Genomic DNA, 56,229 nt, shown 5'->3' with positions numbered 1-56,229 from the left:
CTCTTCGAGGAGGGCATCTCGACCTCCCGCATGTTCCTCGACCCGGCCCGGCCGGGCGTCGAGGACCTGATCGACTCGATCATCGCGGGCGTCCGCTCGTCCTGCACGTACGCGGGCGCGGGCTCCCTCGCGGAGTTCGCCGAGAAGGCCACGGTCGGCGTCCAGAGCGCCGCCGGTTACGCGGAGGGCAAGCCGCTGCACGCCAGCTGGAGCTGACCCGTCCCACCTGTACGAAGGCCCTCGCGGTGCGTCCGCGGGGGCCTTCGGCGTGCGTGCGGCGAGCGGCGGAACGCAACGGACGAAACGGACCGCGCAACGAAGAGACGCATATGACGGAAGTGCGCAATGATCATCCGTCGGTACGCAAGGTTGCTGCATTACGGTCGGGAAGCCGTGGACCCTAGAGTCATGCGCTGTACGTGGTGTGGCGGGGACTGCCTGCTCGGTGGTTCCCGTCGCCAAGCGCGGGTGCCACGGGTCCTCGCCGCCCTGACCGGCAGCGATGAAGGAGCCAGCGCGTGCTCGACCAAGGCGCACCCCCGCAGAACCGCCCAAGCCCTCCGGGCAGCCCTGGCCTCGGCAGCCGTCTGATGCGGCGCAAGCCGGTGGAACGCCTGGTCGAGGAGGGTGGTCAGGGCGAGGGGGGCTCGCTGCGCCGTTCCCTCGGGATGTGGCAGCTGACCATGATCAGCATCGGTGCCACGCTCGGCACCGGCATCTTCGTCGTTCTCGGCGAGAGCGTCCCCAAGGCCGGTCCCGCCGTCACCATCTCCTTCGTGATCGCCGGACTCACCGCGCTCTTCTCGGCCCTCTCGTACGCCGAGCTGGCCGGCTCCATACCGGTCGCGGGATCCTCCTACTCGTACGCGTACGCAACGATGGGTGAACTCGTCGCCTGGGTCTGCGGCTGGTGCCTGGTCCTGGAGTACGGCGTCTCGGTCGCCGCGGTCGCGGTCGGCTGGGGCGAGTACCTCAACGAGCTGCTCGACGGGACCATCGGCGTCACCATCCCCGACGCGCTCTCCGCGGCGCCCGGCGAGGTCGACGGCGCGATCATCAACCTGCCCGGCCTGATCGTCGTGCTGCTCGCCATGGTGTTCCTGCTCGGCGGCGCCAAGGAGTCGGCGACGGCCAACACGATCATGGTCATCGTGAAGATCGCCGCGCTCGTGCTCTTCTGCACCATCGGCTTCATGGGCTTCAAGTCCGGCAACTACTCGGACTTCATGCCGCTCGGCACCGCGGGCGTCAGCGCCGCCGCCGCGAGCCTCTTCTTCTCCTACATCGGCTTCGACGCCGCCTCCACCGCGGGCGAGGAGGCGAAGAACCCGCAGCGTGACCTGCCCCGCGCGATCATGCTGTCGCTCGTCATCGTCACGGCGCTCTACGTCCTGGTCGCGGCCGTCGCTGTCGGCGCCTGGAACTGGAAGGACTTCGAGGGCTCCGAGGCCACGCTCGCCGCGATCATGAACGATGTCAGCGGCCAGCACATGTGGGGCACGATCCTCGCCGCGGGCGCGGTCATCTCCATCGCCTCCGTCGTCCTGACCGTCCTCTACGGCCAGACCCGCGTCCTCTTCGCCATGTCCCGCGACGGCCTCGTCCCCAAGGCGTTCGGCCGGGTCAGCAAGAAGACGGGCACGCCCCGCGTGAACACGGTCATCGTCTCCCTGTTCTGCGGCGCGCTGGCCTCCGTCATCCCGCTCGGCAAGCTCGTCGACGCCACCAGCATCGGCACGCTGTTCGCCTTCGGTCTGGTCAACATCGCCGTCGTCGTGCTGCGCAGGACCCGCCCGGACATGCCGCGCACCTTCCGGGTGCCGCTCGGCTGGCTCTTCCCGGTGCTCGGCTTCGGCTTCTGCGCGTACAACATGTTCAGCCTCGACTCCACGACCTGGAAGGTCTTCGGTGTCTGGATGGCCGTCGGCCTCGTGTTCTACTTCCTGTACGGCATGAGCCGCTCCCGATTGGCCACAGCAGAGAAGTGATCCACCCCCCGTGCGACTGAACGATCTCGACGAACGCATCGTGCACGCCCTCGCCGAGGACGCCCGCCGCTCCTACGCCGACATCGGCCAGCTGGTCGGACTCTCCGCGCCCGCCGTGAAGCGGCGCGTGGACCGGCTGCGGGCCACCGGAGCCATCACCGGCTTCACCGTCCGCGTCGACCCGGCGGCCCTCGGCTGGGAGACCGAGGGGTTCATCGAGATCTACTGTCGCCGGAACACCTCGCCGGAGGCGATCCAGCGAGGCCTGGAGCGATACCCGGAGATCGCGTCCGCGTCCACCGTCACCGGTGACGCGGACGCGATCGTCCAGGTCTTCGCCGCGGACATGCGGCACTTCGAGCGGGTCCTGGAACGGATCGCGGGGGAGCCGTTCGTGGAGCGGACGAAGTCCGTGCTCGTGCTCTCGCCCCTGATGCGCCGCTTCTCCTCGGGCTCCCCGGCCTAGGCATCGCCTTCGGACGCGGTTCTTACGGACCCGTGACGGACCCACGTCGCAGGCCTTCGCGGGTGATCGGCGCGCATAGCGTGGGGCGTATGCGCGTACTTGTCACCGGCGGGGCCGGGTTCATCGGATCGCACGTGGTCGAAGCTCTCGCCGACCGCGGACACGAAGCGGTGGTGTACGACGCCCTGCTGCCCTCCGCGCACGCCGACCGGCCACGGCCGCCCGCCGGACAGCGGTGGATCGACGCCGACGTGCGGGACCGGGACGCGGTGCGGGACGCGCTGCGCGAAGTGGACGCGGTCTGCCATCAGGCGGCGATGGTGGGGCTGGGCAAGGACTTCGCCGACGCTCCCGCCTACGTCGGCTGCAACGACCTGGGCACGGCCGTCCTGCTCGCCGCGATGGCCGAGGCGGGGGTGCGTGAGCTGGTGCTCGCCGGATCGATGGTGGTCTACGGAGAGGGCCGGTACGAGTGCGCCCGCCACGGGGTGGTCCGGCCGGGGCCGCGTGCGGCGGCGGATATGGACGCCGGTCGCTTCGAGCCCCGCTGTCCCGACTGCGGAGCCGAGCTGGGGCCCGGTCTGGTGGGCGAGGACGCGCCGGTCGATCCGCGCAACGTGTACGCCTCGACGAAGCTGGCGCAGGAACACCTGGCCGCCGCCTGGGCACGGGCGTGCGGCGGGCGCGCCGTGTCCCTGCGCTATCACAACGTGTACGGGCCCGGCATGCCGCGCGACACCCCGTACGCCGGTGTGGCCTCGTTCTTCCGTTCCTCGCTGGAGCGGGGCGAGCCGCCGCAGGTCTTCGAGGACGGCCGTCAGCGGCGGGACTTCGTCCACGTACGGGATGTGGCGGCGGCCAACGTGCTGGCGCTGGAGGCGCTGCGCGAGCGGGAAGCGGGGGCGTTCACGGCGTACAACACGGGCAGCGGGGAACCGCACACCGTCGGGGAGATGGCCCACCGGCTGGCGGAGGCGTTCGGCGGCCCGGCCCCGCAGGTGACGGGTGAGTACCGGCTCGGGGACGTCCGGCACGTCACGGCCGACTCGGGACGGCTGCGGGCGGAGCTGGGGTGGCGGCCCGAGGTGGGCTTCGCCGAGGGGATGACGTCCTTCGCCGAGGCGCCACTGCGGGGGTAGGGCCCGTGGTCACGCCGGTGCCGTCGGCAGGGTGACCTCGAAGCGGCAGCCGCCCGCCACGTTGCGCACGGCCGCCCTGCCCTGGTGGGCCTCGACGATGCCCCGCACGATCGCGAGGCCGAGTCCGGCGCCCGCCGGGGGAGTGCGGGACTGGCTGCCGCGCCAGCCGGTGTCGAAGACGCGGGACAGGTCCTCCTCGGGGATGCCGCCGCAGCCGTCCGTCACGGAGAGGACCACGCCGTCCGGGGAGCGCTCCGCGGCCACGGCCACGGTTCCGTCGGCCGGCGTGCGGCGGATGGCGTTGATCAGCAGATTGCCCAGGACGCGGCTCATCTGCTGGCTGTCGACCTCGACCGGGACGGCCTCGACGCTGTCGCCGACGAGACGCACCCGGCGTTCGCGGGCGAGCGGGTCGACGCCCGCGAGTGCGTCACCGACCAGGTCGTAGACGGAGACGCGGGCGGCCGAGAGGGCCAGCGCGCCCGCGTGGATGCGGGAGAGCTCGAAGAGGTCCCCGACCATGGCGTTGAGGCGCTCGACCTCGGTGCGGATCTGGCGCAGATAGCGCTCCGGTTCGGCGGCCACGCCGTCCTCCAGCGCTTCGGACATGGCGCGCAGACCGGCCAGCGGGGTGCGCAGGTCGTGGGAGATCCAGGCGACCAGTTCGCGCCGGGAGCGTTCCAGGGCGCGCTCGCGCTCCCTGGACTCGGCGAGTCTGGCGCTGGTGGTCTCCAGCTCGCGCGTCAGCTCGGCGAGTTCGGAGCTCACGGGTTCGGGCGGGGCCGCGAAGCTGCCGCCGTCGCCGAGGGAGCGGGCCGCCAGGGTCAGGGCCTTGCTGCGGGCGACCACCCAGCGGCCGAGCAGCAGCGCGGTGGCGAGCGAGACCACGGCGGCCATCGCCACGACGATGGTGACCACGGTCAGGTCGTGCGGCGACAGGAACATCTCCCAGGCCACCGCGAGCGTTCCCGCGAGCATCGCGAGCACCGCGACGGCCGCGACGACGGTCATCGAGACGACGAGGGAGCGGTGCCGCAGCAGGCGCAGCGTCATGGCCCCCAGGAGCCCGGCGCTCGCGGCCCCCAGGAAGGCGAACAGGGCGATGACGAGAATGTCCTGCACGGCAGTCAGCCTTCGGCTCGGGTCGGGGCGTCGAGGCGGTATCCCTTGCCCCATACGGTCTGGATCAGCCGCGGTCTGGCCGGATCGTCCTCGACCTTGCCGCGGAGCCTGCGGACGTGCACGGTGACCGTGGACAGGTCGCCGAACTCCCAGCCCCACACCTCGCGCATCAGCTCCTCGCGCCCGAACGCCCGGCCCGGATGGCGCAGCAGGAAGGTGAGGAGGTCGAACTCGCGCAGGGTGAGGGCGAGGTCCGCCCCGTTCTTCGTCGCGCGGCGCGCCGTCGGGTCCACCCGAAGGTCCGCGGCGGTCAGCGTGGCGACGCCCTGTGGGCGGGCGGCGTGGCTGCGCCGCAGCACCGACTCCACCCGCAGGACCAGCTCGCGCGGGCTGAACGGCTTGGTGACGTAGTCATCGGCCCCTATTTCCAGGCCCAGGATCCGGTCGTCCTCGTCGCCGCGGGCGGTGAGCATGATGACGGGGACGGGGTCCTCGGCGCGCAGCCGACGGCACACCTCCAGACCGTCCATGCCGGGCAGCATCAGATCGAGGACGACCAGGTCGGGGCGGGCCACCGCGGCGCGCCGCAGCGCGCCGGGGCCGTCCCCGGCGCGGTCGACGGTGTAGCCGCCGCGCTCCAGGTAGCCCGCGACGACTTCGGCGACGGTCGGGTCGTCGTCCACGACGAGTACCCGGAGCGTGCCGGGCGCGGCCGCCGGTTGGTTCTGCGCTGCTGGCTGCATACGGCAAGCCTCGCACCTGCGACGTGACGAGCGGCCCTGCGGATCTGCCCGCGGTGCCGATGTCCGTGTTTCGTAAGGACCTTGTGCCCGATATGTCCGGTTCGAATTCTTAGGGTGAATCACATGACGCCCTCCCCCTTCGTAGAACCCGATGGACCCGACGTACCCGAGGTGCCCGGCGTACCCGAGGTGCCCGACGAGTCGCCCGGTGCCCGCGCCGCCCGGGTCGACGTCGTCCTGCCCTGCCTCGATGAGGCGGCGGCCCTGCCCTGGGTCCTCGACCGCATCCCCGACGGGTGGCGGGCCGTCGTCGTCGACAACGGCTCCAGCGACGGCTCGGCGGAGCTCGCCCGTACCTCGGGCGCTTTCGTCGTACAGGAGCCGCGACGGGGCTTCGGGGCCGCCTGCCACGCGGGCCTGCTGGCATCGGACGCGGACATCGTGTGCTTCTGCGACTGCGACGCCTCCCTCGACCCCGGACTGCTGCGCGCCTTCGTCGAGGAGGTGCGCGCGGGAACGGCCGATCTGGTTCTCGGGCGGCGGCGCCCCGCGGGCCGCGGCGCCTGGCCGGCGCACGCGCGAGCGGGCAACCTGGCGCTCGCGCGGATGCTGCGTCGGCGTACGGGCCTGCGCCTGCACGATCTGGGCCCCATGCGGGCGATGCGGCGCGAGGCCCTGGTCGGGCTCGGTCTGACCGACCGCCGCAGCGGATATCCGCTGCAGATGGTGGTGCGGGCGGCCGACGCCGGCTGGCGGATCGAGGAGCGCGACGTGCCCTATCTGCCCCGCGCGGGCAAGTCGAAGGTCACGGGCACGTGGCGGGGGACGTGGCACGCGGTGCGCGACATGCGCGCGGTGCTCGCGGAGGCGCCGCGGACGGCCGACGCGGGCCGTGCCCGGACGACGGACGGTGCGCTGTGACCGCCCGCGACACGACGGTGCTCGTCATCGCCAAGGAGCCCCTGCCGGGCCGGGTGAAGACCCGGCTCACTCCGCCCTACACCCCCGAGGAGGCCGCCGAGCTGGCGAAAGCCTCGCTCACCGACACCCTGGAAGTCGTGCTCACGGTGCCCGCACGCCGCCGCGTCCTGGTACTCGACGGGCGCCCCGGGCCCTGGCTCCCCGCAGGCATCGAGGTGGTGCCCCAGTGCGCGGGCGGGCTGGACGAACGGCTCGCGGCGGCATTCGGCGCCTGTACGGGGCCGGCCTTCCTGGTCGGCATGGACACCCCCCAGATCGGTCCCGGACTGCTCGCTCCCGCACTCGGCGCCGATGCCTGGGAGGACTGCGACGCGTGGTTCGGCCCTGCCGTCGACGGCGGTTTCTGGGCGCTCGGCCTCGCCGACCCCGATCCGCGACTGCTGCGCGGAGTGCCCATGTCCCGGCCCGACACCGGCGCCCTGCAGCGGGCCCGGCTCACCGGCGCCGGACTGCGGGTGCGGGAACTGCCCCGGCTGCGCGACGTCGACACGGCCGACGACGCCGTGGAGGTCGCCGCGGCCGCGCCGGAGAGCCGGTTCGCCGCCGCGCTCACCCGCATCGCGGCGGCGGCCGGGTCCACCGGACGGGACGGGAGCCGATGAGTACCGCATCGCCCGACACGGCCTCGCCCGACACCGCACCGCCCGACACCGCGCCGCACGGGCCGACCCCCGTGGCCGCGCCCTGGCATGCGGATCCCTACACCAACGCCCTGCGCAACGGGCACGGCCCGTTGTTCCTGCGCCGCAGCGACGGGTGGCTGCTGCCCCTGGACGTCGAACGCTGGTGCGCGAGCGCCGACGTGGCGGACCTGTCCGCGCTGCACCGCTGCGAGGGCAGCGTCCTGGACATCGGCTGCGGCCCCGGCCGCCTGGTGGCCGGGGCGGCGGCCCGGGGCCACCGCGTCCTCGGGATCGACGTCAGCCGGGCCGCGGTCGACCACGCGATCCGGCTGGGCGGCACCGCCCTGCTGCGGTCCGTCTTCGACGCGCTGCCCGGCGAGGGCCGCTGGGGCACCGCCCTGCTCATCGACGGCAACGTGGGCATCGGCGGGGATCCCCGTGTCCTGCTCACCCGGGTCGCCCAACTCGTGGCCCCCGGCGGTCTGCTGATCGCCGAGACCGTGCGGATGGACGTCGACGAGCGGGTGGAGGTACATGTCGACGACGGGCGCGGCACACCGGGCGAGCCCTTTCCCTGGGCCCGGCTGGGCAGCCCCGCCCTGCTGCGCCACGCCCGTCCGCTCGGCTGGCGCCGGGTCGATCAGTGGACCGCCGGCGACCGGTGCTTCGTGGCGCTGCGCCGTGCGCGCCGCACCTGAAGCGCCCGGCACACGGCGGCTCCCGCGAACAGCGCGGCCGTGACGATCAGCCAGCGGACCAGGAAGACCCCGGCGTCGAGCGCGGTGGACGATTCGTAGCGTTCCACTTGCCCGGTGATGAGCGGGAACCACACCAGCAACAGCAGACCGGACAGGAAGGCCGGCACGCGGACGAAGTTGACGAGCGCCCTGCGCTCCGGCCGCCTCGCGGCCGCCCGCAGGGTCCGGTCGAGGAGTGCGTACGCGGGCACGAACAGCAGGTCGTGCACCAGTGCCGCACCGACGAACCAGACGGCGATCAGCAGCGTTTCCCCCTCCAGGAGGCGCACCCCCGCGTATCCCGCGAGCGCGAACGAGGCCGACAGCACCAGGAACTGCACCGGCCCCTCGCCGTACCAGCGCCGGGCGCGCTGCGTGAAGGCGCTCATCACAGCTCCCCGAAGGTCAGCCGGGACACCCACTTGGTGTTGAGGACACCGGGCGCGGCCGGAACGATGATCCGTGCCGGGAAGCCGTGATCCGGTGCCAGGTCCTCGCCGTTGACCTGCAGCGCGAGGAGGGAGCGCGGGTCGCGGACCTGGTTGTCGCGCAGCGCCGCCCTGCGGAAGGCCCCGTGCAGCTGCAGGGACTCCACGAGCACACCCGGCGGGTCCGCCCCGAATCCGGCCAGCGCCGCGAGGTCGCGCAGCCGCACGCCGCGCCACTGCTGGTCCGATGTCGACCAGCCCTCCACACACGCGATCGGAAGTGCGGCGCTGTGCAACGGGAGTTGCAGCAGCTCACTCCGTGACAGCCTGACCTCGCCGCGCGGCCCCCCGACCGTCAGCCGCCACGACTCGCCCGTGTCCCGCCGGTCGATGCCCACCTTGGCGGCGGTCTTGTTGATCTGGAAGCCGTTCGGCCCGCTCCCCGGATCACCGCCGCCGTGCGGGGCGAACAGGGCGGTCCGGCGCAGGGGCCCGTCCACGGTCTGCCCCGCCGTCGTCACCAGCAGCAGGGCGGAGCCCGCGCCGACCAGGCCGAGCGCGCCGCGGCGCGACACGGTCGGCTCGGCCGGCCGGGGCGACGCCAGCCCCTCGCCGTCGGCCGGCTCGGGGCGGGGGTCCCTCAGCCGGTCGCGCCGGCCCTGCTCCCGGAGCACCCGGACGACCTGGGGCAGACGGAGCACGACATGGGCCGCGAACGCGCCGAAGAACACCCAGGCGCCGTAGAAGTGCAGCGGGTAGAACGAGCCGGGAAAGAGGTACTCCAGCTGGACGTTGAGGACACCGGTGACGAACTCGAAGAGCGCGCCGCCGACCAGCAGGAGCAGCGACACCCGTTCCAGGGCGTGCCCCGCCGACCGGGCCGGGGGCAGCGTGAAGAGCTTGGGGAGCACCGACCACAGCTTGGCGAGCAGCACCGGGATCAACGCGATGCCGACCGTGACGTGCAGGCCCTGGTTGAGGCGGTAGAGCCAGTGCGGGTCGGTCGGCCAGTCGAAGAGGTAGAAGCCGAGCAGGCCCTTGTCCGGCGTCTTGTCGTTGACGGGTGAAAGGTTCGGGTTGTACGCCGCGTAGGACAGCAGGCCGGTCACGAACAGGAGCGTGATCCCGGCCAGCAGGACGACACCGAGAACCGAGGTGAGCCACGGTCCGCGCAGCGGGCTGCGCCAGAATCCGGGGTCGGTGGGGGAGGCCACTCGTGGGGTGCGGGGCATGACTCGACCGTATGCCGGACCCTGCGCCCGGTCGGGTCCGCAACTCATGACGAAACGCTGACGTCGACCCGCGCCGGGCGATCATCGGCCCCTCCCGTGCCTACCGTGCAGAGGTGAGCACCACACGACACACCGGACACCGCCGTGACGTGGCCGCAGCCGCGGTCGCGGTGCTGCTGGTCACCGCGGCCGTCGCCGTCGGCATCTCCATCGAGCGCACGGACGGCACCCTGCACCTCAACTGGCCGCCCCTCTACGCCCGGTGGGACCCGCACGTCGGCCCGGGTACCCCGGCCGCGCTCGCGGTCGCCGTCGCGGTGATCGCGAACGCTCCCGCCCTCGCCGCCCGGCTCCGCTGGCGGACCCTGCTCCTCGGCGCCTGGGCCGCATCCACCGCCTGGATCTGGTCGCTCGCCCTGATCGACGGCCGGCACCGGGGCGTGGCGCAGCGCCTCACCACCAAGTATGAGTACCTCCAGGTCATCGACCGCTTCGAGGACATCCCCGGGACGCTGCGGGACTTCACTCGGCACATCCTCATCGACGCCCCTGACCCCTGGCCCGCCCACACCGCGGGCCATCCGCCCGGCGCCGCTCTCACCTTCGTCCTGCTGGACCGCATCGGTCTCGGAGGCGGCGCCTGGGCCGGGGCGTTCTGCATCACGGCGGGCAGCACCGCCGTCATCGCCGTCCTGATCACCCTGCGCGCACTGGCCGACGAGGCGACGGCCCGCCGGACGGCGCCCTTCCTGGTGCTGGCCCCTGCCGCGATCTGGATCGGGGTGTCGGCGGACGGCTACTTCGCCGCCGTCACGGCCTGGACGATCGCCCTGCTGTCCCTGGCCGCGACCCGCACCGTCCGCTTCCCGGCCGCCGCGGCACTCGGCTCCGGCCTGCTCTTCGGCCTCAGCTGCTACCTCTCCTACGGCCTGACCCTGTTCGCCGTCGTCGCCGCGGCCGTCCTGCTGATCACTCGCACAGCGCACCCGGTCCCGCTCTTCCTGGTGGGAGCGGCCGTGGTTCCGCTCGCCTTCACGCTGGCGGGCTTCGACTGGTGGGAGGCCTACCGGCTGCTCGTCGAGCGCTACCACCAAGGGGCGGGCGGCATCCGGCCCTACGGCTACTTCGTGTGGGCCAACCTCGCCTGCACGGTGCTCGTCGTCGGCCTCGCGACCGTCGCGGGTCTGCGCAGAACACTGGCCTCGGCGCCGGGCGCGATCAGCCGCCTTCGCACCGGAGGGGCCACCTCCGCCGACCGTCTGGCCTTCTTGGTCCTCGCGGCCCTGCTCGCCCTGCTGGCCGCGGACCTGTCGGGCATGAGCAAGGCCGAGACGGAACGCATCTGGCTGCCGTTCGCCACGTTCCTGCCCGCGGCGACGGCATTCCTGCCCGCGTCGGCCCACCGCTACTGGCTCACCGGACAGGCCGTACTCGCACTCGTCGTGAACCACCTCCTGTTCACGGGGTGGTAGCGGCTGCCGCCCCGACCGGTCAGGGCCGCGCGTCCTGCGGCTCCGGGTACGGAACCTTCCACGGGACCACGTCGAAGTCGCCCGAGCCCTGCCTGACCTTCTCGTACGGCGCCGAGCTCGCGCACAGGGCGAGGGTGTCGGGCTGGCCCTGCGTGCCGCCGTAGGCCGCCCAGCTGTAGCCGACCCGGTCCTGTCCGCCCCGGTCGTCGACGGTGAAGCCGACCCGCTTGCCCTTGACCTTCTCGAGGTTCGTCTCGGTGATGACACCGGTGGCGGTCGCGACCTTGCCGCCCGTCATCAGACAGTCGATGCGGCCCTTCGCCCAGCCGCCCTCGCCGCCCGGCCTGTCGAGGTGGACGAAGCGGAAGGTGCCGGTCGCCTGCGACGGATCCTTCCTGTCCTCGGCAGCGAGATGCGCGTCGAACGTGAACGTCACGTCCTCGGTGGTCTTGCGGTACATCTTCGCCGAGCCGGTGAGCGCGGCGGCCTCGCGCTTCTTCGCCCGGTCGCCGGTCCCCGCCCGGTCGCCGGTCCCTGCCCGCTCGGCGCTCTGCGCCTGCTCACCGGTGTGTGCGGTGGCGGGACGCGCCGCTCCGTCGCCCGACGCGACGGCCGCGCCCGCGGCCCCCACGGTCAGCAGCAACGCGGCCGCCACGGCGATGGCGCGGGGATGCGGGGTGGCTGTGCGGCTCATGGAAAGCCTCCGTCTTCGAGTCCGTGCACCCGGTCCGTCCGGGCGTGATCACGTTCTCGCGGAAGGGGGGTCCGGCACGTCCGGCCCTGGGCTGCACTCCTCTTCCGCCGCACGGCGGGGGTCCGCGGCCGCTCCCTGCACCTCCAGGAGGACGCCCCCGATACCCGGTGCCCATGCCCGTGCGCAACGAATCGCCGCACAGGCCCCGCCATGCGCAACGGATCGCGCGGCTGCCCGCAACGGTCGGACCTTGTCCGGGCACAGCCGCCGACCGTACCGTCTTATCGACCCCGCCTTCCCCTTCGTACGCCCCGAGGATCCGCCATGCCTGCGCTGCGCACCGCCCTGCTCCAGAGCTCCGGGCAGCTCGGATCCGTCGACGCGAACCTCGCGGCGCTGGACGAGGCCGCCGGGCGTGCCGCCGCGGCGGACGCCGGGCTGCTCGTGGCCCCCGAGCTCTTCCTCACCGGGTACGCGATCGGCGACGACATCGCCGGGCTCGCCGAGCCCGTCGACGGCGAGTCCGCCGAGGCCGTCGCCGAGATCGCGGCACGCCACGGGGTCGCCGTCGCCTACGGCTACCCGGAGCGCGAGGGCGACCTCGTCTTCAACTCCGTCCAGCTGATCGGTCCGGACGGGGTCCGCCTCGCGAACTACCGCAAGACCCACCTCTTCGGCGGCTTCGAGCGCGACTCCTTCACCCCCGGTGAGCAGGCCGTCGTGCAGGCCGAGCTCGGCGGCGTCCGGGTCGGCCTGATGATCTGCTACGACGTGGAGTTCCCGGAGAACGTCCGCGCGCACGCCCTCGCGGGCACCGACCTCCTGGTGGTGCCGACCGCGCAGATGCACCCCTTCCAGTTCGTCGCCGAGTCCCTCGTGCCGGTGCGCGCCTTCGAGAACCAGATGTACGTCGCGTACGTCAACCGGGTCGGTCCCGAGGGGGACTTCGAGTTCGTCGGGCTCTCCACGCTGGTCGGGCCCGACGGCGTGGCGCGCGCCCGCGCGGGACGCGGTGACGAACTCGTCCTCGGCGACGTCGACCCCGACTTCCTGAGCTCCTCCCGCGAGAACAACCCGTACCTGCGCGACCGCCGCCCCGGCCTGTACGAGTCCCTCGTCTGAGCCTCCGAGCCCCTGAGCCGCCTCCAGCTTTCTGCTTCAGTTCCCCGCAAGGAGTCCGTACCCCATGACGTCCACTGTGCCCACCGCCGTCCAGCACACCGACGCCCAGCCGCCGATCACCATGTTCGGTCCGGACTTCCCCTACGCGTACGACGACTTCCTGGCCCACCCCGCGGGCCTGGGCCAGATACCCGCGACCGAGCACGGCACCGAGGTCGCCGTCATCGGCGGCGGTCTCTCCGGCATCATCGCCGCGTACGAGCTGATGAAGATGGGCCTCAAGCCCGTCGTCTACGAGGCCGATCAGATCGGCGGCCGACTGCGCACCGTCGGCTTCGAGGGCACCGGCACGGACGGGCTGACCGCCGAGATGGGCGCCATGCGCTTCCCGCCGTCCTCGACGGCGCTGCAGCACTACATCGACCTGGTGGGCCTGAAGACCAGCGCTTTCCCCAACCCGCTGGCCGAGTCCACCCCCTCCACGGTCGTGGACCTCAAGGGCGAGTCGCACTACGCGACCAGCGTCGACGATCTGCCGCAGGTCTACCGCGACGTGATGAACGCCTGGAACGCCTGTCTGGAGGAGGGCGCGGACTTCTCCGACATGAACCGCGCCCTGCGCGAGCGCGACGTGCCGAAGATCCGCGAGATCTGGTCGAAGCTCGTCGAGAAGCTCGACAACCAGACCTTCTACGGCTTCCTCTGCGACTCCGAGGCGTTCAAGTCGTTCCGGCACCGCGAGATCTTCGGCCAGGTCGGCTTCGGCACGGGCGGCTGGGACACCGACTTCCCGAACTCCATCCTGGAGATCCTGCGCGTCGTCTACACCGAGGCGGACGACCACCACCGCGGCATCGTCGGCGGCAGCCAGCAGCTGCCGCTGCGCCTGTGGGAGCGCGAGCCGCAGAAGATCGTCCACTGGGAGCTCGGTACGTCCCTCTCCTCGCTGCATCAGGACGGCGCGCCCAAGCCCGCCGTGACCCGCCTCAACCGCACCGCCGGGAACCGTGTGACGGTCACCGACGCCTCCGGTGACATCCGCACCTACCAGGCCGCGATCTTCACGGCCCAGTCGTGGCTGCTGCTCTCGAAGATCGACTGCGACGACTCGCTCTTCCCCATCGACCACTGGACGGCGATGGAGCGGACCCACTACATGGAGAGCTCGAAGCTCTTCGTGCCGGTGGACCGGCCGTTCTGGCTGGACAAGGACGAGCAGACCGGCCGTGACGTCATGTCGATGACGCTCACCGACCGCATGACGCGCGGCACCTACCTGCTCGACGACGGCCCGGACAAGCCCGCCGTCATCTGCCTCTCCTACACCTGGTGCGACGACAGCCTGAAGTGGCTGCCGCTGTCGGCGAACGAGCGCATGGAGGTCATGCTCAAGTCGCTCGGCGAGATCTACCCGAAGGTCGACATCAGGAAGCACATCATCGGCAATCCGGTGACCGTGTCCTGGGAGAACGAGCCCTACTTCATGGGCGCCTTCAAGGCGAACCTGCCGGGCCACTACCGCTACCAGCGGCGCCTGTTCACCCACTTCATGCAGGAGCACCTGCCCGAGGACAAGCGCGGCATCTTCCTCGCGGGCGACGACATCTCCTGGACGGCGGGCTGGGCCGAGGGCGCGGTGCAGACCGCGCTGAACGCGGTGTGGGGCGTGATGCACCACTTCGGCGGGGCCACGGACACCACGAACCCGGGCCCCGGCGACGTCTACGACGAGATCGCCCCCGTCGAGCTGCCCGAGGACTGACGGTCCGGGGGGCGGGGTCCGGGGCGGCCGGTCGAGAGGCGGTCGGTCAGACTCCGGCCGCCCGCGCCCCCTCGTACACCTGTGCGGCGAGGTCCTTGAGTTCCTGGGCGTCGCGCGCCGACCCCGCGAGGTCCACCAGGATCTCGTCGAGTCCCACCGCGGCGTGCGCGGCCAGATCCTCGACGATCTGCTCGACGTTGCCCCGGAAGGGCGCGCGGTCCGCGCCGGTGTACGCCTTCGCCGTGTAGCGCGTGTTGGCCCGCAGCACGCTCTGCACCGGCCTCTCGCGGCCCTGTTCGGCGGCCGCCTCGCGCACCTTCGCCCACTGCTCGGCGAGCGCGTCGGCGCCCGTGGCCACCGGCATCCAGCCGTCCGCACGGTTGACGAGCCTGCGCAGGGAGCGCGGGCTGTTGGCGGGCAGCAGGACCGGGATCGGCCGGGCGGGCTTGGGGCCGACCACGGACGGCGCGATGGTCGTCAGCTCCCCTTCGTACGCCACCGGGTCGGGCCCCCAGACCGCGTGGCAGACGTCGAGCAGCTCGTCCAGGACCTTGCCGCGCCGCTCGTAGGGCGCCACCGATGCGGCCGCGTACTCGTCGTGTGACCAGCCCGTGCCGAAGCCCGCGACGACGCGGCCGCCGCTCGCCGCGTCCAACGAGGCGAGCGTGCGGGCCAGTTGGAACGGCACGTGCAGCGGGGCGACCAGCACGCTGGTGCCGAGACGGGCCCGCTCCGTGACCGCGGCGGCGAGCGTCAGGGTGATGAGGGGATCGGCGACCGAGCGGTACGAGTCGGGCCAGGGGCGGCCCGGGATGCCGTACAGGCCCTGGGTGGCGGGCTCGGGGAAGAGGATGCGCTCGTAGACCCAGAGGCTTTCGTAGCCGATGTCCTCGGCGGCCTGGGCCACCGCGGGGACGTCGCGTCCGATGGCGTACTGCCTGCCCTGCGGAAGACTCAGTCCGAGACGGGTCGCCATTCCGGTGCTCCTTTGCGTCGGGATCTGTCTGTTCAACGTACAACGATCGCGCGCGGGATCTCCGGGAGCGGTTGGCGGGCGTGGCCGAAAAGGGGCAGGTCCGGACGGTGGGCGGGAGAGCGAAGGGGCCGGGCGGACCCGCGTCAGTCCGGCAGCGGCGTCAGCAGGATCCGGCCCACCAGCCCCACCGCCCCGTCGAGCCGCTCCGCGAACTCCGACGCCACGCCGGGGAGTTCACGCAGCGCCCACAGGGCCCGCGCCGACGCCCAGGCGCCGTCCCTTGCGCGCTCCAGGCTCCAGGAACCGGCCAGATGCGTCAGGGGGTCGCCGACCTGGAGGAGGTCGGGGCCGGGCATCAGCTCTTCGCGGATGCGTTCCTCCAGGGAGACGAGGGAGTCGCCGACGCGGTCGAACTCGTCCTCCAGATCGGCCGGTTCGCAACCGAGCGCACGACAGCTGTCCACGAGGGCCAGCGCCAGGTCGTGCCCGATGTGCGCGTTGATTCCCGCGAGCGCGAACTGCAGTGCGTGGACGCCGGGATGGCGGCGGTACTGGAACAGCGGGCGCCAGCAGGCGGGCGGGCGGCGCCCGTCGGCCGCCGTGTCGACGGCCGCCAGATACCGCTCGGCGAAGCGCACGGCCAGCGTGCTCGCGGCACGCGGGTCGGGGAAGGCGCCCAGGCCGAGGCGCCGGGCGACCTCCTCGGTCACCGACAGGTAGACGCGGTTGAAGACGGCCACCCCGTCGCGCGGCGGCCAGTCGTCGCCGAGCGCACGCATCCGCGCCATCACGTCGTCGACCCCGCGGGCCGGGTTCCTGAACTCTGCGAACCGCTCCAACTGCGCCATGGGGGCAGGGTCCCAGTCCCGGGCCGACCCGGACGTCAGCGCACCGGCCGCTTCCCCGAAACGAGGGAACGGAGGCCGTGCGGGCAGGGGCGCGGCGGGTTGCGGCACCCCCGCCCGCGTACGCCTACGAGTCGGCGCGCGACCGAGCCGTGTCCGGCGAAGGGGCCCCGGCCCGAGCCCGAGTCCGGGCCTGCTCGTGATCGGGAGACTGCCCGCCCAGGCCGAGCGCCGCACCCCCGACGGCCAGCGCCGTCGCCACCAGCGCCGCGCTGACCCAGAGCGGCGAGCGGTAGCCGAGCCCGGCGGAGATCGCGAGGCCGCCGAGCCACGGGCCGAGGGCGCCGCCCACGTTGAACGCGGCCGTCGCGAACCCGCCCGCCAGATGGGGCGCCTCGGCCGCCGCGTACAGCGCCCGCGCGATGAGCGTCGAACCCACGCCGAACGACAGCGCCCCCTGAACGAGGACCAGGACGACCGCTGCCACCGGATGCGCCGCCGTCGCCGCGAAAAGCACCCAGCCGGTGAGCAGCGCGAGCGAGCCGAACACGAGGAGCGGCACGGGCCGCGCGTCGGCGAAGCGGCCGGCCGTGCCGACCCCGACGAAGGAGCCGATGCCGAACAGCGCCAGCATCCCCGGCACCCAGGCGGAGCCGAGACCCGCGACATGGGTGACCAGGGGCGCGAGATAGGTGAACGTGCAGAACGTCGCGCCGTTGACCAGCGCGCCCAGCAGCAGCGTCACCAGGAGCCGCGGACCGCGCAGCGCACGCAGTTCCCCCAGCGCGCTCGGGCCGTCGGCGTCGGGCGCCCCGGGCGGCACGGCCCGCGCGATGGCGAGCACGGCGGGCAGCGAGAGGAGGGCCACGGCCCAGAACGCCGAGCGCCAGCCCCACGCCTCGCCGAGCAGGGCGCCCGCCGGAACGCCCGCGACACAGGCGACGGTCACGCCGCCGAGCAGCGCGGACGTGGCGCGCCCCTTGGCGTCGGGCTCGACCATGCCCGTGGCGGTGACCAGGGCGACGGCGAGGAAACCGGCGTTGGCGAGGGCGCCGACGACGCGGGTCACGAGGAGCACGGCGAAGCTCGTGGTGAGCGCGCCGACGACATGGACGAGCAGGAAGGTGACGAGGAAGGCCAGGAGCGCGCTCCGCCGGGAGAAGCGACGGCTCAGGACGGCCATCAGCGGCGCACCGACGATCATTCCCACGGCGAACGCCGAGGTCAGATGGCCCGCGGCCGGGACGGTGACGGACAGGTCCCGCGCGATGGCGGGGATCAGCCCGGACAGCATGAACTCGGAGGTTCCTTGCGCGAAAACGGCAAGCCCGAGGAGGTAGAGGGCAAAGGGCACAGCAGGACTCCGCAACCACGGTGTGGATCGAAAGGATCGGGGCACGGGGGCGGTGATCCGGTGGTGGCGGGCGCGGTTCCTGCGCGCGGGCGCGTCAGTGCATCAAGGTGTCACTGGATCGGCGCGAGAAGCCACCGGACGACCGGTGGCGTGAGTCTGTCGGACTCGGGAGTGGACATGGTGCGCACCCTAAGCAGCGGTCGCGCACCACGTCCAACGGTTTAACCGCGCTCGCGGCCCTCTTCGTCGTACGTCGACGTGCCCGAATCGAGCAGCGGTTCCTGGGACTTGAGGTGTGCGGGGGCGAAGGCGCGCAGCACGTGGTAGCCCGTGATGACGACGATCGTGCCGAGCGCGATCCCGCTGAGCTGGAAGTTGTCCGTGATCTTCAGGGAGACGCCGCCGACACCGATGATGATGCCCGCCGCGGCCGGCACGAGGTTCAGCGGATTGCGCAGGTCGACCTTGGCGTTGATCCAGATCTGGGCGCCGAGCAGGCCGATCATGCCGTACAGGATGACGGTGATGCCGCCGAGCACGCCGCCGGGGATCGCGGCCACGACCGCGCCGAACTTGGGGCAGAGTCCGAAGAGCAGGGCGAAGCAGGCCGCCGCCCAGTACGCGGCCGTGGAGTAGACGCGGGTCGCGGCCATCACGCCGATGTTCTCGGAGTACGTGGTGTTGGGCGGGCCGCCGACCGCGGTGGAGAGCATCGAGGCGGCGCCGTCCGCGGAGATCGCCGTGCCGAGCTTGTCGTCGAGGTTGTCGCCGGTCATCTCGCCGACGGCCTTCACGTGGCCCGCGTTCTCCGCGATCAGCGCGATGACGACGGGCAGCGCCACGAGGATCGCCGACCACTCGAAGCTCGGTGCGTGGAAGGACGGCAGGCCGATCCAGTCGGCGTCGCCGACGGCGGACAGGTCCAGGCGCCAGTGGTCGACGACCTTGCCCGAGGCGTCCGCCGAGTGGATCTTGCCGAAGACCTCGTCGAGGACCCAGGAGATGCCGTACCCGAAGATCAGCCCGAGGAAGATCGCGATGCGCGACCAGAAGCCGCGCAGACAGACCACGGCCAGCCCGGTGAAGAGCATCACCAGGAGCGCCGTCCACTGGTCCTGCGGCCAGTACGTCGATGCCGTGACCGGCGCCAGGTTGAAGCCGATGAGCATGACGACCGCGCCGGTCACGATCGGCGGCATCGCGGCGTGGATGATCCGCGCCCCGAACTTCTGCACCGCGAGACCCACCAGGAACAGCGCGGCGCCGACCACGAAGACCGCGCCGGTCACCGTCGCGCTGGAGCCGCCCTGCGCGCGGATGACCGCGGCGACGCCCACGAAGGAGAGCGAGCAGCCCAGATAGCTGGGCACCCGGCCGCGGGTGGCGAGCAGGAAGATGACGGTGGCGACGCCCGACATCATGATCGCGAGGTTCGGGTCGAGGCCCATCAGGACGGGCGCCACGAAGGACGCGCCGAACATGGCGACCACGTGCTGCGCGCCGAGCCCGAAGGTGCGCGGCCAGGAGAGCCGCTCGTCGGGACGGACGACGGCTCCGGGCGCGGGGGTGCGCCCGTCGCCGTGCAACTTCCAGCGCACGCCGAGATCCATGGTGAGTCAGTCGCTTTCTGTCCGCCGAACCGGGCCCGGCCGGGTGGCCGGAAATGATCGACGCCATGTTAATGCGACGTAAGTGCGGCTTCTCTCCGGTGCGGGCCCGGTGCGGCCGACGTCGGGACGGACGTCCGGCCGGGGCCGGGCCGGACGCCCCGCCGGTTCAGGACCTGGGTCCGTGCGCCGCCGCGTCGGCGGGCGCGGCCTGCGCCGCCTTGCGGCCGCTCGTGCGCAGGACGCCCGCGAAGATCGTGAGGCCGCAGGCGAGCAGCGTCACCAGGCCGAAGGAGGTCACCAGGCTCGTGGCCTCCGCCAGCGCGCCGATCGCCGACGGGGCGATCAGGCTGGAGGTGTACGTGATGGTGGCGACGCCCGCGATGGCCTGGCTGGGGTTGGGGCCGCTGTGCCCGGCCGCGGCGAAGGCGAGCGGCACCACGACCGCGATGCCGAGGCCCATCAGGGCGAAGCCGCCCATGGCCATGACGGGGTGCGAGGCGAGGACGACGAGCAGTCCGCCGAGCGTCGCGAGGACGCCGCCGGCCCGCACGGTGCGCACCGCGCCGAACCGGTTCACCACCGCGTCGCCCACGAGCCGCGCGATGGCCATGGTGAGTGTGAAGCCGGTGGTGGAGGCGGCGGCGACGCCGGGCGACGTGTCCAGGACGTCCCGCAGATAGACCGCCGACCAGTCCAGGCTCGCGCCCTCCGCGAAGACCGCGCAGAAGCCGACCGCGCCGATGAGCAGCGCCGACCTGGGCGGCAGCGAGAACCGCGGCGGCGCCTCCTCCTCGGGCTCGGGCTGCAGGTCGAGGACACCCTGGCAGGCGACGAGGCCGAGCGCGGTCAGCGTGGCGGCGGCGAGTACGTGGTGCAGCCGGGCGTCCGAGCCGAGGTGGGCGGCGACGGTGCCCGCCGCGGAGCCGATCAGGGCGCCGACGCTCCACATGCCGTGCAGGCCCGACATGATCGACTTCCGCATGCGGGTCTCGGTCTCGACACCGAGCGCGTTCATCGCCACGTCGGACATGCCGGACGTCGCGCCGTACACGAAGAGCGCCAGGCAGAGCATGGGCAGGTTCGGTGCCAGGGACGGCAGGACCAGGGCGAGCGTCCACATGACGAGGAGGCCGCGCAGCGCGTTGCGGGCGCCGAAGCGGTGGCTGATGCGGCTCGCGAGCGGCATCGCGACGGAGGCGCCGATCGCGGGGAAGGCCAGGGCGAGGCCGAGCATGCCCGCGCTGACGTCGGCGTGGTCCTGGATCCAGGGCACCCGGGTCGCGAAGGACCCCGCGACGGAGCCGTGCACGCAGAAGACGGCCGCCACGGCGATGCGTGCCCGCTTCAACCGCTGTTTGTCGTAGACCACTTCACTCATCCCGCTCCGCCCCTCCCGAGTGCTGCCTCGCTACGGCGACGTAAACTATCAGGAAGCCTGCCTGATAAATAGAAGCTTTCTGTGGGAGGATCCGGCCATGCCTGTGTCGCCTGCTTCACCGAGCACCGCCCGAGCCATCAACGACCGGCTCGCGCTGGGGCTCCTGCAGAGCGAAGGGCCGCTCACCGCGAACCAGTTGAAGCAGCTCACCGGCCTGTCGAGGCCCTCCGTGGCCGACCTCGTCGAGCGGCTCCAGGGCTCCGGGCTCATCACCGTCGTCGGGGAGGCGGGCGCCCAGCGGCGCGGCCCGAACGCGCGGCTGTACGGCATAGTCGCCGACCGCGCCCATCTCGCCGCCCTCGACGTGCGCACCGAGAGCGTCTCCGTCGTCGTGACCGATCTGCTCGGCGCGGTGCTCGCCGAGGCCTCCGCGCCCATCGGCGGCGGCACCGGCACCGGCCACGCCGTCGAGCGCGCCGTCGCCCTCGTCGAGCGCGCGGCGCTGGAGGGAGGTGTGCAGCGCCTGCACACCGTCGGCATCGGTGCCCCGGGACTCATCGACCCCACCACCGGCGACCTGCGCGACACGTCGTCGCTGCCCGCCTGGCACCGGCGCCTCGCCGGCGCCCTCCACGAGCGGCTCGGCGCCCGCGTCCTGGTGGAGAACGAGACCAACCTCGCGGCCCGTGCCGAACGCAGGGACGGCGCCGCGCACGACCGCGACACGTTCGTGCTGCTCTGGCTCGGCGACGGCGTCGGCGCCGCGGTCGTGCTCGACGGCGTGCTGCGCAGGGGCGCGTCCGGGGGCACCGGCGAGATCGGCTTCCTGCCGGTGCCGGGCACGAGCATCCTGCCGTCGGCCACCAGCTGCGAGGGCGGCTTCCACTCGCTGGCCTGCGCGGCTTCGCTCCGCGAACTCGGTGCGGAGCACGGCATCCTGGAGCCCGGCATGTCCGGCGCCGACGTGGTGCGGCGCGCGGTGGAGAACGGTGAGGGCGCCTTCCTGGACGCCGTCGCCGACCGGGTGGCCGTCGGCGCGGCGGCGATGGCCGCGATCCTCGACCCCGGCTGTGTGGTCCTGGGCGGTGAGGTGGGCCGGGCGGGCGGCGCCGAGCTCGCCGCGCGCGTCACGGACCGCGTCACCGCCATGTCGCCGCTGCGCACCGAGGTGCGGGCCGGCCTGCTCGGCGGGGCCGCGGTGCTGCGGGGCGCGCTGCTCGCCGCGAGGGACGCCGCGCAGGACGAGCTCTTCGGGCCGCAGGCGGCTCACTGAGACCCGCGGCTCACGAGCGCCCGCGCCGCACCGCGACGCGCCCCGGCCTCATCGCGACCCGCCAGGGCGCCACCGCGACGCGCCCCGCTCTCACCTACGCGCGCCCGACGACCGCGCCGCCAGATACTCCTCGAACGTGCCCTTGCCCACGGCCCGTCCCGGCGTCAGATGGCCGCCCGCCCGTGCCGCCCGGTACGTCCGGCCCGCGAGCCGCACCGGCAGCACCCGGCGCCGTTTGCCGCTCGCCCGCAGGTACGCGCGGGCCAGGTCCGGGAAGGTGCGGACCTCGGGGCCTCCCATGTCCTCGGCCCGGCCCGCCGGGGGCGCCGCCGCCAACTGCGCGAGGCGGTCCGCCACTTCGCCGACCTCGATCGGCTGGTCGCTGACCCCGCCGGGCAGCAGCATGACGGGGAGCTTCGCCGACGCCTCCATGATCCGCAGGACCAGGTCGTGGAACTGGGTGGTCCGCAGCACGGTCCAGCCAAGACCCGACTCCTCGATCAGCCGCTCGACCGCGAGCTTCGTCTTGTAGTAGCCGAGCGGCACCCGGTCGATGCCGACGATCGAGATGTAGACCAGATGCGCGACACCGGCCTTCCGCGCCGCCGCGATGAGGTTCTCGGCGGCACGCTCGTCACCACCGCGCGGTGTGGTCGCGCAGTGCACGATCACGTCCGCGCCGGTGACCGCCGCGTCCAGGCCGGCGCCCTCGCGCAGGTCGACGGCGTACGGCCGCGTGTGCCGACTGAGCACCCGCACCTCGTGACCGTCCGCCCGCAGCCGCTCGGTCACGAGGCGGCCGAGGGTTCCGGTTCCGCCGGTCACCAGGATCGTGCTCATCACGGGACTCCTTCGTCGTCATGCGGCGGCCAGCTGACGCTCCACGAACGCGAGCTTGTCAGGATTGACGACCGACCGTACCCCGGTCACCCGTCCGTCGCCTCCCTCGAACGAGGCGACGGCCGTCAGGTGCCCCGCCACGCGCATGACCAGCGCGGGCGCGCCGTTGACCTCGGCGACCGAGACCTCCGCGGCTTCGAAGTTCGCCTTGATACGGACCAGGAACCGCAGGACGTTGTCGCGCCCGAGGATGGGCGTGACCGCCGCGGCGACCTTGCCGCCGCCGTCACCCCACCACGTCACGTCGCTGGCCAGTATCTTCTCCAGGCCGACGACGTCACCCTCGCGGGCCGCGGCGATGAACGACTCGACGAATCTCTGCCGCAGCTCGTGCCCCGGCGCGAAGCGGGGCCGCGCGTCGGCGACGGCCCGGGCGGCCCTGCGGTACAGCTGGCGGCAGCCGGCCTCGCTCGCGTCAAGGACGCCCGCGATCTCCCGGTGGCTGTACGCGAAGGCCTCCCGCAGCACGTACACCGCGCGCTCCCTGGGCGTCAGCCGTTCCAGGAGGACGAGCAGGGCCATCGAGACGGCGTCCCGCTGCTCCGCGGACTCCAGCGGTCCGAGGGTGCCGCCGGAGGTGATGACCGGCTCGGGCAGCCAGGTCCCCACGTACTGCTCGCGGCGGGCGCGGGCCGTGGTCAGCCTGGTCAGGCAGAGGTTCGTGACGGTCTTGGCCAGCCAGGCGGCCGGCTGCGCGATGTCCTCGCGCCGTGTGCCGTTCCAGCGCAGATACGCGTCCTGCACGGCGTCCTCCGCCTCCTGCGCGGAGCCGAGTATCCGGTAGGCAAGGCCGAACATCCGGGGGCGGTGGGACTCGAACTCCTCGGCCAGTGCCGCTGCAGTGCTCACGCCCATAGGGTGCCAAATCCCACGGGCGTGAGCACTACGGACAGTCAGCAGGCGCCGAGATCCTGCCAAACCCCCCATTCGCCACCGGCGCCGGGCTCATCGCCCTTCGTCCACCACTTGGCCTTCCACGTGTGGGACTTGTGGGACACCGTGGTGCCGCTGCCGTACTCGGCGGCCGAACCCCATGCGGGCGCGGTGCACTTGCCGGGCGTCGGCGGGTCGGTCGGGTCCGGCGGGTCGGTCGGTCCGGTGCCGCCGGGCTCGACGACCGTGGTGCCGCGCGCCAGGTCACCGGCGAGCGCGTACGTCGTGCCGCTGATGTTCACCGTCCAGTTCCACGGCGTGGACACCGGCAGGTAGTAGTTGAAGGAGAGGTCCACGGAGGCGCCGGGTGCCAGCGACTGCCAGGCGGGCAGCTTCAGCGAGACCCGGTGGAAGTCGCCCTTCAGACCGCCGACGTTGCTTCCCGTGTGGTCGCTGCTGATCACCTTCGTACCGAATCCGGACTGGTCGGAGGCGTTTCCGGGAGCCGCGGTGGAGTAGTCGAACTGGAATTCCGTGCCGCCGGGCAGAGCCGTCTTCGTGTTGTTGGTGATCTTCACCTTGGGCGTGATCGGGTAGTTCGAATCGCCCAGCTTGAAGTCACCGAACTCCACACCGATGTCGACGGCCTTGGTGGGCAGCTCCTTGTTGGAGACCTTGGCGCCGTACGGCTTCGCGGCCTTGAACTTGTCGTACATCAGCGAGGTGAGCGTGTCGCCCATCTCGTACTGGCTCTTGTCCGCGTTCCACCGGTAGTCGCCGGCCATCTCCCAGATCATCGTGCCGCCGATGCCCCGGTCGACCACGTAGTCGGCCTTCTTCGCCACCGACTCCTCGTCCTCCGTTGACAGGAAGACCTTCTTGTCCGCGTTCCACAGCCACGGCGCGACCAGCGTGGAGCTGTACTTGCGGGCGTAGGTGCCGGTCAGCTTGGTGTCCGCGGGGAAGCCGTACTTGGTGACGTAGTCGCCGACGATCCCCTTCTCCAGGTTCTTGGCGTGCCACATCGGGTTGGATCCCGCGGGCGACTCCTTGCCGTTGTCGTCCTTGTCGTGCCAGAGGTTGTCGATGCCGACCGCGCCGTCACCGCACTTGGTCAGGCCGGACCCGGCAGGACAGCTGGTGGCGGCCGCCTTGCCCCACAGCCCGTCGGTGCCGCCCTGCACGTTCTTGAACCCGCGGGTGTAGTACGGCAGGCCGATGTTGATGCGCCCGGCGGGCATCGAGCCGCGGAAGTAGTGGTAGGCCCAGTCGGTGTTCAGATAGCCGATGCCGCCGTACTGCGAGCTGCCGTAGACGTTGGCGGCCGCGAGCTCGGCGTCCTTGCCGTCGTCGAAGAGCGAGGCGTTGGGGCCGACGTACTCGTTCCAGGCGCCGTGCAGGTCGTACGACATGATGTTGACGTAGTCCAGGTACTTCTGGACCTGGAAGGTCTCCATGCCGCGCAGCAGATAGCCGGAGGAGGGGGCCGCCACGGTCAGCATGTAGTGCTTGCCGTCGGCCGCGCCCGCCTTGTCGAGCTTCTGGCGCAGGGACTTCATCAGCGCCGCGTAGCCCTTGACGAGGCCGCCGCGGCGGGCGTTGGAGAGCGAGTAGTCGAGCGGGTTGCCCGCGTCCTTCATCGAGGTCGGGTACTCGTAGTCGATGTCGACGCCGTTGAAGCCGTACTTCTTGATGAAGGCGACCGCGGAGTCGGCGAACGTGTCGATGCCCGCCTGGTTCACGGAGCCGTCCGCGTTGGTGGCCATCGAGTAGAAGCCGCCGGAGTTCACGCGCTTGCCGTCGTCACCGAAGTAGCCGCCGGTCTCGGCCCAACCGCCCACCGAGATCAGCGTCTTGACGTTCGGGTGTGTCTTCTTGAACTTGTTGAGCAGGTTGAAGTGGCCCTTGTAGGGCAGCGCCGGGTCCATTTCGGCGCCCGCGACGCCCGGCCAGGTCATCCCGGTGGCGGCGTTCTTCTCGCCGTCGGAGCCGACGGAGAGCCTGTTGTCCTTGTCGACGTGCGCGAAGGCGTAGTTGACGTGAGTGATCTTGTCCCACGGGATGTCCTTGGCGAGGTAGGCGGGCTCGCCGTTCTTGCCGGTGCGCCAGCCGGTGAAGTAGCCGATGGTGCGGCGCTGGTGGTCGGCGCCCATCTTCTCGCGGCCGTCGCTGTCGTAGACGGAGCAGTAGGGGACGTTCACACCGGGCGTCTGGTAGAGGCCGTCGGGGCGACAGGACGCATCGTCGGCGGCGGCGTGCGTGGCGCCGCCGGAGACCAGGCTGAGCAGCAGTCCGGCGACGGCTGCGCCGGACGCGAGCAGCGTGGGTCTCGCGCGGGTGAGGGACGGCAAGGGAGCCTCCTGGGAACGGTGCGGAACACGAGCGGGGCGGAACAACACAACTGGCACAGATGTGGATCGTTCTGGGGCCCCGGCGTGCGCACACCGTCGGCTCCTGCTCCTCGGAGGTGTCGGTGAGATTAAGAGGACTAGACCAGTGCGTCAATAGGTCTGGACCAAGATGGTTGAACATGATGTTGAATGGTGGATGCTGTGAGCCAGCCCACAGCCGGTCACCCGTATGGCCCGCGACCGGCCATGGCACACTGGGCTCGTACCAGAAGCAGCGCACTCCGGGGTCGGTGTAATTCCGAACCGGCGGTTACAGTCCGCGACCCGGTCGCCTCCAGCGGCCGGTTGACCAGGTGAAATTCCTGGACCGACGGTGAAAGTCCGGATGGGAGGCAGTGCGCGGCGGGCGGGCATCTCTGTGCACGCCGCCGTAATGGCTTGTTCCTGGCCTCGGCCGGGAGCGGTTTCCGGAATTTCCGGGGACAGGTGTCATCCGGCGCAGGCGTCGCTCCAGGTGTCGTTGCCCGTACGTTCTGTCGTTCGTCGACAGTGCCCCGGAGTCCGTGCCCGAAGAGGCAGGAGGACCCGGTGGCCACCGCCGTAGCCGAAGCAGCCGCCATGCGGCACGCCATCACGCTGGCCGCCCGCGGCCTCGGCTCCACCAGCCCCAACCCCGTCGTCGGCTGCGTCGTCCTCGACGCCGCGGGCGAGAGCGTCGGCGAGGGCTGGCACCAGCGCGCGGGCGGCCCCCACGCCGAGGTCCACGCCCTGCGCGCGGCGGGCGAGCGGGCCCGCGGCGGCACCGCCCTCGTCACCCTCGAACCCTGCAACCACACCGGCCGCACCGGCCCGTGCGCGCAGGCCCTCATCGACGCAGGCATCGCCCGGGTCGTCTACGCGGTCGGCGACCCCAACCCGACCGCGACGGGCGGCGCGCAGACCCTGCGCGCGGCCGGAATCCCGGTCGAGCAGGGTCTGTTGGAGGCGGCGGCCGCCGAGGTCAACGCCGCCTGGCTGACCTCCGTGCGGCTCGGCCGCCCGCACGTCACCTGGAAGTACGCCGCCACGCTCGACGGCCGCATCGCCGCCGCCGACGGCACCAGCCGCTGGATCACCTCCGCCGAGGCCCGCGCCGACGTGCACCGGCTGCGCGCCGAGTGCGACGCCGTCGTCGTCGGCTCCGGCACCCAGCGCGCCGACGACCCGCACCTCGCCGTGCGGGGCATCGAAGGCGCCGTCCAGCCGTTGCGCGTCGTCGTCGACACCAACGGCACCGCCGTCACGCCGGACGCCCGCGTCCTGGACGACGCGGCACCCACCCTGATCGCCGTCGCCGACGACGCCACGCCTGCGTACGACACCGAAAACGCTGAAAACGCCGCGAACGTCGTCCGACTCCCGCGCGCAGAGGGTGGGTTGGACATCCGGACCCTCCTCGACGTGCTCCACGCGCGCGGGGTGCGGTCCGTCCTCCTCGAAGGCGGTCCGACGCTCGCCGGTGCCTTCGTCGCCGCCGGCGCCGTCGACCGCGTCGTCGGTTACCTCGCCCCCGTCCTGCTCGGCGCGGGGCCCGCAGCACTCACCGGCGGCGGAATCACGACCATCACCGAAGCGTTGCGTCTCGACGTGAGCGAGACCGTCCGCATCGGCCCCGACCTGCGCATCACCGCGACCCTCGTAGCGAAGGAGCACTGAAGTGTTCACCGGAATCGTCGAAGAGCTGGGCGAGATCACCGCCGTCGAGAACCTCCCCGACGCCTCTCGCTTCCGTCTGCGCGGCCCCGTCGTCACCGAGGGCGCCAAGCACGGCGACTCCATCGCGGTCAACGGCGTCTGTCTGACGGTCGTGGAGCACGAGGGCGACGAATTCACCGCCGACGTGATGGCCGAGACCCTGAACCGCTCCAGCCTGGGCGCGCTCGCGGTCGGCTCCCGCGTCAACCTGGAGCGCCCCACCTCGGTCGGCGCGCGCCTGGGCGGTCACATCGTGCAGGGCCATGTCGACGGCACCGGCGAGATCGTCGAACGCAAGCCCTCCGACAACTGGGAGATCGTCAAGGTCTCGCTCCCCGCCGACCTCTCCCGCTACGTCGTGGAGAAGGGCTCCATCACGGTCGACGGCGTCAGCCTCACCGTGGTCGACGCGGGCCCGGACCACTTCACCATCAGCCTCATCCCCACGACCCTCGCGCTGACCACGCTCGGCATCAAGCAGCCCGGCGACCCGGTCAACCTGGAGGTCGACGTGATCGCCAAGTACGTCGAGCGCCTGCTCGGCGACCGTGCTCAAGTGCCGTCCCAGGAGGCCGCCAAGTGAACTGGCTCAACTCCGAAGCCTTCACGGCCTTCGACCAGCACATCCTGTGGTCCGACATGATCGGCAACACCGTCGGCCTGGTCGCCCTCGCGCTCGGCTGGCGGCGCTCGATATGGACCTGGCCCGCCCAGTTCCTGTCCGGCGTCATCCTCGTCGCCGCGTACGCCTCCGCGCAGCTCTCCGGCGGCGTCGGCAAGCAGCTCCTCGTCATCGGCGTCGCGCTGTGGGGCTGGCAGCAGTGGACGCGCGGCAGGCAGCAGGCGCAGGACGGCTCCATCGCCATCCGGTTCGCCACCTGGAGGGAGCGGGGCGTCCTGGTCGCGGGCACCGCGGTCGGCACGCTCGCCGTCGGCGCCCTGTTCAGCGCCGTCCCCGACCTGTCCTGGAACCCCTGGCCCGACGCCTACATCTTCGTCGGCACGCTCGCCGCGATGGTCGCCCAGGCCCGCGGTCTCGTCGAGTTCTGGTTCGCCTGGCTGCTCGTCGACGTGGTCGGCGTGCCGCTCGCCTTCAGCAGCGGCCTCGCCTTCTCCGGACTCGTGTACGTCGTCTACCTCGCCCTCGTCCTCTGGGGCATGCGCGACTGGTGGCTGCGCTCCCGCGCGGCCGCCTCGCAGCCCGTCATGGAAGGAGCCCCGGCATGACTGTGGCACCGGTCTGGCGCAGCGCCGCCAGCGAAGAAGACACCCTCGACCTCTCCCTCGACCCCGTCGAGCAGGCCGTCCGCGACATCGCGGCGGGCCGCCCCGTCGTGGTCGTCGACGACGAGGACCGCGAGAACGAGGGCGACCTCGTCGTCGCCGCCGAGAAGGCGACGCCGGAAACGGTCGCCTTCATGATGAGCGAGTGCCGCGGACTGATCTGCGCGCCCATGGAGGCCGACGAGCTGGACCGGCTCCGGCTCCCGCAGATGGTCGAGCACAACACCGAGTCGATGAGCACGGCCTTCACCGTCTCCGTCGACGCGTCCGCCGCGCACGGCGTGAGCACCGGCATCTCCGCCGACGACCGCGCCACCACGCTGCGGCTCCTCGCCTCGGGCAGCGCCGCGGCCGACGACTTCGTGCGCCCCGGGCACATCTTCCCGCTGCGCGCCAAGTCCGGCGGCGTGCTCGCCCGCAACGGCCACACCGAGGCCGCCGTCGACCTCGCCAGGCTCGCGGGACTGCGCCCCGCCGGGGCCATCGTGGAGATCGCGGGCGAGGACGGCCGGATGCTGCGGCTGCCCGAGCTGGTCCCGTTCGCCCGCAAGCACGGCCTGACGATCATCTCCATCGAGGACCTGATCGCCTACCGCCGCTCCGCGGAGCCCACCGTCCGCCGCGAGGCTGAGGTCAGCCTGCCCACCGCCGCGGGGGACTTCACGGCCTACGGCTACCGCTCCACCGTCGACGGCGTCGAGCACGTCGCCCTCGTCCACGGCGACATCGGCGACGGCGAGGACGTCCTCGTCCGGCTGCACTCCGAGTGCCTGACCGGCGACGTCTTCCACTCCCTGCGCTGCGACTGCGGCCCGCAGCTGGAGGCGTCCATGCGGCGCATCACCGACGCGGGACGCGGCGTCGTCGTCTACCTGCGCGGCCACGAGGGGCGCGGCATCGGCCTGCTCTCCAAGCTGCGCGCGTACGCCCTCCAGGAGCAGGGCAGCGACACCCTCGACGCCAACCTGGAGCTCGGCCTGCCCGCCGACTCCCGCGACTACGGCGCGGGCGCGCAGATCCTGCGCGACCTCGGCGTCCGCGGCGTCCGGCTGATGACCAACAACCCCGACAAGACCGACGCGGTCCTGCGGCACGGCCTGAAGGTCACCGGGCGCGAGCCCATGCCGGTCGAGGCCGGTGAACACAATCTTCGGTACCTGCGTACCAAGCGGGACCGGATGGGGCACGACCTGCCCTGGCTGGACACCACCGACGTGTCCGCCTGCGGAAACCAGTAAGCCCAACAAGCAAGCAGCTACCACGGTCAGAAGATCTTGAGGAGAAGCGCGTGAGCGGCAAGGGTGCACCCGAACTGAGCGTCAAGAACTGCGGCGACCTCCGGGTCGCGGTGATCGCTGCGCAGTGGCACGACAAGGTCATGGACGGCCTCGTCGACGGCGCCCTGCGCGCCCTGAACGAGCTCGGCATCAGCGAGCCGACCGTGCTGCGCGTCCCCGGCAGCTTCGAGCTGCCCGTCGTGGCCAAGGTCCTCGCCGGGCGCGGATACGACGCGATCGTCGCGCTCGGTGTCGTCATCCGCGGCGGCACCCCGCACTTCGAGTACGTGTGCCAGGGCGTCACACAGGGCCTCACCCAGGTCTCCGTGGACACCGGCGTGCCGATCGGATTCGGCGTGCTGACCTGCGACACCGAGGAGCAGGCGCTGGACCGTGCGGGCATCGAGGGCTCCCGCGAGGACAAGGGCCACGAAGCGGTCACCGCGGCGGTCGCCACCGCGACCACGCTCCGTACCATCTCCGAACCCTGGCGCTGAGGGGGACCGTCCGGCCGCGTAGAGTGGCGACCATCATGTCCAAGAAGACTTTCGAGGAGCTCTTCACCGAGCTCCAGCACAAGGCCGCCAACGGCGACCCCGCGACCTCCCGCACCGCCGAGCTGGTCGACAAGGGCGTCCATGCCATCGGCAAGAAGGTCGTCGAGGAGGCCGCCGAGGTGTGGATGGCCGCCGAGCACGAGGGCAAGGAAGCCGCCGCCGAGGAGATCTCGCAGCTCCTGTACCACGTACAGGTGATGATGGTCGCCCGCGGCATCTCCCTCGACGACGTCTACGCCCACCTCTGAGCCGTACGTCCACCAAGTCAGCTCAACCCACCCGTCACGCAAAGGAATCCCGCCTCATGCTGCGCATTGCCGTCCCCAACAAGGGTTCACTGTCCGGACCTGCGTCGGCGATGCTCCATGAGGCGGGCTACCAGCAGCGCAAGGAGTCGAAGGAGCTCGTCCTCGTCGACCCCGACAACGAGGTCGAGTTCTTCTACCTGCGGCCCAAGGACATCGCGATCTACGTCGCGACCGGCCGCCTCGACATCGGCATCACGGGTGAGGACCTGCTGATCGACTCCGGAGCCGACGCCGAGGCGATCCTGCCGCTCGGCTTCGCCCGCTCCACCTTCCGCTTCGCCGCGAAGCCGGGCACGGCGAGCGACCTCAAGGACCTCGCGGGCAAGACCGTCGCGACCTCCTACGAGGGCATCGTCGCCAAGCACCTCGCCGAGCAGGGCGTCGACGCCTCCGTCGTGCACCTGGACGGCGCCGTCGAGACCGCCATCGAGCTGGGCGTCGCCCAGGTCATCGCGGACGTCGTGGAGACCGGCACCTCCTTGCGCAACGCGGGCCTCGAGGTCTTCGGCGACCCGATCATGAAGTCCGAGGCCGTCGTCATCCGGCGCACCGGCGCCGACACCGACAACCCCAAGGTGCAGCAGTTCCTGCGCCGCCTCCAGGGCGTCCTCGTCGCCCGGTCGTACGTGATGATGGACTACGACTGCCGCGCCGAGCACCTGGAGCAGGCCGTCGCCCTCACCCCGGGCCTGGAGTCGCCGACGATCTCGCCGCTGCACAACGAGGGCTGGGTGGCCGTCCGCTCCATGGTCCCCGCCAAGGAGGCCCAGCGGATCATGGACGACCTGTACGCCATCGGCGCCCGGGCCATCCTGACCACGGCCATCCACGCCTGCCGCCTCTGACCGGCCCCTGAACCGGTAGGAGCACCAGCCTCATGTCCGACAGCCCCGCCCTTCCCGCCCTGCCCGTCACCTTCCGGCCGACGCGGACCCGGGCCGTCATGCTCACCGCGGGCGTCACGATCTTCGTGGTGATCACGGTGATCGCCTTCCTGCTGCCCACGCTCAGCCCGGGGGAGCGGGCCAGCTTCGTCTTCACCGGCGCGCTGCTCTGCGGCGTGCTCGTGCTGCTCAGCAGGCCCAAGGTCGTCGCCGACGAGTCCGGCGTCACCGTCGTCAACATCGCGACCAGCCGCCGCCTCGCCTGGGCCGAGATCGTGCAGGTCAACCTCCGGCCCGGCGACCCCTGGGTGTTCCTGAACCTCAGCGACGGCACCAGCCTGCCCGCCCTGGGCATCCAGCCGGGCATCGCCAAGCAGCAGGCGATCGGCGACGCCCGCGCCCTTCGTGCCCTCGCGGACGCCCGCGCTACTGGACGTTCCGCGCCCGGTCTTGATTAATCTGGTGGCGGGGCGTGCATGGAGTGCCGCCCCGCCCCTGACGGGCCCGCCCGGCTCCCAGGGGCTCCTGCTAACCGAGGAGTGACTCCCTCCGGCGATGGACGGATCGTCCTGTAGTACCTGCGCCGCCCCCTCCCGACATACCGGGACCGGCACGACCGGAGAGGCGGCGGCATGACAGTGCCCCTGCTGCTTCTCGGGGCGGCATTCCTGCTGATTCTCGCCAACGGCTTCTTCGTGGCGGCCGAGTTCGGCCTCGTCACCGTCGAGCGGCCGGACGCGGAGAAGGCCGCGGCCGACGGCGACCGAAGAGCCCGTACGGTCGTCGACGCCCTCAAGGAGCTGTCCTTCCAGCTCTCCGGCACCCAGCTCGGCATCACCATCACCTCGCTCGTCGTCGGCATGCTCGCCGAACCGGCCCTCGCGCACCTGCTCGCGGGCCCGTTCACGGCCGTCGGCGTCCCCGGCGGTGCCGTCGGCGGTGTCTCCGTGGTGGTCGGCATGCTGCTCGCGTCCGCCGTGCAGATGGTGATCGGCGAGCTGGTGCCCAAGAACTGGGCCGTGTCCAGGCCGCTGCAGGTCGCGCGGTTCGTCGCGGGCCCGCAGCATGTGTTCGCGCGGCTCTTCCGGCCCGTGATCGCGCTCCTGAACGCCGTGGCCAACCGTCTCGTGCGCGCCCTCGGCGTCGAGCCCGCCGAAGAGCTGGCCTCGGCCCGCACCCCCGGCGAACTGGTCTCCCTGGCCCGGCACTCGGCCCAGGCCGGTGCCCTGGAACAGGACACCGCCGACCTGTTCGTACGCACCCTCTCCCTCGGCGAGCTGACCGCACAGCACGTCATGACGCCGCGCGTGAAGGTCAGCGCCCTGCAGTCGTCGGCGACCGCCGAGGACGTCGTGAACCTGACCCGCGCCACCGGTCTGTCCCGCTTCCCGGTCTACGACGAGCGGATCGACGAGATCGTCGGCATGGTCCACCTCAAGGACGCCCTCGCGGTGGCGGCCCACGCACGCCTCAGGACGCCCGTGGGCCGTATCGCGAAGTCCCCGGTGCTCGTCCCCGAGACGCTGCCCGTGCAGCCCCTCCTGGAGCGGCTGCGCAGCGAGCAGCCGATCGCCGTCGTCGTCGACGAGTACGGCGGCACGGCGGGCGTCGTCACCCTTGAGGACATCGTCGAGGAGCTCGTCGGCGAGGTCCGCGACGAGCACGACCACTTCGACCTGCCCGAGCTCTGTCCCGCACCGGCCGAGGACGGCAGGGCGGCGTGGGACGCCGATGGCAGCTGTCGTGTCGACACGCTCCAACGCATAGGCCTCGACGTGCCCGAGGGGCCGTACGAGACCGTGGCCGGCCTCGTCGCCGACCTGCTCGGCCGCATCCCGGCCCCGGGCGACCGGGCCGAACTCCCGGGCTGGCGGCTTTCGGTGCGCCAGGTCGGGCACTACCGGGCGGAGCGGGTGCGGCTGGTGCGCACCCACGACGCCTCGGCCGTCGTGGAAGCCGCGGAGGCACTCCGATGAGTCTGCTGCAACTCCTCTTCGCCCTCCTGCTGGTGCTCGCCAACGGCTTCTTCGTGGGGGCCGAGTTCGCGCTCGTGTCCGTGCGCCGCAGCCAGATCGAGCCCCTGGACACCAAGCGGTCCCGCCAGGTCCTGTACGGCCTGGAGCATCTGCCGCAGATGATGGCGGCCGCCCAGTTCGGCATCACCGTCTGCTCGTTGACGCTCGGTGCGGTCGCCGAGCCGACCGTCGCCCACCTCCTGGAGCCGGTCTTCGAGACGGTCCACCTGCCCGAGGGCATGATCCACCCCCTCGGCTACGTGATCGCGCTCGCCGTCGTCGTCTTCCTCCACCTCGTCATCGGCGAGATGGTCCCGAAGAACCTCGCGATGGCGGCGCCCGAGAGGACCGCACTGTGGTTCAGCCCGGGTCTGGTCGCCTTCGCGCGGCTGTGCCGGCCGGTGACCGTGGCGCTCGGTGCGTGCGCCCGGGTCGTCCTGCGGCTCTTCAGGGTGGAGCCCAAGGACGAGGTCGAGGCGGTGTTCACCAGTGTGCAGCTGGGCCGCCTCGTGGAGGACTCCGGTCAGGCGGGACTGCTCGACCCCGTCGAGCAGGAGCGCCTGGAGGACGCTCTGGAGCTGGGCTCGCGCCCGGTCACGGACGTCCTGCTCGATCCGGTGGCGCTGGTCACCGTCGGCCCGTCGGTCACCCCCGCCGGGGTCGTGGAGCTCACCGGGCGCACCGGGTACTCCCGCTTCCCGGTCCGCGCGGAGAACGGCGCCTTCATGGGCTACCTCCACGTCAAGGACGTACTGGACCTGGAGGAGACCGAGCGTGCCGTGCCGCAGCAGGTGTGGCGTCCGATGACCACGCTGCGGGCCGAGCTCCCGCTGGACGACGCCCTGACCGTGATGCGCCGCGCCGCGACGCACCTGGCGCAGGTCGCCGACGCGTCCGGGAAGGTGCTCGGCCTGGTGGCCCTGGAGGACGTGCTGGAGCTCCTGGTGGGGGAGGTCCGTGATCCGGCGCACCGGGTCACGGTGCCGAGGACGCCGCCGGAGGACTCCAGGGACTCCGCGCTCGCGGTCAGCCACGCGGGCTGACCCGAAGGGACCCCCGGGGTGTCAGACCCCCGGGGTGTCCTGCGGTCCGCGGCCCGAGAGCACCTCGCCGTACGCCTGCATCAGGTCGGGCAGCCGCAGCGTCGACAGGTCGTCGCGCCCCGGTTCGCCGGGGTAGCCGGAGAGCCGCAGGTCGCGGTAGGCGCAGCTCTTCTCGTACAGCGTGCGCAGGAAGCGGCCGTTGCCGAGCTCGTCGATCCAGGACTGGTCGACGACGTGCCCGCTGATGGAGCGCAGCTCTTCGAGGGCCTCCTCGTCCCAGACGTCGCCGTTGTCCGCGGCGAGGACCTCGCCGATGGCGGTGAGTTCGAGCGGGCGGTACGAGGGGAAGTCGACGCGGGTCGTGAAGCGTGAGGACAGGCCGGGGTTGGCGGCGAGGAGCCGGTCCATGCCCTCGGGATAGCCCGCGAGGATCACGACGAGGTGGTCGCGGTTGTCCTCGGCGCGCTTGAGGAGGACCTGCAGGGCCTCGTCCCCGTAGGCATCGCCCTTGCCGTAGCCGGAGTTGGAGAGCGAGTACGCCTCGTCGACGAAGAGGACCCCGCCGATCGCCGAGTCGATCAGTTCGTTGGCCTTCACGGCGGTCTGGCCCAGGTACTCGCCGACGAGGTCGGCGCGCTGTGCCTCCACGAGGTGGTCGCCGCCCAGCAGGCCGAGCGCGTAGAAGACCCGGCCGAGGATGCGGGCCACGGTGGTCTTCCCGGTGCCCGAGGGGCCGGAGAAGACGAAGTGTCGTTTCGGCGGCTGCACCGGCAGGCCCTGTGCGGCGCGCAGACGCGCCATGTTCAGCTGCGCGGAGAGCGCCTTGACCTGGCGCTTCACCGGCTCCATGCCCACCATGCCCTCCAGTTCGGAGAGCGCGGCCTCCAGGAGCGCGGGGTCGGTGGGGCCCGGGGGCAGCTGCGGCGGCCCCGCCTTGATCGGGATGATCGCCTTCTCACGGACGGCGTCGGCGTCGGAAGGGCCCGAGGATCCTGGCGCTCCCGGGGATCCCGTGGGGCCCGAAGGCCCTGTGGTGCCGTCGGTGGCCGACGGGCCGCCGCCCGAGGGGAGTTCGGGTCCGGTGACCTTCACGTCCCGGCCCTCAGGGCCGAACAGCACGTCGATGCCGTCGGGCGCCTCCAGCACGTCCTGCCCCGCTCCGGTGAGGCTGATCGCGGCGGCGAGGTCGGCAGCCTCGTCGTAACCGTCCCCCTCGGAGATCGCCGCGAGCCGCGCCGAGGTGTCCATGAAGGAGGCGTCGACCCGGTGCACCGCGCGGTACAGGGGCAGGGCGGCCGCCGAGCGGCCGGTGCCCTCGTGCGCGCGGGCCAGCCAGTAGCGCAGCTCCTTGCGCTGGGGCTGTTCGCTGCGGCAGCGCATGAGGGCGGCGGACAGGAGCGGTTCGGCCTGGCCGTACGTCTCCAGGCGGACCCGGGCCATGCCGCCGAAGAGCCCGGCCTCGATGCCGAGCATCGGGTCGTCGATCAGCGGGTCCGTGTGCCGCACCAACTGCTCCCAGTCCTTGACCAGGTAGGAGCGGCAGGCGTGCAGGAAGCGCACCTGCGGGTCCGCGTCGACCGGCGGCAGTCCCGCCAGCGCCCGGTCGAGCTCAGGGACATGGCGGCCGTCCAGCCAGTGCGAGGCGTGCGCGAGCAGCAGGTCGCGGGCGTTCTCCAGGACGGGCTGCACCCACCAGCCGAGCCAGTACCAGGAGTTGAGGGCGCGGCCGTGCCGGGTGCGCTGCTCGCCGAACCGGTCCCGGTGCTGGAACATCCGCAGCAGCGCCGTCGTCGTGTCGATGCGCAGCGCGTGCAGCCCTAGCCAGCCGTCGGCCATCCCGGGGTCCATCCGCACCGCCGTCCGGAACTCGTCCTCCGCCTGCGGATAGGCGCCCATCGTGTAGGCGTCGACGCCCCTCAGCCAGGCGAGGTCGGCCGGGGCGGGTGCGCCCACCGCATCGAAGTCCATCAGGTCCCCCACAAACCGTGCCCCCGTTTGCGTACCGCCGGACCGGTGCCCGCCGGCGACTGCGCCGAACCACTGCGCCGCTGAACCATCGCGCTGAACCAGTGTGCTGCGGACGGGAGTTGGTTCGATGCGCAGAGCGGCCGTCCGAAAAGGCGCACCGAGATGCATCGTACCTGCGGGGGAGCGGTCGGCCGTAGGGTGCCGCACCGGTCGATCGGCCGGAAAGTGCCGACGAAGGCTCCACCCGATGGTGACCGACCGTGAGCGGATGGAGCCTCGTGGCGGCCGGAAATCGGGCTCGGAGGGCAGAACGAAGCCCCCGATCACGGGGGAACAACCGGGGGCTTCGCGTCTGCGGGCGGCCTCGCAAGACCGCACATTCAGAACGTAAGTCCTGTAAGGGCCCTGGGTCAAGCAGAGTTGAAGCACTCGCCAAAACTCGTCGGGCCAAGTGGAAGTGAATTTCCGGGGGTTCAGCGGACCGCCGATGATCCTTCACTCAGAGTGATGATTCAGGCCTCTGTAAGCGTCACATTGGGGCCCGGAAGTACCTCGTATCCCTCTGGGCGCTGCCGCACCAAAAGGTGCGCGAAGGGCCGGGAGGGGTCCCCGGTGAAGTGCTGGAGCTCCTCGGGTTCCCATCCGTCCCAGAAGTCACGCTGGACCGCTCCGTCCCGATGGCGCCCCCGCTGCCATGCCTCCTCGTGCGGCACGTCCATCCAGAGCACGGCGGCGAGCTGCGGGCGCAGCGCCCGGCGGCCCGCGCCGACCCCCTCGACGATCACCACGGGCGCGGGCGGCAGGAGCCCGTCGGCCGGGCCGAAGCGCCGCTCGTGCCAGTCGTACGTCGCGTACCGTGCCGTCTCGCCGCGGGAGAGGGGGTCGAGGACCTGCCGCCGCAGCCGGTCCGTCCAGCCGAAGAGCTGATCGTGGCTGGCGATGTCGTCGAGCCGCAGGACGGGCGCGCCGCCGAGTGCCTCGGCCAGTCGGCGGGCGAATGTCGACTTCCCGGAGCCCGCGTGCCCGTCCACGGCGACGAGCCGGACGGGGCCGCAGGAGGGCGGCAGGCGGCGCAGGGTGTCGGCGAGGCGGGGGAGCGGGGTGTGCGGGTGTTCGGTCATCACGGGCAAGGGTACGACCGCGGAAGGATGTGTTCCGCGCGCCGTCGCAGGTCATGCCATTGGTTGAGGCCAATATTGATGCGCACGGCAGTGTCCGAAGCGCTGGCAGAAGTCGGCAGGGACCGGCCATAGTTGGCCCACTTCCGTGCACCTGACCCGACCTTTCCGGATCCCGCCGGAATCCATGTCGACTGGGGGTCCCCTCATGGACCGAGCTGACCGAACCGACCGCACCGAGCGCTCACACAGATCAGACCGAGCTGACGACATGTCCCGCAGAACCGTGCTCGCCACCGCGGCCGCGGTAGCCGCCCTCGCGGCCACCGCTTCCCCCGCCCTGGCCGCCGCGGGCGGCCCCGCGGCCCGCGCGCCGCGCGCGGACCGTCTCGTGGACAACCGCTTCTGGACCTCGCACAAGGACTGGAGCTCCGGTACCCACCAGGGCACCGCCGCCGTCGCCGGGGCCCGCCCCGGCCTGCGGATCGAGAAGCCCGCGGGCCGCACCGACTACGCGGACCCGCACACCGGCAAGACCGCCACCTGGGAGTACGCCCGGTGGACCGGGCCCGCGCACCGCTCCACCGTCCCCGCCACGGAGCTCATCGCGTCCTGGAACGCGCGGACCCCGGCCGGCACCTGGCTCCAGGTCGAGCTGCGCGGCACGTACTCGGACAAGACGAAGACGCCCTGGTACGTGATGGGCCGCTGGACCTCGGGGGACGACAAGGAGGCCGACATCCGGCGGACCTCGGTCGACGACCAGACCGACGGCAAGTCCACGGTGTGGACGGACACGCTCTCCCTCGACGACGCGACCACGGGCCTGCGCGTCGTCTCGTACCAGCTGCGCCTGACCCTCTACCGCAAGCCGGGCGCCACCGGCACCCCCACGGTCTGGCGGCTCGGCGCGATGGCCTCGGCGGTCCCGGACCGCTTCACGGTGCCCGCGTCGAAGCCGGGCCTCGCCAAGGAGCTGACGGTTCCGCGGTACTCGCAGGAGATCCATGCGGGCCAGTACCCGGAGTACGACAACGGCGGCGAGGCCTGGTGCAGCCCCACCTCGTCGCAGATGATCATCGAGTTCTGGGGGCGCGCGCCGACGGCGGACGACCTGTCCTGGGTCGACCCCTCCTACGAGGACCCGCAGGTGTGCCACGCCGCCCGGTACACGTTCGACTACCAGTACAACGGCTGCGGCAACTGGCCCTTCAACGCCGCGTACGCCTCGACGTACAAGGACCTGCAGGGCGTGGTGACCCGGCTCGCCTCGCTCACGGAGCTGGAGTCCCTGATCGCGGCGGGCCTGCCGGCCATAACGTCCCAGTCGTTCCTCAGGGAGGAGCTGACGGGCGCGGGCTACGGCACGGCGGGCCACCTGATGACGGTCATCGGCTTCACGGCCGACGGCGACGTGATCGCCAATGACCCGGCGTCGCCGAGCAACGCGGCGGTGCGACGCGTCTACAAGCGGCGCGAGTGGGAGAACATCTGGCTGCGGACGAAGCGCTACAACGCCACCGGAAAGGTCGTCTCGGGCACGGGCGGCGTCTGCTACCTGTACTTCCCGACGAAACTCTCCGCCCGCCAGCGCGCCGCACTGGCCGCCGTCGGGATCCACTGAGCAACCGTCATCGGGCGTTCGTGCTCAGCGGCGGTGGCTGGTGCGGGCGGATCTCGCCCGGCCGGTACTGCATCATCACGAACATCGAGTCGATCTCCGGGAGCGGGTTGGCGGCGGACGCGATCACCCAGCCGGGGCCCTTCGTGGGGTGGTTGACCTGCCGCACGGCACCGTCGGGATGCAAGGGATGGGAGGCCGCGGTCGCCAGATAGATGGGCCCCGCCAGGGGATCGCGCCGCACCTCGCTCGCCAGGTCGATGAGCGTCGGGTCGGCCGGGTGGTTCGTGACGGCCCGGCGCAGCGCCGGGCAGGCGCCGCGCGCCCAGTCCTCGGTCCAGTTCAGCAGGATCTTGTTCCGGACCCGGTCGTCCAGGAGCATCCACCGCATGATGTTGGCCGGCGGATCGCCGTCCGGGATGAGTGCTCTGAACTCGTCGTTGCACGCCACGACGTTCCAGTGCCGGTCGGCGATGTAGGCCATCGAGCCCGTGACCCCTTCGACGACCGTCCGCCAGACCGCACCCATCGGCGTTTGACCTTCTAAGTCCCGCTCGTCCGGCTGCACTTGCCCGTTCCCTTCGTGTCGCCCGCAGGTCGGCATCAACGCGATCACAGCGCGTGGCGCAAGCCTAGTCAGCGTTCGGGGCGCGGAGGCCGGGGCCCTGACACGGACTCCACCGTGTCTTTAGGCCATGTGGATCTCTCCTGTAGGGGCGGGGCCGCGGGGAGCGGGGCGCCATGCGTGCGTGCCCGCCCCCTGGTGGGGGCGGGCACGGGGCGTCAGGTCGGCGGCCCTCCTCAGACGGCCGGATCCACCACCCAGTCGGGGTGCCCCGGCATCGGCGGGGTCTTGGAGCCGTACAGCCAGGGGTGCAGGAAGCCCTCCAGGTCCTCGCCCGCGACCTTCGACGCCAGGTCCACGAACTGCTGCGTGCTCGCCGTGCGCCCCTTGAGGCCGCTCACCCAGGCGCGCTCGATCTTCTGGAACGTCGCGTCGCCGACCTGCTCGCGCAGCGCGTACAGGACCAGGGCCGATCCGTCGTACCGCATGCGCTTGAAGAGGTTCGGCTCGGTCGGCTCCGCGGGGGCGCCGTAGTCCCTGCGCCACTGGTCGTGGGCCTGGTAGGCGGTCTTCATGGCGGCCTCGAAGCTGTCCCCGCCGTGCTGCTCGGAGTACTCCCGTTCGTAGAAGCGGGCGTGCCCCTCGCTCAGCCACAGGTCGGACCAGCCCTTGAGGGCCACGCTGTCGCCGAACCACTGGTGGGTCAGCTCGTGCACCATGTTCCGCTCGGCGTCCACCTTCGTGCCGAGCAGGTCGGCCTTCGGGACGAGCGACAGGGTCTGCGTCTCCAGGGCCACGCCGAGGTCGGTGTCGCCGACCAGCAGGCCGTAGCGGTTGAAGGGGTACGGGCCGAGCCTCTCCTGCAGCCACTCCAGATGGTCGGGGGTGAGCTCGCGGTAGGCGGCGGTCGGCTCCACCAGCGCGTCCGGGACGACGTCGCGCAGCGGGATGCCGCCCGGTCCCTCGCTGTCGACCAGCTGGAACTTGCCGACGGCCAGCTGCACCAGCTGGGTGGAGAGCGGCTGCTCGGAGTCGTACGTCCAGCGCACCCGGCCGTCGGGGCGCGCGGTGCGCGAGACCAGCCTGCCGTTGGCGACGGCCGTGCGGTCGGCCGGGGTCGTGATGCGGAAGGTGATCGGCGCGCGCTGGCTCGGATGGTCGTTGCCGGGGAAGATCAGCCGCGAGCCGTTCGGCTGCGGGTAGACCACCGTGCCGTCCGGCGTGGGGATCCAGCCGTAGTCCTCGATGGCGTCGTCGCGATGTCTGGTCTGTGTCGGGTCGGCGGTGTAGGTGACCTCGACCGTGAAGGAACTCCCCTTGCCGATCGGGGATTTGGGGGTCACCGTCAGCTCGTCGCCCTCGCGCGACGTGCCGGCCGCGGAGCCGTTCACGGTGACCTTGTGCAGGGTGTTGCCGCCGAAGTCCAGATTGAAGCGGGACAGCGCCTGGGTGGACCGTGCCTTGATCGTGGTCGTCGCCTCGAAGGGGGTCTTCGGCGCCTGCCAGTCGAAGTCCAGGTAGTAGCGCTCCACCCGGTAGCCCCCGTTCCCGTCCAGCGGGAACATCGGGTCGCCGAGACCGGGCGCACCCGGTGACGGCTTCTCGGCGGCGGCCGGCGCGGCCTGCGAGACCGGGGCGGTGAGGGCCACCGTCGCGGTGATCGCGGCGGCGAGGGCGAGCCGCGCCCCACGGCGGGTCGTCGTCCGGTTCGTGCTCATCGGAAACCTCTCGGTCGTACGGTGCACGGGCGTACGGACGGGGGAGATACCCCGCCGTCCGTACTTAGACGCGCAGCGTGACGGCAGAGTTGTGGGCCGTGCGGGGGTGACCAAGGTCTCTCCCTCAAGAGCGCCTCCGGCTGGCAAGGTGGAGGGGTCCCGTGGGGTGGAGTCAGCACCGGGACCTCGTGGGGGATCCCTGCCAGACGAACGTCAGTGAGAACGACATGACCGCGACCTCTGCCACCGCCGTCCGAGCGAAGGCCCGCACCGGCGGCCCCAAGGACGACGGGCCGAACCTGCTGGAGCACTTCGCGGGCTGGACCCTCGTCGTCGTCCTCGCGATGCTCGTCACGCAGACCGGTCTGTTGTGACGCCGCCCTCCTGACCGCCGCCGGCCGCGTCGAGGCCGGCCCGCCAGTGCCGCCCCGGCACGCCCACCAGGCCGTACAGCCACCGCACCGGCGAGCGCCCGTGCAGCAGCGTGAGGCCCGCCACGACCGCGAACAGCGGCAGTCCGAGCCACCCGCCGACGAGCCGCACCAGCACGCTCGCGAAGAGCGCGCCCACGAAGGGCAGGCCGTACACCCCGGCCGCCGCGATGGCGATGGCCATGAGGTGCGGCACCTTGCGGTCCTCGTCGGCGCCGGGCAGCGACCAGCCCTCCATGAGCCAGCCGATCTCGGTCACCAGCATGGTGCCGATCACCGCGGCCCCGAAGAGCAGCAGCGCGAGGAACGTCCCGGACGTCACGAAGTCCAGTACGTGGTTGACGACGCTGTCCCGCGGCCAGTCGGCGAAGTCCCCGGCGCCGGACGAGAAGAACCGCTCGTACCCCTTGCCGTCCCAGCCGTGGATCAGCGTCCCGAACAGCAGGAAGTACCCTCCGACACACTGGAGGTACGCCCAGTAGCCGGCCCCCACGAGCACCAGGCCCTGCGCCACCAGGAACCCGAGGATCGCGGCCACCGGTATCCCGCCCGCGTAGAACAGCACGAACCCCGCCCACACGCCCTCGTGGCCGTCCGCCACGTGCATGGTCGACCAGGACGGGTTCTGCCAGAGCAGGAAGAGTCCCGTCGGGACCATGAGGACGGCGGCGAAGAGCCCCGTGAGCGCCAGGTAGGGGTTGGCGGCCCTGCTGCGGGTGCGCGGGCCCTCGCCCGCGTTGATCCGCTCCCACACCTGCAGCTGGCGCGCGGCGGAGAGGGCGAACGTCGCGCCGATCGCGTACGCCCAGAACAGTGCGGCCTGGATCTGGATCATGCCGAGGCCCGCAGGGTGAGTCCGCCCGCCACGATCGAGTCCGAGGTGACCAGGGCCTGCTCGGCGCTCACGTCCGTCATGAAGACGAAGGGCGGCACGACGGGCGGCACCGGCAGCTTGTCGGGCGTGAAGGTCAGACAGAGGATGCCCTCCAGACACCCCCGGAACTTGGTCAGATAGAGGGTGACCTCGCCGCTCAGGTCCAGCGTGTCGGCGCCCAGCGCCAGTTCCTGCTTGCCGTCGCGGGTGGCGAGCCGGTAGTCGGTGAGCGAGGCGGCCTTCATCCGCAGCACCATGACCTTCAGCGGCCCGTCGGCGGTCGGGATGTCCCGGACGCCCGCCAGGAGGAAGCCCTGGGGCGCGAAGAGCGTGGTGGTGACGGTCGGCGGCACGCGCGGTGCGACGATCGCGTCCGCCGGGGCCGCCGTCACCGGGTCCGCCTTCGCCGGTGCGGCGTGCGCGACGAGCCCGGCGGCGATCACCACGGGCAGCAGCACGGCCAGCGTCCGGGTGCCCTGTCCGTCGCGCACCCTGGGACGCGCCGGATCCTCCTCGGCCTCCTGCGGCACCGGCGTCCAGGCGAACCCCATGGCGCTGCCCGCGATGCCGAGCAGCATGCCGACGAGGAACCCGCCGAGGTTTGTGGCCGCGAACGAGAGCACGGAGAGGATCAGGGCGTTGACGCTCACGTAGTGGTGCGTGTGCGGCAGCAGCCACAGGAAGAGCCCGGCCACCACGAGGGCGATGCCGATGCCGAGGGCCGCGATCCCGCCGAGTCCCAGACTGACGAGCACGGTCAGCGGCGACAGCGGGATCAGGAGCAGCTCGGCGCCGCCGAGGATCATCAGCAGACCGGCCCAGAACGGCCGGGTGCGCCGCCATCTGCGGACGACCCGGCGCTGGTCGGGCCACGGCAGCCGCCGGTCGAGCGGGCCGCCGCCGTCCCGGCGAAAGGGCCGTACCCCGCTGCTGCCGCCGCCGGTCAGAAGCACTTCTTGCCGCCGAGGCTGACGTCGACCCGCATGCCCTTGAGCCGGAAGTTGCCGCCCGTCGCCGACCAGGCGTGCGACTTCACGCCGGAGACCGTGATGTCCCCGGCCTGCAGCCCGAACTTGCCCTTCTCGCCCTTGATGCCGGGCACTTCGTCGAGCGTCGAGGCGTCCCGGCCGATCTGCGCGGTGCCGAAGCGGGCGTCGCCGACCAGGTCCTCGCCGTCGATGATGAGGTTGCTCGCGGTGACGTTGCCCGCGTCGCCGCCCGCGGTCAGTTTGAACACGACGGTCCCCACCGGGGTCTTGACCTCGGCGGCCTGGCAGATGTCGGAGAGGGTCGCGTCACCGATCCCGAGGAGCGCCACCGGGTGCCCCTTGCCGTCGATGTCCCGGTCCGTCTGTACGTACGAGGAAAGGCCCTGGCTGGTGAGTTTCCCGGAGGACACCTGGAAGCTGGTGCCGGAGACCGCGAAGGACGCGGCGAGCGCGCCCTCGGCCATCACGGAGGCCATCACGCCGACGGCCAGGACGGCCGGCAGGGCCACGACGGCCGTCTTCTTCCAGGAGGTTCTGCCCTCGCGTAACGCGGTGCGTGCTGCGTTCACTGTCTTCCTCCCGTACGTCGTTCCGCGTCGCCAAGCGTGCGTAAGGGGAGTGCGTGAAGAGCCGCCGGGAGCCGGACCGGCAGATGGCACCGTTCTGCCATACTGCGGTCGATCCCGAGGCAGTTGGAGACTAGGGCCGGAATTGAATAATAGTCAACAGCGCGGCACCGACCGCTCGGCGGCGCGCCGTGCCGAACTCATCGCCATCGGCCGGAAGTTGTTCGCCGACACGTCCTACGACGCGCTGTCCATGGACGACATCGCGAAGCACGCGGGCGTCGCCAAAGGGCTGATCTACTACTACTTCAAGTCCAAGCGCGGCTACTACCTGGCGATCATCGAGGACTCCGTCGCCGACCTGGTGGCCCGCGCCGGACGCCACGACGACCTGCCGCCCGTGGAGCGGGTGCAGCGCACCGTCGACGGCTATCTGCGCTACGCCGAGCACCACCAGGCGGCGTACCGCACGATCATCAGCGGCGGCGTCGGATTCGACGCCGAGGTGCACGCGATACGGGACGGGGTGCGCGAGGCGCTGATCGGGGCGATCGCCGAAGGTGCGTACGGCCGCAAGGACATCCCGCAGCTGGCGCGCACGGCCCTGATCGGCTGGCTGTGCAGCGTGGAGGGCGTCACGCTGGACTGGATCGGCAGCCGGGAGCTGCCGCGCGAGACGGTCGGCTCGCTGCTGGTGCGCACGCTCGGCGACACGCTGCGGGTGATCGAGGACTTCGAACCGGCGTATCCGGCGCCGGCGCGGCCCTGACCGGGCGCACGCGAAAGGGGCGGGGGCCGCTGGGCCCCCGCCCCGATCACCGTGCGGTCGAGGTCAGTTGATGGCCTTGATCAGCTCACCGTTGGACGTGTCCCCGCTGAGCTCCCAGAAGAACGTGCCACCGAGGTTCTGCTGGTTCTTGTAGTCCATCTTCCCCGCGATGGTCGCCGGGGTGTCGTAGCTCCACCAGTTGTTCCCGCAGTGCGCGTACGCGGTTCCGCCGACGGTGCCGTTGGCCGGGCACTTGGTCTTCAGTTCCTTGTAGTCGTCGATGCCCTGCTCGTACTTGCCCGCGGCCGGTCCGGTCGCGGTGCCGCCGGGCTCCTTCTGCGTGACGCCCGTCCAGCCGCGTCCGTAGAAGCCGATGCCGAGCAGCAGCTTCTCGGACGGCACGCCGAGCGCCTTCAGCTTCTTGATGGTGGCGTCGGAGTTCCAGGACTCCTTCGGGATGCCGTTGTAGGAGGTGAGGGGCGAGTGCGGGGCGGTCGGGCCCTTCGCGTCCCAGGCGCCGAAGAAGTCGTACGTCATCGGGTTGTACCAGTCGACGTACTGGGCCGCGCCCGCGTAGTCGGCGGCGTCGATCTTGCCGCCGTCCGCGGCGTCCGCCGGGATCGCCGCGGTCACGAGGTTGTTGCCGCCGAACTTCGAACGGACCGCGGACATCAGGTTCTTGTATGCCTCGCGCCCGCTCGTGTCGCAGGTCAGGCCGCAGGCGTTCGGGTACTCCCAGTCGATGTCGATGCCGTCGAAGACATCGGCCCACTTGGAGTTCTCGACCAGGTCGTAGCAGGACTGGGCGAACGCCGCGGGGTTCTTCGCGGCCTCGGTGAAGCCGCCCGACCAGGTCCAGCCGCCGAAGGACCAGAGGACCTTGAGGTCCGGGTGCTTCTTCTTGAGCTTGCGCAGCTGGTTGAAGTTGCCGCGCAGCTCCTGGTCCCAGGTGTCGGCGACGCCGTCCACGGACTGGTCGGCGGTGTAGGCCTTGTCGGTCGCCGCGTAGGCGTCGCCCATCGTGCACTTGCCGCCCTGCACGTTGCCGAAGGCGTAGTTGATGTGCGTCAGCTTGTCGGCCGAGCCGGAGGTGTCGACGTTCTTGACGTGGTAGTTCCGGTCGTAGACACCCCACTCGGTGAAGTAGCCGACGACCTTGGATCCCGCGGCGGCCTTCGTCGCGGTGCCCTTGTCCTGCTCGGCGGCGGCGGTGCCCGCGCCGGCCAGCAGACCGGCGCCGAGGACGGCGCAACAGGTGGTGGCGAGGAGCGCCCGGAAGGAGGCGCGGGGGGTGTGCGGTCTGAGCATCTTGACTCCTCGTGGGGGGAAACCGGGAGGGGGGAAGTGGTGCTGTGGACCTGCGGGTGTGACTTGGCATGAACGCGTTCAGACGCTCGGGGGAACAGTAGGAGGACTAGACCAGTGCGGTCAATGGTTCGTACCAATCCGCCGGCTACCAGCGATCTTCAGCTATCTTTCGAGTAAGCGGTCGTTAACTAGTGACGGGTCGCCGCTGATCGGGCATACTCAACGCGCCAGAGCCGCTGGTCAGCTGCTTTCGTGACCCGGGAGGAGACCACGGCTCGGCACGTTTCCCGGCGGCGCCGCCCCACCCAGCGCGGGCGTCCGCCGCAGCCCCACAGGGAGGAGAGCGTCATGCCCGACCACATCACGCAGTCGGTGGAGCGTCAGCTGCCCACGGATGAGGCCAGGGATCTGCTCTCGCTGGTCCGGGACATCGCCCAGCGCGAGATCGCCCCGAAGGCGGCGGAGGAAGAGGACGCCGGGCGTTTTCCCCGCGAGGTCTTCACACTGCTCTCCGAGTCCGGCCTGCTCGGACTTCCGTACGACTCCGAATTCGGCGGCGGCGACCAGCCGTACGAGGTGTACCTCCAGGTCCTGGAGGAGCTCGCCGCCGCGCGCCTGACCGTCGGTCTCGGCGTCAGCGTCCACTCGCTCTCCTGCCACGCGCTCGCCGGTTACGGCACCAAGGAGCAGCAGAGCGATCACCTGCCCGCCATGCTCGGCGGCGGTCTCCTCGGCGCGTACTGCCTCTCCGAGCCCGCGTCGGGATCGGACGCCGCGTCGCTGCGCACGAAGGCCGTCAAGGACGGCGACGACTGGGTCATCAGCGGCACCAAGGCCTGGATCACGCACGGCGGCGTCGCCGACTTCTACACGGTGCTCGCCCGGACGGGCGGCGAGGGTCCCCGTGGCGTCACGGCCTTCCTGGTGCCGGGCGACGCGGAGGGGCTGAGCGCCGCGGTGCCCGAGAAGAAGATGGGCATGAAGGGCTCGCCCACCGCCCAGATCAACTTCGACGGCGTGCGCATCCCCGACTCCCGGCGCCTCGGCGACGAGGGCCAGGGCTTCGCCATCGCGCTCTCCGCGCTCGACTCCGGGCGGCTCGGGATAGCGGCCTGTGCGGTCGGAGTGGCCCAGGCGGCCCTCGACGAGGCCATCGCATACGCGACCGAGCGGCGCCAGTTCGGCCGGCCCATCGCGGACTTCCAGGGGCTGCGGTTCATGCTCGCGGACATGGCGACGCAGATCGAGGCGGGCCGGGCGCTCTATCTCTCCGCCGCCAGGCTCCGGGACGCGGGGCGGCCGTTCGCCAAGCAGGCGGCCATGGCCAAGCTGCTGTGCACGGACGCCGCGATGAAGGTGACGACGGACGCCGTGCAGGTCCTCGGGGGGTACGGCTACACCGCGGACTTCCCCGTGGAGCGCCTCATGCGGGAGGCCAAGGTGCTGCAGATCGTCGAGGGCACGAATCAGATCCAGCGCATGGTCATCGCACGTCACCTCGCGGGTCCCGACTCGCGCTGAACTGCCCGCGGTGCACCGGCGGCGCCACGAGCATGGCCCACTCCGGGTCGTGGTGCCCCGGCAGCGTGCGGCCGCGGTCCGCCCAATGGCGGATCAGGGCGCGGTAGATCGGCGGGTCCTGGACATGGGGCTGCTGGTAGGCCGAGTGGGGCTGCTGGTACTGCTGCTGATAGCCCTGGTGCGGCTGCTGGTGTGATGGCTGGTGCGTGGGCTGCTGGTGGACGGGCTGCTGGTGCACGGGCTGATGTGCGTGCTGCTGTACGTGCTGGAGCGGGGCCTGGTGCCGTGGGGGCTCCTGGGGCCGCTGGGGAACCGATTCTGCGGAAGCGGGCACCGTCACCAGGGTGCGTCGCCTCCGCCCGGTGGGGAAGTGCGCCGGGCCCATGTCCGCGCCCGTGTCCGTACGAGTCATGCAAGGGCAACGCCCGCCACCGCGCGGAAGTCACCGCCTCGGGGAATCGAGCGTCTGTTCCTGGCCCGTCCGCGGGCGCGCGCGCCCGCGCACCCGGCCCGACGCGTGTCTGGCTCCGTCCCGCGAACTGACGTACCGTCAACTCCGCGCCGGGGGCCCGCACGCCTCCCGCCACCCTGAACTGCCGTGCATCCAGGGAGGTTTGCCGTGGCAGACGACCGTCCGGTCCCGCTCGACGAGTACCCCGTGCACCAGGTCCCCCTCTCGATGAAGCATGTCGCGACGGGCGACCGCAACGCCTACGACCGCTGCATCTTCCATCTCTTCGACCATCAGGGCCGCGCCCTGCTCATCCTCGGGCTGGGCGTCTATCCGAACACCGGCGTCATCGACGCGTACGCCACCCTGCGCATCGGGGACACGCTGCACGCCGTACGCGCCTCGGACGCGCTCGGCGAGGACCGGACGGACCTGGGCGTCGGACCGCTGCGCATCACCGTCGACGAGCCGCTCCGCCGCATCCGCCTGACGTGCGCCGCAGAGCCGGGCGACCCCTCGTCCCTCTCGTACGACCTGACCTGGACCGCCGACTTCCCCGCCCTGTGGGAGCCGCACCACATCCAGCATCGCGGCGACCGGCTCATGCTCGAAGGGCGCCGCTTCGTGCAGGCGGGGCGGCCCGCCGGAGTCATCCGTGCGGGCGGCGAGGAGATCACCTTGACGGCGGGTGAGTGGACCGCGACCCGCGACCGCAGCTGGGGCGTGCGGCCCATCCCCGGCGAGGAACGCGGGCGCCTGGAGGAGGAGTTCGCCACCGAGGGCTTCCACTGGATCTGGTGCCCGGTCCACTTCGACGACCGGTTCCTCATGGTCATCGCCCAGGAGGACGCGGACGGCTACCGCACCCTCAACGACGCCACCCTCGTCCGCCCCGGCAGCCGCGACCGCCAGCTCGGCTGGCCCCGCACCGACATCACCTACCGCTCCGGCACCCGCCACCCCGAGCGCGCCGTCATCCACCTCACCGACCCCGACGGCCACAAGTCCTTGGAAGTCGGCGTGCAGGTGCTCGCCTCGCTGCCCCTTGCCGTGGGCGCCGGATATCCGCCCGCCGACGACTGGCAGCACGGCACCTGGCGCGGCCGCGACTGGACCGACCGCCGGAGCTACGACCTGTCGGACCCCGCGGCCCACCCCCTCGCCGCGTACGGCGTCATCGACCACGCCGCGCGCTTCACCCTGGAAGGGCGCACCGGCTACGGCATCTTCGAGCACGGCAGCTTCGGCCGCCACGACCCGAGTGGTTTCACCGGATTCGACTCCATGGCGCCCTGAGGGCACGGCCCCGAGGAAGGAGTACGGACATGGCAACGGCACCCCGCCCCCGCACCACCACGCGCGACCCGGAGGACCTGGCCCGCCGTCTCGGCGCCTGGCTCGACACCCGGCTGCCCGGCGCCAAGGCGTCCGACGTGACCGTGCCCGAGTCCAACGGCATGTCCAGCGAGACCCTGCTCTTCACCGTCGAACACCCCGAACCGCCGCTGCGGAAGTGCGCGTTGCGGGTGGCGGCCGACCCGGCGGCGTACACGATCTTCCCCGTCTACGACATGCCGCGTCAGTACCGCACGATGCGGCTGGTCGCCGAACACACCGATCTGCCGGTCCCGCGCGTGCTGTGGCTGGAGGAGGACCCGGGCCCGCTAGGGGCGCCCTTCTTCGTCATGGAGCGGGTCGAGGGACGCGTCCCGCCGGACGTCATGCCCTATACGTACGAGGGGAATTGGCTGTACGAGGCGACCGACGCCGAGCGCGCACACCTCGAAGAGGCCTCGGTCCGCGTCCTCGCCCACCTGCACGACCAAGTGCCGCCCGAAGCTGCGGAGTTCCTCGCGCTGCCGGGCGAGGGCAGCCCGCTGCGACGCCACGTCGAGGCCCAACGCGCCTACTACGCCTGGGTGGTGGACGGACTGCCCCGCTCACCCGTCATCGAGAGCGCCTTCGACCGTCTGCAGGACCTGTGGCCCCGTGACGAGGGGGACACCGTGCTCAACTGGGGCGACGCACGCATCGGGAACATCGTCTACGACGGCTTCGAGCCCGCGGCCGTCCTGGACTGGGAGATGGCGGCGCTCGCCCCGCGTGAGGTCGACCTCGGCTGGACGGTCTATCTCCACCGCTTCTTCCAGGACCTGACGGTGAGCTTCGGCCAGCCGGGACTGCCGGACTTCCAGCGCCGCGACCGCGTCGAGGCGACGTACGCCCGGCTCACCGGGCACACACCGCGCGACATGGACTTCTACACGCTGTACGCGGCGCTGCGGCACGCGATCGTGATGCTGCGCGTCGCCTACCGGCAGGTCCACTTCGGCGAGGCCGCGGTGCCCGCGAGCGCACAGGCCGCGGACACGCTGATCCTGCACCACGACAGCCTGGCCGCCATGGTGCAGGGCACCTACTGGTGAATCAGGCGGCGGGCCGGTGCTGCTGCGGCACCCGGAACGGGCGCGAGCCGGGACCGCCCACGTGCGAGAAGGGCTGCGTCCGCCAGTCGAGCCCCTGAGGGAGCGTCAACAGCAGCGCCGTGTCCTGCTCCTGAGCCTCCATCGACTCGTCTGCGGGCGCGGCATCGGCGGCCGCCCGGCCGGTGCCCGCACAGACCGTCAGGCCGAACGGGTTCCACGGCGTGGCGCACAGCGCGTGCTCGGGCAGCACGTCCTCGTCCGCGAGGAGCGCGATGGGCTGCCCGCAGTCGGGGCAGTTCACCCGGTACATCTCAAAGGTGTCGTAGGAGTCGAGAAAGGCGTCGGCCGGTTCGACGCCCTCCGGCTCGGGCTCTGCGACCGGCTGCTGCTTGGCGCGGGCAGACCGGCCGGGGCGCTTCAAGTTCTGCATGGGAATCTCCCCCTCGGGTGGGCCGACAAGGCGCTGCGGCCTCGACCACAGCAAGCACTTCCCGTCCCGTCGTAGAGGTAATCGTTGCATCCCGCCGGACACGGGCACAGGAGTGTGGCATTCGTCACATGCCAAATAAAGGTGCCCTCGAGCGGGGAGACGAGTCGGCTATCCGTGGGGATCAAGAGCCCTGTAGGTTCGGCGCATGGAGGAGCTGGACCGACAGATCGTGCAGCTGCTCGTCAAGGACGGGCGGATGAGCTACACCGACCTGGGCAAGGCCACGGGCCTGTCCACGTCGGCCGTGCACCAGCGGGTGCGCCGGCTGGAGCAGCGGGGTGTCATCCGCGGCTATGCCGCGGTCGTCGACCCCGAGGCCGTCGGGCTGCCGCTCACGGCATTCATCTCGGTGAAACCGTTCGACCCCAGCGCCCCCGACGACATCGCCGAACGGCTCGCGGGCGTCCCGGAGATCGAGGCGTGCCACAGCGTCGCCGGCGACGAGAACTACATCCTGAAGGTCCGCGTCGCCACCCCGCTGGAGCTCGAGCACCTGCTCAGCAGGCTCCGGGCGCTCGCCGGTGTCTCCACGCGCACGACGGTCGTCCTCTCCACTCCGTACGAGGCGCGCCCGCCCCAGGTGTGACCCGCGCGTCGGCCGCCCGCCGACAGGGGCGAGACTGGTCCCATGAGCCAGAGCACCGCCCCCGGGAACGACCCCCAGGATCCACTGAACCACCGCACCGTGCTGCTGCGCGGCGGCGACATCCACAGCCCCGCCGATCCGTTCGCCACCGCAATGGTCGTCGAGCGCGGACATGTCGCCTGGGTCGGCTCCGAGGGCGCCGCCGACTCCTTCGCCGCCAGCGTCGACGACGTGGTCGACCTCGAAGGTGCCCTGGTCACCCCGGCATTCACGGACGCCCATGTGCACACCACGGCCACCGGTCTCGCGCTGACGGGGCTGGACCTCACCGGGGCCCGCTCGCTGGCCGACGCGCTTGTTCTCGTACGCGAACACGCCGCCGCGCGACCGCACGACACCGTCCTCCTCGGCCACGGCTGGGACGCGGCCCGCTGGCCCGGCGGCCGACCGCCCACGCGCGCGGAGCTCGACGAGGCGACCGGCGGCAGGCCGCTCTACCTCTCGCGCATCGACGTCCACTCGGCCGTGGCCACCACCGCGCTGCTCGACCTGGTGCCCGGCGTCACCGAGCGCACCGGCTACCACCCGGACGCCCCGCTGACCGCCGACGCCCACCACGGCGTGCGCGCCGCGGCCCTCGGCGCGATCACCCCGCAGCAGCGCACGGAGGCCCAGCGCGCAGCGCTCCGGCACGCCGCCTCGCTCGGCATCGGCTCCGTGCACGAGTGCGCGGGCCCCGAGATCTCCGACGAGGACGACTTCACCGGGCTGCTGCGGCTCGCCGCCGAGGAGCCCGGCCCGCGCGTCGTCGGCTACTGGGCCGAGCAGGACGTGCGGCGCGCGAAGGAACTCGGCGCGGTCGGCGCCGCCGGTGACCTGTTCGTCGACGGCGCCCTCGGCTCGCACACCGCCTGTCTGCACGAGCCATACGCCGACGCGGCCCACACCGGCACCTCCTCCCTGGACGCCACGGCCGTCGCCGCCCATGTCGTGGAGTGCACGGAGGAGGGCCTCCAGGCGGGCTTCCACGCCATCGGGGACGCCGCGGTGGCCTCCGTGGTCGACGGGATGCGCCGGGCCGCGGAGAAGGTCGGTGCGGCCCGCGTCCGCGCCGCGCGGCACCGCGTCGAGCACGCCGAGATGCTCACCCCAAAGACGATCGCCGCCTTCGCCGAGTTCGGCCTCACCGCGTCCGTCCAGCCCGCCTTCGACGCCCTGTGGGGCGGCGAGGAGGGCATGTACGCCCAGCGCCTCGGCGCCGAGCGGGCCCGCACCCTCAACCCGTACGCGGCCCTCCTGCGCGCCGGTGTGCCGCTGGCCTTCGGCTCCGACAGCCCCGTCACACCCCTCGACCCGTGGGGCACCGTCCGCGCCGCCGCCTTCCACCGCACACCCGAGCACCGGGTCTCCGTGCGGGCGGCGTTCACCGCGCACACCCGCGGCGGCTGGCGGGCCGTCGGCCGCGACGACGCGGGCGTCCTCGTACCGGGCGCCCCCGCGGATTACGCCGTGTGGCGCACCTCCGATCTGGTGGTGCAGGCGCCGGACGACCGGGTGGCCCGCTGGTCGACCGACCCTAGGTCCGGCACGCCCGGCCTGCCCGACCTCTCGCCGGGCGCCGAACTGCCCGTATGTCTGCGCACCGTGGTGGCCGGGCGGCCCGTGTTCGTGGGGCCGGACGAGTGATGTCCCGGCGGTGCGCGTCGCCGATCATGACCGGTCACGGCGACGCACGACCTGGGAATCCTGGGCACTGACCTGGCGGTCCGTTAGATCGGCGCAGCTCAGCGGGGTATTGACAGAGAGCCGCCGTGGGCCGGTAGGTTCGGCCGGGTCCACCACAGGACGTCCGACCGGCGAACCTCCACGCAGTCGCGAACGCCGCTGGGTCACGGGTGGTGTGCCGCACCGGCGCACCACCACTGGGAGCCAGGTCCAGCGCCCGCGACGCGGAGGCGAGGGAACGTATCAGCCGAATCGGCAGGTGTGACCCGGGTCGGGCCCGGACGCTCAGTAGACAACGGCTTTCGGTCGATCCGCAGCCAGCGGGTCCCAGGTCGGCCCGAAGGGCGCCGGGCCCCGATCCGCAGTACGTCCCGTGCCGTCGCAGCGGCGCAGGCAGCGGCCATTAAGGTGGTCCTCTGCGTACGAACGAAGGGGCAGTAGTGAACGACGGCGGCGGGGTCTCCGAAGCAGGGGACCAGGGGAGGCAGTTCGGCTCGCTCGGCACGGCCTTGGTGATCATTCCGACCTACAACGAGGCGGAGAACATCCAGTCCATCGTCGGCCGGGTGCGTGCCTCCGTGCCGGACGCGCACATCCTGGTCGCCGACGACAACAGCCCCGACGGCACCGGCAAGATCGCCGATGAGCTCGCGGCCGAGGACGAGCAGGTCCACGTGCTGCACCGCAAGGGCAAGGAAGGGCTCGGCGCGGCCTATCTCGCGGGCTTCCGCTGGGGCCTGGAGAACGACTACGGCGTGCTCGTCGAGATGGACGCGGACGGCTCCCACCAGCCGGAGGAGCTGCCCCGGCTGCTCACCGCTCTGAAGGGCGCCGACCTCGTGCTCGGCTCGCGCTGGGTGCCGGGCGGACGGGTCGTCAACTGGCCCAAGCACCGCGAGTTCATCTCCCGCGGCGGCAGCACCTACTCCCGGCTCCTGCTCGACGTGCCGATCCGCGACGTGACGGGCGGCTACCGCGCCTTCCGCCGCGAGACCCTCGAAGGCCTCGGGCTCGGCGAGGTCGAGTCGCAGGGGTACTGCTTCCAGGTCGACCTGGCGCGGCGTGCGGTCAAGGCGGGCTATCACGTCGTCGAGGTGCCGATCACCTTCGTCGAGCGGGAGCTCGGTGACAGCAAGATGAGTCAGAACATCGTCGTCGAGGCGCTGTGGCGGGTCACCGCCTGGGGCGTCGGCGAGCGTGTCGGCAAGGTCATCGGGCGCAAGCAGCCCTGATCCCCGGCCTGGTCGCGGGGGTCGGTCCGGGTGGACCGGCGGCCCTCTTGATCATCCCCTTATGCCGGACTGAGGCGGGCCCAGGCACACTGGGAGCATGACGACTGGCGCACCGCCTCCCATCCGACCCGCCCGGCCCCGGCGCTCCGGGCCCCTGAGGTTCCTGCCGCTCGGCATCGCCGCGTGGCTGGTCCTGGAAATCTGGCTGCTCACCGTCGTGGCGGGGGCCACGAGTGGTTTCGTGGTCTTCCTGCTCCTGGTGGGCGGCCTGGTGCTCGGCTCCGCGGTGATCAAGCGCGCCGGGCGCAGGGCGTTCCGCAAGCTCAGCGAGGCGGTGCAACAGCAGCAGAGCGGTGTGACGCCCGCCCCGGAGACCGGGGGAGGCGGCGCCCTGACGATGCTGGGCGGCCTGCTGATCATCCTGCCGGGGCTCATCTCGGACGCCCTGGGGCTGATCCTGCTGATCCCGCCGGTCCAGAAGGCCCTGGGGAAGTTCGCGGAGCGGACCTTCGAGCGCAAGGTGCGCGAGGCGACGCCCGGCGGCCTCGGGGACGCCTTCCAGCAGGCGCGGATGCACCGCCCCGACGGCAAGGTCGTGCAGGGCGAGGTCATCAGGGACGACGAGCCGCCGATGCGCAGCCCGCGTCCGGACGACCCGCAGCTGCCCCGCTGATCCGCACAAAAGGGCCGGGGCCACTGC

Annotated in this window: 53 protein-coding genes, 1 pseudogene and 1 riboswitch (1 of these 55 only partly in view); of the genes and pseudogenes, 31 read left to right on the top strand and 23 right to left on the bottom strand. The window is 71.8% G+C overall.

Features of this window, described 5'->3' with window-relative positions:
• The 4 genes from AOK03_RS09910 to AOK03_RS09895 all read left to right on the top strand — a co-directional run.
• Positions 1–216, top strand: the 3' portion of a protein-coding gene (locus tag AOK03_RS09910) for a GuaB1 family IMP dehydrogenase-related protein (protein WP_055564809.1). The gene continues 1,227 nt to the left of window position 1, outside the view; only the last 216 of its 1,443 coding nucleotides appear in the window; its start codon lies beyond the left edge, outside the window; it ends in the stop codon at positions 214–216.
• 302 nt (positions 217–518) lie between these two features.
• Positions 519–1,988, top strand: a complete 1,470-nt coding sequence (locus tag AOK03_RS09905; protein WP_055564808.1) for an amino acid permease — start codon at positions 519–521, stop codon at positions 1,986–1,988.
• Between the two features lie 10 nt (positions 1,989–1,998).
• Positions 1,999–2,454, top strand: coding sequence for an Lrp/AsnC family transcriptional regulator (locus AOK03_RS09900; protein ID WP_055564807.1), 456 nt, complete (start codon positions 1,999–2,001; stop codon positions 2,452–2,454).
• Positions 2,455–2,543: 89 nt separating this feature from the next.
• The gene (locus AOK03_RS09895; protein ID WP_055564806.1) at positions 2,544–3,593 is read left to right on the top strand and encodes an NAD-dependent epimerase/dehydratase family protein; all 1,050 of its coding nucleotides are present in this window, start codon (positions 2,544–2,546) and stop codon (positions 3,591–3,593) included.
• A 9-nt stretch (positions 3,594–3,602) separates the two neighbouring features.
• On the opposite strand, the gene AOK03_RS09890 is transcribed toward AOK03_RS09895, so the two are convergent.
• Together AOK03_RS09890 and AOK03_RS09885 are read right to left on the bottom strand one after the other, a co-directional pair.
• The gene (locus tag AOK03_RS09890) at positions 3,603–4,715 is read right to left on the bottom strand and encodes a sensor histidine kinase (RefSeq protein ID WP_055564805.1); all 1,113 of its coding nucleotides are present in this window, start codon (positions 4,713–4,715) and stop codon (positions 3,603–3,605) included.
• A 5-nt stretch (positions 4,716–4,720) separates the two neighbouring features.
• On the bottom strand, positions 4,721–5,458 hold the full coding sequence (locus AOK03_RS09885; RefSeq protein WP_055564804.1) for a response regulator transcription factor: 738 nt from the start codon (positions 5,456–5,458) through the stop codon (positions 4,721–4,723).
• 114 nt (positions 5,459–5,572) lie between these two features.
• Here AOK03_RS09885 and AOK03_RS09880 point away from each other — a divergent pair, with 114 nt between their 5' ends.
• The 3 genes and pseudogenes from AOK03_RS09880 to AOK03_RS41815 all read left to right on the top strand — a co-directional run.
• Entirely contained in the window at positions 5,573–6,379 is an 807-nt protein-coding gene (locus tag AOK03_RS09880) for a glycosyltransferase family 2 protein (RefSeq protein WP_425264369.1), read from the top strand.
• Positions 6,376–7,041 (top strand): TIGR04282 family arsenosugar biosynthesis glycosyltransferase, encoded by a 666-nt coding sequence (locus AOK03_RS43910; RefSeq protein ID WP_055564803.1) that lies wholly within the window; start codon positions 6,376–6,378, stop codon positions 7,039–7,041. Before AOK03_RS09880 ends, AOK03_RS43910 begins: the two co-directional genes overlap by 4 nt.
• Positions 7,038–7,757 (top strand): annotated as a pseudogene (locus AOK03_RS41815) (class I SAM-dependent methyltransferase); the annotation flags it as partial. The gene AOK03_RS43910 and the pseudogene AOK03_RS41815, both read left to right, overlap by 4 nt.
• On the opposite strand, the gene AOK03_RS41810 reads toward AOK03_RS41815, so the two are convergent.
• Together AOK03_RS41810 and AOK03_RS09865 are read right to left on the bottom strand one after the other, a co-directional pair.
• Positions 7,703–8,188, bottom strand: a complete 486-nt coding sequence (locus AOK03_RS41810; protein WP_063792461.1) for a hypothetical protein — start codon at positions 8,186–8,188, stop codon at positions 7,703–7,705. The pseudogene AOK03_RS41815 and the gene AOK03_RS41810 sit on opposite strands and share 55 nt — an antisense overlap.
• Positions 8,188–9,459: a molybdopterin-dependent oxidoreductase gene (locus AOK03_RS09865; RefSeq protein ID WP_055564802.1), complete on the bottom strand. Its 1,272-nt coding sequence runs from the start codon at positions 9,457–9,459 to the stop codon at positions 8,188–8,190. The genes AOK03_RS41810 and AOK03_RS09865 overlap by 1 nt, the downstream gene beginning before the upstream one ends.
• A 113-nt stretch (positions 9,460–9,572) precedes the next feature.
• On the opposite strand from AOK03_RS09865, the gene AOK03_RS09860 reads away from it, so the two are divergent.
• Positions 9,573–10,931: a hypothetical protein gene (locus AOK03_RS09860; RefSeq protein ID WP_055564801.1), complete on the top strand. Its 1,359-nt coding sequence runs from the start codon at positions 9,573–9,575 to the stop codon at positions 10,929–10,931.
• 19 nt (positions 10,932–10,950) lie between these two features.
• On the opposite strand, the gene AOK03_RS09855 is transcribed toward AOK03_RS09860, so the two are convergent.
• On the bottom strand, positions 10,951–11,625 hold the full coding sequence (locus AOK03_RS09855) for a hypothetical protein (RefSeq protein WP_055564800.1): 675 nt from the start codon (positions 11,623–11,625) through the stop codon (positions 10,951–10,953).
• A 333-nt stretch (positions 11,626–11,958) separates the two neighbouring features.
• Between AOK03_RS09855 and AOK03_RS09850 the strand changes: the two genes are divergently transcribed.
• Together AOK03_RS09850 and AOK03_RS09845 are read left to right on the top strand one after the other, a co-directional pair.
• Entirely contained in the window at positions 11,959–12,747 is a 789-nt protein-coding gene (locus AOK03_RS09850; protein ID WP_055564823.1) for a carbon-nitrogen hydrolase family protein, read from the top strand.
• Positions 12,748–12,811: 64 nt separating this feature from the next.
• Positions 12,812–14,509, top strand: coding sequence for a flavin monoamine oxidase family protein (locus tag AOK03_RS09845; protein ID WP_055564799.1), 1,698 nt, complete (start codon positions 12,812–12,814; stop codon positions 14,507–14,509).
• Between the two features lie 46 nt (positions 14,510–14,555).
• Here the strand turns inward: AOK03_RS09845 and AOK03_RS09840 are convergent, their stop codons facing one another.
• The 5 genes from AOK03_RS09840 to AOK03_RS09820 form a co-directional block, all read right to left on the bottom strand.
• A complete protein-coding gene (locus AOK03_RS09840; protein ID WP_055564798.1) occupies positions 14,556–15,485 on the bottom strand; it encodes an LLM class F420-dependent oxidoreductase in 930 nt (309 codons plus the stop codon).
• Between the two features lie 143 nt (positions 15,486–15,628).
• Entirely contained in the window at positions 15,629–16,333 is a 705-nt protein-coding gene (locus tag AOK03_RS09835) for a DUF5995 family protein (protein ID WP_055564797.1), read from the bottom strand.
• Positions 16,334–16,457: 124 nt separating this feature from the next.
• Positions 16,458–17,684: a Cmx/CmrA family chloramphenicol efflux MFS transporter gene (locus AOK03_RS09830; RefSeq protein WP_055564796.1), complete on the bottom strand. Its 1,227-nt coding sequence runs from the start codon at positions 17,682–17,684 to the stop codon at positions 16,458–16,460.
• A gap of 221 nt (positions 17,685–17,905) precedes the next feature.
• Positions 17,906–19,294: a uracil-xanthine permease family protein gene (locus AOK03_RS09825; RefSeq protein ID WP_055564795.1), complete on the bottom strand. Its 1,389-nt coding sequence runs from the start codon at positions 19,292–19,294 to the stop codon at positions 17,906–17,908.
• Positions 19,295–19,460: 166 nt separating this feature from the next.
• Positions 19,461–20,672 carry an MFS transporter gene (locus tag AOK03_RS09820; protein ID WP_055564794.1) on the bottom strand — a complete coding sequence of 404 codons (1,212 nt, stop codon included), beginning with the start codon at positions 20,670–20,672 and terminating at the stop codon, positions 19,461–19,463.
• Between the two features lie 97 nt (positions 20,673–20,769).
• Here AOK03_RS09820 and AOK03_RS09815 point away from each other — a divergent pair, with 97 nt between their 5' ends.
• On the top strand, positions 20,770–21,945 hold the full coding sequence (locus AOK03_RS09815) for an ROK family transcriptional regulator (protein WP_055564793.1): 1,176 nt from the start codon (positions 20,770–20,772) through the stop codon (positions 21,943–21,945).
• 90 nt (positions 21,946–22,035) lie between these two features.
• Here AOK03_RS09815 and AOK03_RS09810 read toward each other — a convergent pair whose 3' ends face one another.
• Genes AOK03_RS09810 through AOK03_RS09800 form a run of 3 tightly spaced genes read right to left on the bottom strand, consistent with a single transcriptional unit; the run spans position 22,036 to position 26,069 of the window.
• Positions 22,036–22,785 carry an SDR family oxidoreductase gene (locus AOK03_RS09810; protein WP_055564792.1) on the bottom strand — a complete coding sequence of 250 codons (750 nt, stop codon included), beginning with the start codon at positions 22,783–22,785 and terminating at the stop codon, positions 22,036–22,038.
• Positions 22,786–22,803: 18 nt separating this feature from the next.
• Entirely contained in the window at positions 22,804–23,700 is an 897-nt protein-coding gene (locus tag AOK03_RS09805) for an RNA polymerase sigma-70 factor (protein ID WP_055564791.1), read from the bottom strand.
• Between the two features lie 38 nt (positions 23,701–23,738).
• Complete coding sequence (locus AOK03_RS09800) at positions 23,739–26,069, bottom strand: chitinase C-terminal domain-containing protein (protein ID WP_055564790.1); 2,331 nt, start codon at positions 26,067–26,069, stop codon at positions 23,739–23,741.
• A 272-nt stretch (positions 26,070–26,341) separates the two neighbouring features.
• A riboswitch (FMN riboswitch) is annotated at positions 26,342–26,472 on the top strand.
• A 215-nt stretch (positions 26,473–26,687) separates the two neighbouring features.
• On the opposite strand from AOK03_RS09800, the gene ribD reads away from it, so the two are divergent.
• From ribD to AOK03_RS09750, 10 genes are all read left to right on the top strand, one after another.
• On the top strand, positions 26,688–27,764 hold the full coding sequence (gene ribD, locus AOK03_RS09795; RefSeq protein ID WP_055564822.1) for a bifunctional diaminohydroxyphosphoribosylaminopyrimidine deaminase/5-amino-6-(5-phosphoribosylamino)uracil reductase RibD: 1,077 nt from the start codon (positions 26,688–26,690) through the stop codon (positions 27,762–27,764).
• A 1-nt stretch (position 27,765) separates the two neighbouring features.
• Complete coding sequence (locus AOK03_RS09790) at positions 27,766–28,386, top strand: riboflavin synthase (protein WP_055564789.1); 621 nt, start codon at positions 27,766–27,768, stop codon at positions 28,384–28,386.
• 56 nt (positions 28,387–28,442) lie between these two features.
• On the top strand, positions 28,443–29,030 hold the full coding sequence (locus tag AOK03_RS09785; RefSeq protein ID WP_079074602.1) for a nicotinamide mononucleotide transporter family protein: 588 nt from the start codon (positions 28,443–28,445) through the stop codon (positions 29,028–29,030).
• On the top strand, positions 29,027–30,325 hold the full coding sequence (locus tag AOK03_RS09780) for a bifunctional 3,4-dihydroxy-2-butanone-4-phosphate synthase/GTP cyclohydrolase II (protein WP_055564787.1): 1,299 nt from the start codon (positions 29,027–29,029) through the stop codon (positions 30,323–30,325). The genes AOK03_RS09785 and AOK03_RS09780 overlap by 4 nt, the downstream gene beginning before the upstream one ends.
• 50 nt (positions 30,326–30,375) lie before the next feature.
• Positions 30,376–30,861 (top strand): 6,7-dimethyl-8-ribityllumazine synthase, encoded by a 486-nt coding sequence (ribH, locus tag AOK03_RS09775; RefSeq protein ID WP_055564786.1) that lies wholly within the window; start codon positions 30,376–30,378, stop codon positions 30,859–30,861.
• A 35-nt stretch (positions 30,862–30,896) separates the two neighbouring features.
• Complete coding sequence (locus tag AOK03_RS09770; RefSeq protein ID WP_055564821.1) at positions 30,897–31,169, top strand: phosphoribosyl-ATP diphosphatase; 273 nt, start codon at positions 30,897–30,899, stop codon at positions 31,167–31,169.
• A 56-nt stretch (positions 31,170–31,225) separates the two neighbouring features.
• Complete coding sequence (gene hisG / locus AOK03_RS09765; protein WP_055564785.1) at positions 31,226–32,074, top strand: ATP phosphoribosyltransferase; 849 nt, start codon at positions 31,226–31,228, stop codon at positions 32,072–32,074.
• A 32-nt stretch (positions 32,075–32,106) separates the two neighbouring features.
• Positions 32,107–32,571 carry a PH domain-containing protein gene (locus tag AOK03_RS09760; RefSeq protein ID WP_055564784.1) on the top strand — a complete coding sequence of 155 codons (465 nt, stop codon included), beginning with the start codon at positions 32,107–32,109 and terminating at the stop codon, positions 32,569–32,571.
• 174 nt (positions 32,572–32,745) lie between these two features.
• Positions 32,746–34,089 carry a hemolysin family protein gene (locus AOK03_RS09755; protein ID WP_055564783.1) on the top strand — a complete coding sequence of 448 codons (1,344 nt, stop codon included), beginning with the start codon at positions 32,746–32,748 and terminating at the stop codon, positions 34,087–34,089.
• The gene (locus AOK03_RS09750; protein ID WP_055564782.1) at positions 34,086–35,171 is read left to right on the top strand and encodes a hemolysin family protein; all 1,086 of its coding nucleotides are present in this window, start codon (positions 34,086–34,088) and stop codon (positions 35,169–35,171) included. Before AOK03_RS09755 ends, AOK03_RS09750 begins: the two co-directional genes overlap by 4 nt.
• Positions 35,172–35,192: 21 nt before the next feature.
• On the opposite strand, the gene AOK03_RS09745 is transcribed toward AOK03_RS09750, so the two are convergent.
• Positions 35,193–37,139, bottom strand: coding sequence for an AAA family ATPase (locus AOK03_RS09745; RefSeq protein WP_055564781.1), 1,947 nt, complete (start codon positions 37,137–37,139; stop codon positions 35,193–35,195).
• 512 nt (positions 37,140–37,651) lie between these two features.
• Complete coding sequence (locus AOK03_RS09740) at positions 37,652–38,260, bottom strand: uridine kinase family protein (protein WP_055564780.1); 609 nt, start codon at positions 38,258–38,260, stop codon at positions 37,652–37,654.
• A 268-nt stretch (positions 38,261–38,528) separates the two neighbouring features.
• Between AOK03_RS09740 and AOK03_RS09735 the strand changes: the two genes are divergently transcribed.
• Positions 38,529–39,881 carry a peptidase C39 family protein gene (locus AOK03_RS09735; RefSeq protein ID WP_244177545.1) on the top strand — a complete coding sequence of 451 codons (1,353 nt, stop codon included), beginning with the start codon at positions 38,529–38,531 and terminating at the stop codon, positions 39,879–39,881.
• A 7-nt stretch (positions 39,882–39,888) separates the two neighbouring features.
• Here AOK03_RS09735 and AOK03_RS09730 read toward each other — a convergent pair whose 3' ends face one another.
• Together AOK03_RS09730 and AOK03_RS09725 are read right to left on the bottom strand one after the other, a co-directional pair.
• A complete protein-coding gene (locus AOK03_RS09730) occupies positions 39,889–40,407 on the bottom strand; it encodes an MmyB family transcriptional regulator (RefSeq protein ID WP_055564778.1) in 519 nt (172 codons plus the stop codon).
• 272 nt (positions 40,408–40,679) lie between these two features.
• Positions 40,680–42,161, bottom strand: a complete 1,482-nt coding sequence (locus AOK03_RS09725; protein ID WP_079074597.1) for a M1 family metallopeptidase — start codon at positions 42,159–42,161, stop codon at positions 40,680–40,682.
• 227 nt (positions 42,162–42,388) lie between these two features.
• On the opposite strand from AOK03_RS09725, the gene AOK03_RS09720 reads away from it, so the two are divergent.
• Positions 42,389–42,535, top strand: coding sequence for an SCO1431 family membrane protein (locus AOK03_RS09720; RefSeq protein ID WP_107097967.1), 147 nt, complete (start codon positions 42,389–42,391; stop codon positions 42,533–42,535).
• Here AOK03_RS09720 and AOK03_RS09715 read toward each other — a convergent pair.
• Genes AOK03_RS09715 through AOK03_RS09705 form a run of 3 tightly spaced genes read right to left on the bottom strand, consistent with a single transcriptional unit; the run spans position 42,513 to position 44,931 of the window.
• Positions 42,513–43,427, bottom strand: coding sequence for a hypothetical protein (locus AOK03_RS09715; protein WP_055564776.1), 915 nt, complete (start codon positions 43,425–43,427; stop codon positions 42,513–42,515). The genes AOK03_RS09720 and AOK03_RS09715 overlap by 23 nt on opposite strands.
• Complete coding sequence (locus tag AOK03_RS09710; RefSeq protein ID WP_425264368.1) at positions 43,424–44,419, bottom strand: DUF6114 domain-containing protein; 996 nt, start codon at positions 44,417–44,419, stop codon at positions 43,424–43,426. The genes AOK03_RS09715 and AOK03_RS09710 overlap by 4 nt, the downstream gene beginning before the upstream one ends.
• Positions 44,410–44,931, bottom strand: coding sequence for a DUF6230 family protein (locus AOK03_RS09705; protein WP_371934861.1), 522 nt, complete (start codon positions 44,929–44,931; stop codon positions 44,410–44,412). The genes AOK03_RS09710 and AOK03_RS09705 overlap by 10 nt, the downstream gene beginning before the upstream one ends.
• A gap of 235 nt (positions 44,932–45,166) precedes the next feature.
• Here AOK03_RS09705 and AOK03_RS09700 point away from each other — a divergent pair, with 235 nt between their 5' ends.
• Positions 45,167–45,790, top strand: a complete 624-nt coding sequence (locus AOK03_RS09700; RefSeq protein WP_055564774.1) for a TetR/AcrR family transcriptional regulator — start codon at positions 45,167–45,169, stop codon at positions 45,788–45,790.
• 63 nt (positions 45,791–45,853) lie between these two features.
• Here AOK03_RS09700 and AOK03_RS09695 read toward each other — a convergent pair whose 3' ends face one another.
• The gene (locus AOK03_RS09695; RefSeq protein ID WP_055564773.1) at positions 45,854–47,098 is read right to left on the bottom strand and encodes a glycoside hydrolase family 18 protein; all 1,245 of its coding nucleotides are present in this window, start codon (positions 47,096–47,098) and stop codon (positions 45,854–45,856) included.
• Positions 47,099–47,446: 348 nt separating this feature from the next.
• On the opposite strand from AOK03_RS09695, the gene AOK03_RS09690 reads away from it, so the two are divergent.
• On the top strand, positions 47,447–48,619 hold the full coding sequence (locus AOK03_RS09690) for an acyl-CoA dehydrogenase family protein (RefSeq protein WP_055564772.1): 1,173 nt from the start codon (positions 47,447–47,449) through the stop codon (positions 48,617–48,619).
• On the opposite strand, the gene AOK03_RS45160 is transcribed toward AOK03_RS09690, so the two are convergent.
• Positions 48,582–48,953 (bottom strand): hypothetical protein, encoded by a 372-nt coding sequence (locus AOK03_RS45160; protein ID WP_157868908.1) that lies wholly within the window; start codon positions 48,951–48,953, stop codon positions 48,582–48,584. The two genes, AOK03_RS09690 and AOK03_RS45160, sit on opposite strands and share 38 nt — an antisense overlap.
• A gap of 285 nt (positions 48,954–49,238) precedes the next feature.
• Here AOK03_RS45160 and AOK03_RS09680 point away from each other — a divergent pair, with 285 nt between their 5' ends.
• Entirely contained in the window at positions 49,239–50,366 is a 1,128-nt protein-coding gene (locus tag AOK03_RS09680; protein ID WP_055564770.1) for an Rv3169 family protein, read from the top strand.
• A gap of 29 nt (positions 50,367–50,395) precedes the next feature.
• Positions 50,396–51,496, top strand: a complete 1,101-nt coding sequence (locus AOK03_RS09675; RefSeq protein ID WP_055564769.1) for a phosphotransferase family protein — start codon at positions 50,396–50,398, stop codon at positions 51,494–51,496.
• Position 51,497: 1 nt separating this feature from the next.
• On the opposite strand, the gene AOK03_RS09670 is transcribed toward AOK03_RS09675, so the two are convergent.
• Entirely contained in the window at positions 51,498–51,926 is a 429-nt protein-coding gene (locus AOK03_RS09670; protein WP_055564768.1) for a hypothetical protein, read from the bottom strand.
• A 205-nt stretch (positions 51,927–52,131) separates the two neighbouring features.
• Between AOK03_RS09670 and AOK03_RS09665 the strand changes: the two genes are divergently transcribed.
• The 4 genes from AOK03_RS09665 to fxsA all read left to right on the top strand — a co-directional run bounded on the left by AOK03_RS09665 (position 52,132) and on the right by fxsA (position 56,202).
• A complete protein-coding gene (locus tag AOK03_RS09665) occupies positions 52,132–52,572 on the top strand; it encodes an Lrp/AsnC family transcriptional regulator (RefSeq protein ID WP_030789227.1) in 441 nt (146 codons plus the stop codon).
• Positions 52,573–52,614: 42 nt separating this feature from the next.
• Entirely contained in the window at positions 52,615–54,258 is a 1,644-nt protein-coding gene (locus tag AOK03_RS09660) for an amidohydrolase (protein WP_055564767.1), read from the top strand.
• 479 nt (positions 54,259–54,737) lie between these two features.
• Positions 54,738–55,529, top strand: a complete 792-nt coding sequence (locus AOK03_RS09655; protein WP_055564766.1) for a polyprenol monophosphomannose synthase — start codon at positions 54,738–54,740, stop codon at positions 55,527–55,529.
• Positions 55,530–55,626: 97 nt separating this feature from the next.
• Positions 55,627–56,202, top strand: coding sequence for an FxsA family membrane protein (gene fxsA / locus AOK03_RS09650; protein WP_055564765.1), 576 nt, complete (start codon positions 55,627–55,629; stop codon positions 56,200–56,202).
• Positions 56,203–56,229 lie beyond the last annotated feature (27 nt).

The organism is Streptomyces atriruber (assembly GCF_001418325.1).
Lineage (GTDB): Bacteria > Actinomycetota > Actinomycetes > Streptomycetales > Streptomycetaceae > Streptomyces > Streptomyces atriruber.
The sequence above is the reverse complement of the archived record's forward strand: the minus strand, read 5'-3'. Positions and strand labels throughout refer to the sequence as shown.

Coding starts and splice junctions, on each gene's coding strand:
- AOK03_RS09895 (WP_055564806.1), top strand. CDS start 2,544: ATGCGCGTACTTGTCACCGGCGGGGCCGGGTTCATCGGATCGCACGTG.
- AOK03_RS09885 (WP_055564804.1), bottom strand. CDS start 5,458: ATGCAGCCAGCAGCGCAGAACCAACCGGCGGCCGCGCCCGGCACGCTC.
- AOK03_RS41810 (WP_063792461.1), bottom strand. CDS start 8,188: ATGAGCGCCTTCACGCAGCGCGCCCGGCGCTGGTACGGCGAGGGGCCG.
- AOK03_RS09865 (WP_055564802.1), bottom strand. CDS start 9,459: ATGCCCCGCACCCCACGAGTGGCCTCCCCCACCGACCCCGGATTCTGG.
- AOK03_RS09855 (WP_055564800.1), bottom strand. CDS start 11,625: ATGAGCCGCACAGCCACCCCGCATCCCCGCGCCATCGCCGTGGCGGCC.
- AOK03_RS09845 (WP_055564799.1), top strand. CDS start 12,812: ATGACGTCCACTGTGCCCACCGCCGTCCAGCACACCGACGCCCAGCCG.
- AOK03_RS09840 (WP_055564798.1), bottom strand. CDS start 15,485: ATGGCGACCCGTCTCGGACTGAGTCTTCCGCAGGGCAGGCAGTACGCC.
- AOK03_RS09835 (WP_055564797.1), bottom strand. CDS start 16,333: ATGGCGCAGTTGGAGCGGTTCGCAGAGTTCAGGAACCCGGCCCGCGGG.
- AOK03_RS09825 (WP_055564795.1), bottom strand. CDS start 19,294: ATGGATCTCGGCGTGCGCTGGAAGTTGCACGGCGACGGGCGCACCCCC.
- AOK03_RS09820 (WP_055564794.1), bottom strand. CDS start 20,672: ATGAGTGAAGTGGTCTACGACAAACAGCGGTTGAAGCGGGCACGCATC.
- AOK03_RS09815 (WP_055564793.1), top strand. CDS start 20,770: ATGCCTGTGTCGCCTGCTTCACCGAGCACCGCCCGAGCCATCAACGAC.
- AOK03_RS09810 (WP_055564792.1), bottom strand. CDS start 22,785: ATGAGCACGATCCTGGTGACCGGCGGAACCGGAACCCTCGGCCGCCTC.
- AOK03_RS09805 (WP_055564791.1), bottom strand. CDS start 23,700: ATGGGCGTGAGCACTGCAGCGGCACTGGCCGAGGAGTTCGAGTCCCAC.
- ribD (WP_055564822.1), top strand. CDS start 26,688: ATGCGGCACGCCATCACGCTGGCCGCCCGCGGCCTCGGCTCCACCAGC.
- AOK03_RS09785 (WP_079074602.1), top strand. CDS start 28,443: ATGATCGGCAACACCGTCGGCCTGGTCGCCCTCGCGCTCGGCTGGCGG.
- AOK03_RS09780 (WP_055564787.1), top strand. CDS start 29,027: ATGACTGTGGCACCGGTCTGGCGCAGCGCCGCCAGCGAAGAAGACACC.
- AOK03_RS09770 (WP_055564821.1), top strand. CDS start 30,897: ATGTCCAAGAAGACTTTCGAGGAGCTCTTCACCGAGCTCCAGCACAAG.
- hisG (WP_055564785.1), top strand. CDS start 31,226: ATGCTGCGCATTGCCGTCCCCAACAAGGGTTCACTGTCCGGACCTGCG.
- AOK03_RS09760 (WP_055564784.1), top strand. CDS start 32,107: ATGTCCGACAGCCCCGCCCTTCCCGCCCTGCCCGTCACCTTCCGGCCG.
- AOK03_RS09755 (WP_055564783.1), top strand. CDS start 32,746: ATGACAGTGCCCCTGCTGCTTCTCGGGGCGGCATTCCTGCTGATTCTC.
- AOK03_RS09750 (WP_055564782.1), top strand. CDS start 34,086: ATGAGTCTGCTGCAACTCCTCTTCGCCCTCCTGCTGGTGCTCGCCAAC.
- AOK03_RS09745 (WP_055564781.1), bottom strand. CDS start 37,139: ATGGACTTCGATGCGGTGGGCGCACCCGCCCCGGCCGACCTCGCCTGG.
- AOK03_RS09740 (WP_055564780.1), bottom strand. CDS start 38,260: ATGACCGAACACCCGCACACCCCGCTCCCCCGCCTCGCCGACACCCTG.
- AOK03_RS09735 (WP_244177545.1), top strand. CDS start 38,529: ATGTCCCGCAGAACCGTGCTCGCCACCGCGGCCGCGGTAGCCGCCCTC.
- AOK03_RS09730 (WP_055564778.1), bottom strand. CDS start 40,407: ATGGGTGCGGTCTGGCGGACGGTCGTCGAAGGGGTCACGGGCTCGATG.
- AOK03_RS09725 (WP_079074597.1), bottom strand. CDS start 42,161: ATGAGCACGAACCGGACGACGACCCGCCGTGGGGCGCGGCTCGCCCTC.
- AOK03_RS09720 (WP_107097967.1), top strand. CDS start 42,389: ATGACCGCGACCTCTGCCACCGCCGTCCGAGCGAAGGCCCGCACCGGC.
- AOK03_RS09715 (WP_055564776.1), bottom strand. CDS start 43,427: ATGATCCAGATCCAGGCCGCACTGTTCTGGGCGTACGCGATCGGCGCG.
- AOK03_RS09705 (WP_371934861.1), bottom strand. CDS start 44,931: ATGGCCTCCGTGATGGCCGAGGGCGCGCTCGCCGCGTCCTTCGCGGTC.
- AOK03_RS09695 (WP_055564773.1), bottom strand. CDS start 47,098: ATGCTCAGACCGCACACCCCCCGCGCCTCCTTCCGGGCGCTCCTCGCC.
- AOK03_RS09690 (WP_055564772.1), top strand. CDS start 47,447: ATGCCCGACCACATCACGCAGTCGGTGGAGCGTCAGCTGCCCACGGAT.
- AOK03_RS09675 (WP_055564769.1), top strand. CDS start 50,396: ATGGCAACGGCACCCCGCCCCCGCACCACCACGCGCGACCCGGAGGAC.
- AOK03_RS09670 (WP_055564768.1), bottom strand. CDS start 51,926: ATGCAGAACTTGAAGCGCCCCGGCCGGTCTGCCCGCGCCAAGCAGCAG.
- AOK03_RS09665 (WP_030789227.1), top strand. CDS start 52,132: ATGGAGGAGCTGGACCGACAGATCGTGCAGCTGCTCGTCAAGGACGGG.
- AOK03_RS09660 (WP_055564767.1), top strand. CDS start 52,615: ATGAGCCAGAGCACCGCCCCCGGGAACGACCCCCAGGATCCACTGAAC.
- fxsA (WP_055564765.1), top strand. CDS start 55,627: ATGACGACTGGCGCACCGCCTCCCATCCGACCCGCCCGGCCCCGGCGC.